Annotated in this window: 54 protein-coding genes and 5 pseudogenes (1 of these 59 running past the window's edge); 10 read left to right on the plus strand and 49 right to left on the minus strand. The window is 68.9% G+C overall.

Annotated features, from left to right (window positions below; genetic code table 11):
• Nucleotides 1-415: 415 nt before the first annotated feature.
• The 30 genes and pseudogenes from ACFYW1_RS35570 to ACFYW1_RS35715 all read right to left on the minus strand — a co-directional run bounded on the left by ACFYW1_RS35570 (nucleotide 416) and on the right by ACFYW1_RS35715 (nucleotide 29,686).
• Nucleotides 416-1,411, minus strand: coding sequence for a helix-turn-helix domain-containing protein (locus ACFYW1_RS35570; RefSeq protein ID WP_389003058.1), 996 nt, complete (start codon nucleotides 1,409-1,411; stop codon nucleotides 416-418).
• Nucleotides 1,412-1,561: 150 nt separating this feature from the next.
• Nucleotides 1,562-4,411 (minus strand): LuxR C-terminal-related transcriptional regulator, encoded by a 2,850-nt coding sequence (locus tag ACFYW1_RS35575; RefSeq protein WP_389003061.1) that lies wholly within the window; start codon nucleotides 4,409-4,411, stop codon nucleotides 1,562-1,564.
• 60 nt (nucleotides 4,412-4,471) lie between these two features.
• Entirely contained in the window at nucleotides 4,472-5,086 is a 615-nt protein-coding gene (locus ACFYW1_RS35580; protein ID WP_389003064.1) for an FMN reductase, read from the minus strand.
• Entirely contained in the window at nucleotides 5,083-6,168 is a 1,086-nt protein-coding gene (locus tag ACFYW1_RS35585) for an LLM class flavin-dependent oxidoreductase (protein WP_389003067.1), read from the minus strand. Before ACFYW1_RS35585 ends, ACFYW1_RS35580 begins: the two co-directional genes overlap by 4 nt.
• Before the next feature lie 95 nt (nucleotides 6,169-6,263).
• Nucleotides 6,264-7,100, minus strand: a complete 837-nt coding sequence (locus ACFYW1_RS35590) for an alpha/beta fold hydrolase (RefSeq protein ID WP_389003070.1) — start codon at nucleotides 7,098-7,100, stop codon at nucleotides 6,264-6,266.
• A 134-nt stretch (nucleotides 7,101-7,234) separates the two neighbouring features.
• Nucleotides 7,235-9,991, minus strand: a complete 2,757-nt coding sequence (locus tag ACFYW1_RS35595; RefSeq protein WP_389003072.1) for an ATP-binding protein — start codon at nucleotides 9,989-9,991, stop codon at nucleotides 7,235-7,237.
• Nucleotides 9,988-10,875, minus strand: coding sequence for a carbohydrate ABC transporter permease (locus tag ACFYW1_RS35600; RefSeq protein WP_389003075.1), 888 nt, complete (start codon nucleotides 10,873-10,875; stop codon nucleotides 9,988-9,990). The genes ACFYW1_RS35595 and ACFYW1_RS35600 overlap by 4 nt, the downstream gene beginning before the upstream one ends.
• A complete protein-coding gene (locus tag ACFYW1_RS35605; RefSeq protein ID WP_389003077.1) occupies nucleotides 10,872-11,837 on the minus strand; it encodes a carbohydrate ABC transporter permease in 966 nt (321 codons plus the stop codon). Before ACFYW1_RS35605 ends, ACFYW1_RS35600 begins: the two co-directional genes overlap by 4 nt.
• The gene (locus ACFYW1_RS35610; protein WP_389003080.1) at nucleotides 11,837-13,168 is read right to left on the minus strand and encodes an ABC transporter substrate-binding protein; all 1,332 of its coding nucleotides are present in this window, start codon (nucleotides 13,166-13,168) and stop codon (nucleotides 11,837-11,839) included. The genes ACFYW1_RS35605 and ACFYW1_RS35610 overlap by 1 nt, the downstream gene beginning before the upstream one ends.
• A gap of 76 nt (nucleotides 13,169-13,244) precedes the next feature.
• Entirely contained in the window at nucleotides 13,245-13,997 is a 753-nt protein-coding gene (locus ACFYW1_RS35615; RefSeq protein WP_389003083.1) for an alpha/beta fold hydrolase, read from the minus strand.
• A gap of 52 nt (nucleotides 13,998-14,049) precedes the next feature.
• Nucleotides 14,050-14,364, minus strand: coding sequence for a GNAT family N-acetyltransferase (locus tag ACFYW1_RS35620; RefSeq protein ID WP_389003086.1), 315 nt, complete (start codon nucleotides 14,362-14,364; stop codon nucleotides 14,050-14,052).
• 45 nt (nucleotides 14,365-14,409) lie between these two features.
• Nucleotides 14,410-15,138, minus strand: coding sequence for a GPR1/FUN34/YaaH family transporter (locus tag ACFYW1_RS35625; protein WP_389003089.1), 729 nt, complete (start codon nucleotides 15,136-15,138; stop codon nucleotides 14,410-14,412).
• A 13-nt stretch (nucleotides 15,139-15,151) separates the two neighbouring features.
• Nucleotides 15,152-17,017 carry an amidohydrolase gene (locus tag ACFYW1_RS35630; RefSeq protein WP_389003202.1) on the minus strand — a complete coding sequence of 622 codons (1,866 nt, stop codon included), beginning with the start codon at nucleotides 17,015-17,017 and terminating at the stop codon, nucleotides 15,152-15,154.
• A gap of 17 nt (nucleotides 17,018-17,034) precedes the next feature.
• Nucleotides 17,035-17,988, minus strand: a complete 954-nt coding sequence (locus ACFYW1_RS35635) for an alpha/beta hydrolase (RefSeq protein ID WP_389003092.1) — start codon at nucleotides 17,986-17,988, stop codon at nucleotides 17,035-17,037.
• A 47-nt stretch (nucleotides 17,989-18,035) separates the two neighbouring features.
• Entirely contained in the window at nucleotides 18,036-18,461 is a 426-nt protein-coding gene (locus ACFYW1_RS35640) for an alpha/beta fold hydrolase (RefSeq protein ID WP_389003095.1), read from the minus strand.
• Nucleotides 18,461-19,039: a Dps family protein gene (locus ACFYW1_RS35645; protein ID WP_389003098.1), complete on the minus strand. Its 579-nt coding sequence runs from the start codon at nucleotides 19,037-19,039 to the stop codon at nucleotides 18,461-18,463. Before ACFYW1_RS35645 ends, ACFYW1_RS35640 begins: the two co-directional genes overlap by 1 nt.
• A gap of 93 nt (nucleotides 19,040-19,132) precedes the next feature.
• Nucleotides 19,133-19,642, minus strand: a complete 510-nt coding sequence (locus ACFYW1_RS35650; RefSeq protein ID WP_389003101.1) for a DoxX family membrane protein — start codon at nucleotides 19,640-19,642, stop codon at nucleotides 19,133-19,135.
• 5 nt (nucleotides 19,643-19,647) lie between these two features.
• Nucleotides 19,648-20,310 (minus strand): hydrolase, encoded by a 663-nt coding sequence (locus ACFYW1_RS35655; protein WP_389003104.1) that lies wholly within the window; start codon nucleotides 20,308-20,310, stop codon nucleotides 19,648-19,650.
• Nucleotides 20,311-20,722: 412 nt separating this feature from the next.
• Nucleotides 20,723-20,875, minus strand: coding sequence for a hypothetical protein (locus ACFYW1_RS35660; protein ID WP_389003107.1), 153 nt, complete (start codon nucleotides 20,873-20,875; stop codon nucleotides 20,723-20,725).
• A gap of 27 nt (nucleotides 20,876-20,902) precedes the next feature.
• Nucleotides 20,903-21,136 carry a hypothetical protein gene (locus tag ACFYW1_RS35665; protein WP_389003110.1) on the minus strand — a complete coding sequence of 78 codons (234 nt, stop codon included), beginning with the start codon at nucleotides 21,134-21,136 and terminating at the stop codon, nucleotides 20,903-20,905.
• Between the two features lie 960 nt (nucleotides 21,137-22,096).
• Nucleotides 22,097-22,903, minus strand: a complete 807-nt coding sequence (locus ACFYW1_RS35670) for an SDR family NAD(P)-dependent oxidoreductase (RefSeq protein WP_389003113.1) — start codon at nucleotides 22,901-22,903, stop codon at nucleotides 22,097-22,099.
• 43 nt (nucleotides 22,904-22,946) lie between these two features.
• Entirely contained in the window at nucleotides 22,947-23,636 is a 690-nt protein-coding gene (locus ACFYW1_RS35675; RefSeq protein ID WP_389003116.1) for a GntR family transcriptional regulator, read from the minus strand.
• 72 nt (nucleotides 23,637-23,708) lie between these two features.
• On the minus strand, nucleotides 23,709-24,494 hold the full coding sequence (locus ACFYW1_RS35680; RefSeq protein ID WP_389003119.1) for an acetoacetate decarboxylase family protein: 786 nt from the start codon (nucleotides 24,492-24,494) through the stop codon (nucleotides 23,709-23,711).
• Nucleotides 24,495-24,744: 250 nt separating this feature from the next.
• Nucleotides 24,745-25,497 (minus strand): amino acid ABC transporter ATP-binding protein, encoded by a 753-nt coding sequence (locus tag ACFYW1_RS35685; protein WP_389003122.1) that lies wholly within the window; start codon nucleotides 25,495-25,497, stop codon nucleotides 24,745-24,747.
• A gap of 3 nt (nucleotides 25,498-25,500) precedes the next feature.
• Nucleotides 25,501-26,601 carry an amino acid ABC transporter permease gene (locus ACFYW1_RS35690; RefSeq protein WP_389003125.1) on the minus strand — a complete coding sequence of 367 codons (1,101 nt, stop codon included), beginning with the start codon at nucleotides 26,599-26,601 and terminating at the stop codon, nucleotides 25,501-25,503.
• Between the two features lie 2 nt (nucleotides 26,602-26,603).
• A complete protein-coding gene (locus ACFYW1_RS35695) occupies nucleotides 26,604-27,476 on the minus strand; it encodes an ABC transporter substrate-binding protein (RefSeq protein ID WP_389003128.1) in 873 nt (290 codons plus the stop codon).
• Between the two features lie 114 nt (nucleotides 27,477-27,590).
• Nucleotides 27,591-28,070 (minus strand): annotated as a pseudogene (locus ACFYW1_RS35700) (transposase); the annotation flags it as partial.
• Nucleotides 28,071-28,545: 475 nt separating this feature from the next.
• A pseudogene (locus ACFYW1_RS35705) lies at nucleotides 28,546-28,686 on the minus strand (IS3 family transposase); the annotation flags it as partial.
• 136 nt (nucleotides 28,687-28,822) lie between these two features.
• On the minus strand, nucleotides 28,823-29,224 hold the full coding sequence (locus tag ACFYW1_RS35710; protein WP_389003131.1) for a transposase: 402 nt from the start codon (nucleotides 29,222-29,224) through the stop codon (nucleotides 28,823-28,825).
• 54 nt (nucleotides 29,225-29,278) lie between these two features.
• Complete coding sequence (locus ACFYW1_RS35715; RefSeq protein ID WP_389003134.1) at nucleotides 29,279-29,686, minus strand: hypothetical protein; 408 nt, start codon at nucleotides 29,684-29,686, stop codon at nucleotides 29,279-29,281.
• Between the two features lie 232 nt (nucleotides 29,687-29,918).
• On the opposite strand from ACFYW1_RS35715, the gene ACFYW1_RS35720 reads away from it, so the two are divergent.
• Complete coding sequence (locus ACFYW1_RS35720) at nucleotides 29,919-30,491, plus strand: hypothetical protein (protein ID WP_389003209.1); 573 nt, start codon at nucleotides 29,919-29,921, stop codon at nucleotides 30,489-30,491.
• Between the two features lie 539 nt (nucleotides 30,492-31,030).
• On the opposite strand, the gene ACFYW1_RS35725 is transcribed toward ACFYW1_RS35720, so the two are convergent.
• Nucleotides 31,031-31,285 (minus strand): hypothetical protein, encoded by a 255-nt coding sequence (locus ACFYW1_RS35725; RefSeq protein ID WP_389003137.1) that lies wholly within the window; start codon nucleotides 31,283-31,285, stop codon nucleotides 31,031-31,033.
• 76 nt (nucleotides 31,286-31,361) lie between these two features.
• On the opposite strand from ACFYW1_RS35725, the pseudogene ACFYW1_RS35730 reads away from it, so the two are divergent.
• The 3 genes and pseudogenes from ACFYW1_RS35730 to ACFYW1_RS35740 form a co-directional block, all read left to right on the plus strand.
• Nucleotides 31,362-31,646 (plus strand): annotated as a pseudogene (locus ACFYW1_RS35730) (IS5/IS1182 family transposase); the annotation flags it as partial.
• Nucleotides 31,647-31,741: 95 nt separating this feature from the next.
• Complete coding sequence (locus ACFYW1_RS35735) at nucleotides 31,742-32,488, plus strand: GNAT family N-acetyltransferase (RefSeq protein ID WP_389003140.1); 747 nt, start codon at nucleotides 31,742-31,744, stop codon at nucleotides 32,486-32,488.
• A 146-nt stretch (nucleotides 32,489-32,634) separates the two neighbouring features.
• Nucleotides 32,635-32,823 (plus strand): annotated as a pseudogene (locus ACFYW1_RS35740) (CPCC family cysteine-rich protein); the annotation flags it as partial.
• Nucleotides 32,824-32,849: 26 nt separating this feature from the next.
• Here ACFYW1_RS35740 and ACFYW1_RS35745 read toward each other — a convergent pair.
• Complete coding sequence (locus tag ACFYW1_RS35745) at nucleotides 32,850-33,053, minus strand: hypothetical protein (RefSeq protein WP_389003211.1); 204 nt, start codon at nucleotides 33,051-33,053, stop codon at nucleotides 32,850-32,852.
• Between ACFYW1_RS35745 and ACFYW1_RS35750 the strand changes: the two genes are divergently transcribed.
• The 3 genes from ACFYW1_RS35750 (at nucleotide 32,973) to ACFYW1_RS35760 (ending at nucleotide 34,205) form a co-directional block, all read left to right on the plus strand.
• Complete coding sequence (locus ACFYW1_RS35750; RefSeq protein WP_389003205.1) at nucleotides 32,973-33,521, plus strand: hypothetical protein; 549 nt, start codon at nucleotides 32,973-32,975, stop codon at nucleotides 33,519-33,521. The two genes, ACFYW1_RS35745 and ACFYW1_RS35750, sit on opposite strands and share 81 nt — an antisense overlap.
• Nucleotides 33,522-33,630: 109 nt before the next feature.
• Nucleotides 33,631-33,876, plus strand: coding sequence for a hypothetical protein (locus ACFYW1_RS35755; RefSeq protein WP_389003143.1), 246 nt, complete (start codon nucleotides 33,631-33,633; stop codon nucleotides 33,874-33,876).
• 71 nt (nucleotides 33,877-33,947) lie between these two features.
• Nucleotides 33,948-34,205 (plus strand): hypothetical protein, encoded by a 258-nt coding sequence (locus ACFYW1_RS35760; protein ID WP_389003146.1) that lies wholly within the window; start codon nucleotides 33,948-33,950, stop codon nucleotides 34,203-34,205.
• A gap of 374 nt (nucleotides 34,206-34,579) precedes the next feature.
• Here ACFYW1_RS35760 and ACFYW1_RS35765 read toward each other — a convergent pair whose 3' ends face one another.
• The 10 genes and pseudogenes from ACFYW1_RS35765 to ACFYW1_RS35810 form a co-directional block, all read right to left on the minus strand.
• A complete protein-coding gene (locus ACFYW1_RS35765; protein WP_389003207.1) occupies nucleotides 34,580-35,056 on the minus strand; it encodes a transposase in 477 nt (158 codons plus the stop codon).
• A 107-nt stretch (nucleotides 35,057-35,163) separates the two neighbouring features.
• A pseudogene (locus ACFYW1_RS35770) lies at nucleotides 35,164-35,502 on the minus strand (IS3 family transposase); the annotation flags it as partial.
• A gap of 8 nt (nucleotides 35,503-35,510) precedes the next feature.
• The gene (locus tag ACFYW1_RS35775) at nucleotides 35,511-36,197 is read right to left on the minus strand and encodes a GNAT family N-acetyltransferase (RefSeq protein WP_389003149.1); all 687 of its coding nucleotides are present in this window, start codon (nucleotides 36,195-36,197) and stop codon (nucleotides 35,511-35,513) included.
• A 207-nt stretch (nucleotides 36,198-36,404) separates the two neighbouring features.
• Entirely contained in the window at nucleotides 36,405-37,379 is a 975-nt protein-coding gene (locus ACFYW1_RS35780; RefSeq protein ID WP_389003152.1) for an LLM class flavin-dependent oxidoreductase, read from the minus strand.
• A gap of 57 nt (nucleotides 37,380-37,436) precedes the next feature.
• On the minus strand, nucleotides 37,437-37,970 hold the full coding sequence (locus ACFYW1_RS35785; RefSeq protein ID WP_389003155.1) for a hypothetical protein: 534 nt from the start codon (nucleotides 37,968-37,970) through the stop codon (nucleotides 37,437-37,439).
• Entirely contained in the window at nucleotides 37,967-38,956 is a 990-nt protein-coding gene (locus tag ACFYW1_RS35790; RefSeq protein WP_389003158.1) for an alpha/beta fold hydrolase, read from the minus strand. The genes ACFYW1_RS35785 and ACFYW1_RS35790 overlap by 4 nt, the downstream gene beginning before the upstream one ends.
• Nucleotides 38,940-39,785, minus strand: coding sequence for an HTTM domain-containing protein (locus ACFYW1_RS35795; RefSeq protein WP_389003161.1), 846 nt, complete (start codon nucleotides 39,783-39,785; stop codon nucleotides 38,940-38,942). Before ACFYW1_RS35795 ends, ACFYW1_RS35790 begins: the two co-directional genes overlap by 17 nt.
• Before the next feature lie 66 nt (nucleotides 39,786-39,851).
• A complete protein-coding gene (locus tag ACFYW1_RS35800) occupies nucleotides 39,852-41,153 on the minus strand; it encodes a lanthionine synthetase C family protein (RefSeq protein WP_389003164.1) in 1,302 nt (433 codons plus the stop codon).
• Entirely contained in the window at nucleotides 41,150-44,227 is a 3,078-nt protein-coding gene (locus ACFYW1_RS35805; protein ID WP_389003167.1) for a lantibiotic dehydratase, read from the minus strand. The genes ACFYW1_RS35800 and ACFYW1_RS35805 overlap by 4 nt, the downstream gene beginning before the upstream one ends.
• Before the next feature lie 83 nt (nucleotides 44,228-44,310).
• On the minus strand, nucleotides 44,311-44,481 hold the full coding sequence (locus tag ACFYW1_RS35810; protein ID WP_177328114.1) for a hypothetical protein: 171 nt from the start codon (nucleotides 44,479-44,481) through the stop codon (nucleotides 44,311-44,313).
• A 148-nt stretch (nucleotides 44,482-44,629) separates the two neighbouring features.
• Here ACFYW1_RS35810 and ACFYW1_RS35815 point away from each other — a divergent pair, with 148 nt between their 5' ends.
• Nucleotides 44,630-44,857: a helicase associated domain-containing protein gene (locus ACFYW1_RS35815; protein ID WP_389003170.1), complete on the plus strand. Its 228-nt coding sequence runs from the start codon at nucleotides 44,630-44,632 to the stop codon at nucleotides 44,855-44,857.
• 361 nt (nucleotides 44,858-45,218) lie between these two features.
• Here the strand turns inward: ACFYW1_RS35815 and ACFYW1_RS35820 are convergent, their stop codons facing one another.
• Entirely contained in the window at nucleotides 45,219-45,617 is a 399-nt protein-coding gene (locus ACFYW1_RS35820) for a DUF4240 domain-containing protein (protein ID WP_389003173.1), read from the minus strand.
• 260 nt (nucleotides 45,618-45,877) lie between these two features.
• On the opposite strand from ACFYW1_RS35820, the gene ACFYW1_RS35825 reads away from it, so the two are divergent.
• Nucleotides 45,878-46,012: a hypothetical protein gene (locus ACFYW1_RS35825; RefSeq protein ID WP_389003175.1), complete on the plus strand. Its 135-nt coding sequence runs from the start codon at nucleotides 45,878-45,880 to the stop codon at nucleotides 46,010-46,012.
• Between the two features lie 486 nt (nucleotides 46,013-46,498).
• Here ACFYW1_RS35825 and ACFYW1_RS35830 read toward each other — a convergent pair whose 3' ends face one another.
• The 6 genes from ACFYW1_RS35830 to ACFYW1_RS35855 all read right to left on the minus strand — a co-directional run bounded on the left by ACFYW1_RS35830 (nucleotide 46,499) and on the right by ACFYW1_RS35855 (nucleotide 55,531).
• Entirely contained in the window at nucleotides 46,499-48,922 is a 2,424-nt protein-coding gene (locus ACFYW1_RS35830; protein WP_389003178.1) for an endonuclease/exonuclease/phosphatase family protein, read from the minus strand.
• Nucleotides 48,923-49,908: 986 nt separating this feature from the next.
• Nucleotides 49,909-51,909, minus strand: a complete 2,001-nt coding sequence (locus ACFYW1_RS35835) for an alpha/beta fold hydrolase (protein WP_389003182.1) — start codon at nucleotides 51,907-51,909, stop codon at nucleotides 49,909-49,911.
• 109 nt (nucleotides 51,910-52,018) lie between these two features.
• Nucleotides 52,019-52,519, minus strand: a complete 501-nt coding sequence (locus ACFYW1_RS35840) for a GNAT family N-acetyltransferase (RefSeq protein WP_389003185.1) — start codon at nucleotides 52,517-52,519, stop codon at nucleotides 52,019-52,021.
• A 250-nt stretch (nucleotides 52,520-52,769) separates the two neighbouring features.
• Complete coding sequence (locus tag ACFYW1_RS35845) at nucleotides 52,770-53,810, minus strand: ABC transporter substrate-binding protein (protein WP_389003188.1); 1,041 nt, start codon at nucleotides 53,808-53,810, stop codon at nucleotides 52,770-52,772.
• A 52-nt stretch (nucleotides 53,811-53,862) separates the two neighbouring features.
• Nucleotides 53,863-54,726: an ABC transporter permease gene (locus tag ACFYW1_RS35850; protein ID WP_389003192.1), complete on the minus strand. Its 864-nt coding sequence runs from the start codon at nucleotides 54,724-54,726 to the stop codon at nucleotides 53,863-53,865.
• On the minus strand, nucleotides 54,716-55,531 hold the full coding sequence (locus tag ACFYW1_RS35855) for an ABC transporter ATP-binding protein (protein WP_124720284.1): 816 nt from the start codon (nucleotides 55,529-55,531) through the stop codon (nucleotides 54,716-54,718). Before ACFYW1_RS35855 ends, ACFYW1_RS35850 begins: the two co-directional genes overlap by 11 nt.
• A 218-nt stretch (nucleotides 55,532-55,749) precedes the next feature.
• Between ACFYW1_RS35855 and ACFYW1_RS35860 the strand changes: the two genes are divergently transcribed.
• On the plus strand, nucleotides 55,750-56,030 hold the start of the coding sequence (locus ACFYW1_RS35860) for an ATP-binding protein (protein WP_389003196.1). It continues 1,318 nt past the right edge of the window; 281 of the gene's 1,599 nt are visible here — the first part of the coding sequence; it begins with the start codon at nucleotides 55,750-55,752; its stop codon lies beyond the right edge, outside the window.

The raw sequence follows: 56,030 nt of genomic DNA on the forward strand, positions 1-56,030 counted from the left end.
ACCACCTGAAACACCAACTGACCAGGACAAACACGAGCCAGCATCAGTGGTGGGGAAACCCGAACATCTCGGCAACCTCTTCCCCGAACTTCACACCTGGACCGGCTCGCCGCCTACTTCGACCACAAGATCCATCTCGTGATCGACAAGCACACCGCCCACCGCTCCAAAAAAGGTCCGCAGCTGGCCCGCCGCCCACCCCGACGAGCTGCTCAACACGGACCTCAAACACAACATGCCCAAACAGCACCGGACCCACAAACAGACCGAACTCACCACCGAGACCCGCCGCTTCTTCCCCAGACGCCAGCGACAACCACACATCGTCCACGGCCACTTCGACGGCCCACACCCCCACTACCTCCTTGGAGGAGAACCCCATGAGTTTCTGATCAATATGGGCTGCCGCCATTGTTCACTCTTCCGTCGGGGCACTTTCGGTTTTCCCGCAGTATGCTCCGGACCGACCCTGGAGCTGCCATTCACGGGGCGTCATACCGTAGGCTGCGCGAAAGACTCGGCTGAAATGACTGGGACTCACAAAACCCCAGCGCTGAGCGACTGCCGCCACCCCCACCTCCCTGGCCATGGGCCGGAGGAGCTCCCGGCGGCACCGTTCAAGTCGCTGCATCCGGATCCAGCTGCCCACGGTCATGCCTTCGAGCTGAAACAGCTTGTGCAGGTAGCGGACCGACATGAAGTGCGCTTCGGCAATCCTGGACGGTGACAGGTCTGGATCGTCGAGGTTGCGCATGACATGGTCCTTCACACGCTCAAGAGAGGCTGCGGCAACATGCGGGACCTCGGAAGTAGAGCGTCCGCGGCGCTCGTCGATGAGTAGCGCCATCAGATCGAGCGCGGTGGCGGCGACCCGGCGGCCGACACAGTCGTCCAAACCCTCGGCTTCGCGCGCCATGCGCGCAAGAAAGGTCGCCACGAGTGCGGCGCTGCCCTCCTTGCCGGTGAAGGTGGTGGCAGTCAATGCCTGCAGATCCTCGTCCCGCACGTGAAGTTCTTCGCGAGGGAAATGAAAGGAGGTGAAAGTGAATTCTCCTTCGGTTTTAATCCTGAACAGGCGGGATGAGTCACTGATGGAGAATTCTCCCGGCCTTATCACGGATTCCCGCCCATCCTGCTCCTTTGTCGCGGTACCCTGCTGCTGGAGGCTGACGATCAGTGATTTCGGGTCGTCGCGGGAGATGTGGCGCTTGTTGCGCTTCACCACCTGTGGTCCCGCCTTGACGCGGGAGATGTGCAGGGTGCCGAGCTGGCTGCTGACGATCGTTCCGGGCGACGGCTCCTTCTCCAGCAGATTCACATCCATCGGCATAAAGGTGCCGGAAACCGCTTCATGCCAGCACTCCGCCCGGTCAGCAGCTGACAGCGGTTCGGTGGAGAGAACAGTGGGCACAGACTTCCTCCTTGGACGTCGTGGGCGCTCGATTGAAGATCCCTGCGGACTTCTGCATTCCGCGGTTCTTGATCAGTCTGAGGAAACGACGACGTCGGCACATCGCATGAATCGTCCATTTCCATGGCGCCCACGTGGGATACGAAGCAACTACTCTCCGCTGTCGCGATGTCTCGCCAGCCGGGTCAGCTCGGCGCGCGAGGTGACGTCCAGCTTGGTGAAGGCCCGGCGCAGGTGCGAGCTCACCGTGTGCGGTGAGAGGGAGAGGTCCTCGGCCACCTGCTGGTTGGTCAGCCCTCGGGCCACGAGCCGTACCACCCGTAGCTCCGCGGCCGTCAGCTCGGGCCATGCATCGGAGAGTCCGGACGCCGACGGCCGGCGGCGGACGCCGACGGCCCGCAGGCGCCGACGGACGCGTGCGACGTCCCGTTCGGCGCCCGCTCGCGCGTAGAGTGCGAGGGCCGTCTCGAAGTACGGCACCGCCTCGGACTTACGGGTGGCCGCGAGCTTGCGTCCAACGTCCTCCAGCGCCGACGCCCGGGCCAGCACCCGAGGGCAGTCCTCGTACAGCCGGACAGCGCGTACGAGGGTGGCAAGGTCGTTGTCGAGGAGCCCCCGGGCGTGCGCGGCGGTGGCTGCGAGGAACGTGAACTCGGGGTTGAGGACGGCTCGCTCCTCGGCCAGGGCGACCGCTTGCGCGGCCCGTTCGTGCCTGCCTGCGCGCAGCGCCAGACGGACGAGCACCGGGGCGTCGGCGGGGTCGATCAAGCCGGCGTAGGCGGGCCGGTCCGCGGCGGGTGACGTCATCACCTTGTCGAGTTCGGCCATGGCACGGTCGAGCCGGCCTTCGAAGTCGGCCATCAGGGCCAGCATCCAGGTGCCGAAGTGTCGGACGACGGGTGCGCCGTCGCCCCGCATGCGCCTCGCCTCCGCCGCGTACGCTCGTGCGGTCTGCCGGTCGCCGGTGTGGAGGGCGACGCGCAGCATCACGTACCGGAGTGTGACGTCCGCGAGATTTCCCGGGCCGGGATCGTTGGTCCCCGCAGACGCGGCTTCGGCGTCGGCCCGGGCGTCCGCCAGCCGTCCGGTTTCCAGATGGATGCGGGAGCGGGTCATGAGCCACATGCGGGTGGCAGCCGTCCGGCCCTGCTCCCTGGTGATCCGGATGCCTTCCTCCGCGACGGCGAGCGCCTCCGCGGTGCGTCCGGTGGTGTTCGACAGGAGAGCGTGCCACAAGGCCTCCGGAACCCACAGCGAGGTGCTGACGCCCAGGGCGTCGGCCAGTGCGGCGGACCGCTCGGCCTGCCGGAACGCCTCGGGCAGGTCCATGCGGTGGAAACTGACCGCCGAGCGGACCGTCGTCAGCGTGGCCTCGGCGGTGCGGTCCCCCGCTGCCGCCGCGGTCTCCCACGCCTCTGCGGCGACCTGCTCGGCCGCCGCGTGCTCGCCCGACATCGACAGGCCGACGGCGAGCATGGCGAGCAGTCGTCCCCTCGCGGTCACGGATATCCCGGGCAGTTGCGCCCCGGCGCGGGCCTGCCGGACGGCCTCGGAGAAGTCGAACGATACGGCGAGGCGTGCCAGGGCGAGGCGTATGAGTGCCTCGTCCTCGGGTCCGAGACCGCCGGCCGCCAGGGCGGCGGCTCCCAGCTCGCGTGCCTGGGCGGCCCGGCCCGTCTGCCAGAGCAGCGGGATCGTCTCGGCGATGATCCGCGGGCGCTCCGGAGCGTCCGCGGTGGTGAGCTCCAAGGCCTTGAGGCTGCGCTCCGCGGCGGGTCCGGGAGCGGTGGTCGCGAGCTCCGCCGCTTCGGTGCGCAGCCGGTCGGCCTCCGCGGCGACTCCGGGCCCCGCTGTTCCCTCCGACGGACCGGGACGGTCGACGGGGAGGGCGACGCTTCCCAGCTGCAGTCCGGAAGTCTGCCGGCGAAGGGCCTGGCGCAGCGGCAGGGGCAGGTCGGCTTCGACCGCCTCGCGGATCAGGTCCTGACGGAAGGCGAGGCGATCGCCGCTCTCGGCGAGCAGATCGGCGTCGAGGGATTCCTGAACCGCCGTGATGAGTGCTGCGGAGGACCTGCCGAGCAGTTCGGCGAGTAGTGCGACGGTGACCGGGCCGCCCATGGCAGCCGCCGTCCGCACCAACTCCCGGGCCTCGTCCGACAGCTGGTGGAGGCGGCGCGCGACGGAGGGAAGCAGCCGTGGGGCCGGGGGGCCGGCGGACAGCCTGGCCATGCCGTTCGCGATCGTCACCGTCGCGTCCTCCCGCAGCGAGCCGATCAGCTCGACGAGCAGCTGCGGCACCCCTTCGGCGCGGCGGGCGACGCGGAGGACGTCCGGGTCGGGAGGGGCGCCCAGGACGTCCTCGGTTATCTGCGCGGTCGCCCGGTCCCCCAGCGCGCCAAGGGCCAGCTCGTGGGCGCCTGCCTGCCGGATCCTGTCCAGGGTGGTGCGCACTCCCGACGGCACGCTGCCGCTGCGCACGGCGACCAGCCACAGGATGGCGTGCGACGAGAGTCCGGCCGCGAGGGTGTGGAAGGTGAGGAGGGTCAGGTCGTCGCACCACTGAAGGTCGTCGAGGATGACCAGGAGGGGTCCCTTTCGAACCGTCTCCCGCAGGCGGTCCCCCAGCTCCTGGAGCAGCCAGAACCGCTGGCCGGGTGTCTTGGCGAGGTCCCGGACACGGACGGTGCCCGACAGCGGCTCCTTGCCGGCGAGCACGCCGTCGAGGAGCGGACCGAGCGGCACGAACTGTTCGTCCGGGTCCGCCGTTCCCTCGAACACCCTCGTCCCCCGCCGCCTCGCGGCCGCCGCGGCCTCCGTGAGGATCCTGGACCTGCCGATGCCGGCGGGGCCTTCGACGCGGATGATCCCGCCTTCGCCCCGGTCGAGCGCGTCGAGCCGCGTCTTGATGAACGCCAGTTCGGCGTCCCTGCCCCGGAGGGGCCTCCGTACACCGTCGAATTCCTCGGGACCGGTCCTTGTCGTCATACTGTTCACGCTCATACGGCGGAACAGTATGAACCATATGAACCACCCCGCCGTCGCCCGGCCCGCCGGCCCGTCTCAGTCGAAGCGCAAGTCGGCGAGTTGGCGTTCGAGGACGGTGACGTCGTCCTCGGGCTCTTCGCCGACCGGGCGCGCCGCCATGAGCGTGGCGAGCTCGACGCCCGCGCGACGGACGCGACCGGGCAGGCCGTCGGTGTACTCGTCTCCACCCGAGCCCCAGTCCTCGGAGGCCGCGAACACGGTGGTGGGGACGACGACGGCGCGGAGATAGGCGAAGAGGGGGCGCACGGCGTGCTCAAGGGCCAGGGAGTGACGGGCGGTGCCGCCCGTCGCCGCGATCAGGACCGGCTTCCCGGAGAGGGCGTCCGGATCGATCACGTCGAAGAAGGACTTGAAGAGACCGCTGTAGGAGGCCGCGAACACGGGAGTCACGACGATCAGGCCGTCGGCCGCCGTCACCGCGCCGATCGCGGCGCTCAGTCGCGGTGGCGGAAAGCCGGTCACGAGGTGGTTGGCGATGTCGCCGGCCAGTTCGCGCAGCTCCACGACCTCGGTCGACGGCGCCTGCCTCCGGACGGCGAGTTCGTCGCGGGCCGATTCGGCCAGCCGGTCCGCGAGCAGGCGGGTGGAGGAGGGGGTGCTCAGCCCAGCGGAGACGACGATCAGCTTCATGCGGCGGGCACCTCCCGGACGGCTCGGAGGGACGCGTGCGTGGGGGCCTGCGGTACGTCGGCCGGACGTCCCTCGGCGAATTCTTTCCGCAGCACGGGCACGACCTCTTCGCCGAGGATGTCGAGCTGTTCGAGCACGGTCTTCAGGGGCAGGCCGGCGTGGTCCATCAGGAACAGCTGGCGCTGGTAGTCGCCGACGGTCTCCCGGAACGACAGGGTCCGCTCGATGACCTGCTGGGGAGAGCCCACGGTCAGCGGGGTCTGCTCGGTGAAGTCCTCCAGCGACGGGCCGTGGCCGTACACCGGCGCGTTGTCGAAGTACGGGCGGAACTCCCGTACGGCGTCCTGGGAGTTCTTGCGCATGAAGACCTGTCCGCCCAGGCCGACGATCGCGTCCTCCGGCCGGCCGTGACCGTGGTGCGCGAACCGGCGCCGGTAGAGCTGCACCATGCGCCGGGTGTGGTCGGCCGGCCAGAAGATGTTGTTGTGGAAGAAGCCGTCGCCGTAGAAGGCGGCCTGTTCCGCGATCTCGGGGGACCTGATGGAGCCGTGCCAGACGAAGGGCGGGACGCCGTCCAGCGGCCGCGGTGTCGAGGTGAAGGCCTGGAGCGGCGTACGGAAGGTGCCCTCCCAGTCCACGACGTCCTCGCGCCACAGTCGGCGCAGCAGCGCGTAGTTCTCCTTGGCGAGGTTGATGCCCTGGCGGATGTCCTGTCCGAACCACGGGTACACCGGCCCGGTGTTGCCGCGGCCCATCATCAGGTCGACCCGGCCGTCGGCCAGGTGCTGGAGCATCGCGTAGTCCTCGGCGATCTTCACCGGGTCGTTGGTGGTGATCAGCGTCGTGGCGGTGGACAGGATCAGTTTCTCGGTACGGGCGGCGATGTAGCCGAGCATGGTGGTCGGTGACGACGGGACGAACGGCGGGTTGTGGTGCTCGCCGGTCGCGAAGACGTCCAGACCGACCTCCTCGGCCTTGAGCGCGATGGCCACCATCGCCTTGATGCGCTCGCGTTCGGTCGGAGTACGGCCGTCGGTGGGGTCGGGTGTCACGTCCCCGACGGTGAAGATGCCGAACTGCATGGTGTCTGCTCTCCTGAGCTCGTCCGGTTCCCGCGCCGGGGAACCGGGGGCCGGGTGACGCCGGGGGCGTCGCCCGGCGGGTCAACGGTGCGGCGTCACTTCGCCAGGAAGGCGAGGAGGGCGGTGTTGACCTCCTCGGCGTGGGTCCACAGCAGACCGTGCGGGGCGCCCTCGATCTCGACGTAGTCGGCCGACGGGAGCGCCTTGTGGAAGGGGCGCGCGGTGCCCTCGGCCGGCAGGATGCGGTCGGCGGTGCCGTGCAGGATCAGGGCCGGCACGTCGACGGCGGGGATGTCGGTGCGGAAGTCGGTGTACCAGGTCGCCGGAGCGGCGGACGCGGCGAAGGAGCCGCCGCGGGCCGCGGTGTTCCAGCTGTGGCGGACGGCCTCCTCGCTGATGCGGGTGCCCAGGTTCTCGTCGAGGTTGTAGAAGTCGTTGAAGAAGGCCGTGTAGTAGGCGTACCGGTCGGCCTTGACGGCGGCGACGACGCCGTCGAAGAACTCCTTCGGGGCGACGCCGTCCGGGTTGTCGTCGCTCTTGAGCAGGCAGGGCTCCAGGGAGGCCAGGAAGGCGACCTTGGCGACGCGGCCGGAGCCGTACGTGGACACGTAACGGGCGACCTCGCCGGTGCCCATGGAGAAGCCGACCAGGACGGCGTCCTTCAGGTCGAGGGTCTCCATCACGGTGTTCAGGTCGGTCGCGAAGGTGTCGTAGTCGTAGCCGTTGGTCGGCTGGGAGGACTGCCCGAATCCGCGGCGGTCGTACGTGATCACGCGGTAGCCGGCGTCGAGCAGCGCGGCGCTCTGGCGCTCCCAGGAGTGGCCGTCGAGCGGGAAGCCGTGGATGAGGACGACGGGCTGCCCGGCGCCATGGTCCTCGAAGTACAGCTCGATGGGGTTGGTGTTCTCCTGGCCCACGGTGATGTACGGCATGGGGTTGCTTCCTCGATTCGGGGTGGCTGGTCCGCGCGTCGGAGCGGCGCGGCTTGCCCGTCACGCTAAGACCGGTCCCGCACCTGCTGTTGCCGTTCCGCGCACCACACCTTGCACGGGGGCGCAGAGATCGCTCAGTCGCCGGTGGCCGTTCCGGCGTCGTCCTCCGCGAGGGCGATCCGGGCCAGGTGGACTCTCGAGCGCACCGCGAGCTTGCGAAAGATCGACGCCAGATGGGTGTTGACCGTGTGCGGGGAGACGACGAGGGCCTCCGCGGCCGACCGGTTGGTGTGGCCTGCGGCGATCAGCCGGGCCACCTTGCGTTCCGAGGCCGTGAGCGCGTCCCAGCCCTGGTCGGCGCGCGGCCGGGGGCCTCTCTTGCGTCGGCCGGCGCGTCTTGTGGCGTGCTCCAGGTCGTCCCGGACCCGGTCGGCCTCGGCATCGGCCCCCGCCTGGGCGTAGATGTCGTGGGCCCTGGTCAGGGCGGGTGTCGCGGCGGGGTCGCCTGCCGTGCCGAGAGCGCGCCCGAGGTCGGCGGATGCGGCGGCGAGGGGCAGTGGCCGGGGGCCGGTGAGGAGGATTCGGACCGACCGCTCCAGGAGCCTGTGATCGGCGTTCACCAGGCCGGCCGCGTGGGCGGCCGTCCCCTGGGCGGTCGGCACCGAGGGGTTGCGCGTGGCGTGCTCTGCCGCTTGGGCCGCGAGGTCCTCGGCCAGATCCCGGTCCCCGCCGCGCAGGGCGATCCCCACGGCCTGGACGACATGGGGGCGCAGCAGCCGCCACCGGAGGAAGGGGTGGTCCCGCTGCGCGGACCGGACCAGTTCGGCCGCTGTCGCGTGGTCGCCGTCGGCGTCGGCGACGGCGGCCTCGAAGTACCGGTGCGTGGCGTGGTTGCCGGTGTTCGGCCGGTCGGCCACGGTCGCCCGCACGACGTCCAGGTGTTCCCGCGCGGCTTCGCGGTCGCCGCGCAGCATCGCGAGGAGGCCGCGGTTGACGCGGATGTTGACCAGATTGCCGGGCACGTGGAGGTCCGCTTCGAGCCGCTCGGCGGTGACGAGGTCAGCATCCGCGTCGTCGAGCCGGCCGAGCCCCATGTTCAGGGTTCCCTGGGCCCAGATCAGCATCGCGGGGCGCAGGGGAGGGTCTCCCGCCGTCCGGAGCAGTCGCCGTACGGTGTCGAAGTCGTCCATGTGGATCCGGGCGACGGCCTCCTCCGGCAGGAAGGCCGTGTCGAACACGCTCAGCATCGTGTGGTGTTCGAGGGCGGCGGCGCAGTCGCCCGCGTTGAGGGCGATCTCGCCGAGGCCCCACAACGCGAGGACGCGGGCCTCCCGGTCACCGGCTCGCTCCGCCTCGGCGAGCGCCCGTTCGCCGGTCTCGCGAGCGGCACCGAGGTCGCTCCCGCGGGACCGGGCCAGGGCCAGCCGGGCGGTCAGCCGGGCGCGGATCGCCGGGTCGGTGACGGCTGCCAGCGCCGCCGTCAAGCGGCGGGTCAGCTCGTGGACGTCGTCGAAGTGCCACAGCGTGTCACCGAGTACGGACTGCAGGCGGGCGAAGACGTCCAGGGGAGGCTGCCGGGCGAGCAGCGCGTCGCCGACGTCCCGTGCCTGCGTGTAGCGGCCCGCGCGGGTCAGCGCGACGATGGCCCGTTCTCCCACGTCGTACGCCATGGGCGCACGCGGCGGTACGAGGTCCAGGGCGCGTACGGTCAGGTCGGCGGCGAGGTCGGGCATCACGGCGATCACGTCCGTGGCGGCCGTGTCGAGCAGTCCGATCGCCTCCGTGTCGCCGGGTTCGGCGCTCTTCAGCAGATGCGGGACCGCGTCGACGGAGCTCCGGCCCGCCGCGACGAGCCGGCTCGCGGCCTCCCGGTGCAGCGCCCGGCGTACGGAGGGGGTGAGGTCGGCGTACACCGCCTGGCGGAGCAGGTCGTGGCGGAACAGGAGGCGTTCGCCGTCGTCGTGGAGGAGGGCGGCGTCGATCGCCTCGTCCACTTCGGCGCCGAGTCCGGAGGCGGGCCGGCCGCACAAGGCGGCGGCGTCCGCGAGCGAGAACGCGCGGCCGAGGACCGAGCCGATCCGCAGGAAATGGAGGGTGTCCGGCCGGAGGTCGGCCAGCCGGTCGCGTACGCCGAGGACCAGCCGCTCCGGCGGTTCCGTCCCGTCCGCGCCCGAGGCCGAGATGCCCGCGAGCATCTCGGTCGCGAGGAAGGGGTTGCCGCCGGCCCCGTCGAGGAGCTCCGCGACCTGCTCCGGCACGTTCCCTCCGAGGACGTCGCGTGCCAGCTCGGTCAGGGCCGTGGCGGGCAGCGGCCGCAGAGGGAGGGTCGTCGTCCGCGGCCCCTGCCCGTACAGTTCCGGGTCCTCCCTGCCCGTGAGCAGCCAGAGGACCGGGGAGCTGAGCAGTCGGGCGGGCATGACGCTCAGGGCGAACCGGCTCAGCGGGTCGGCCCATTGGATGTCGTCGACCGCGATCAGTACGGGCGTGCCTGCCGAGCGCTCCTCGATCAGCTGGGCCAGGCGTTCGACGAGCCAGGTGCGCTGGTCGTGGTGGTCGGCGAGGTCCGCGAAGTCCGTGCCGGACAGCAGCGGCGGGTCACCGTGCAAGAGGCCCGAGGCCAGTGAGGCGAGCGGTGCCAGCTCGTGCAGTTCCTCGGCGCGTCCATGGCCGACGACGAATCCGTGGGCCCGTGCGATCGAGATGGTCTCCTGCAGCAGTACGGTCTTCCCGATGCCGGGCTCGCCCAGGAGCAGCACGATCGCTCCGCCCTCGCCGTCGCGCACCGCCTCGACCAGGGCGCGCAGCCGCTCCAGCTCGGCTTCGCGGCCCCGCAGGCCGGCCCGGCTCAGCCCTGTCGCCACGTCTTGCTCCTCGGGCCGGTCGGGGCTCATCCCTTGACCGATCCGGCGAGCAGTCCCCGTGCGAAGTGCCGCCGAAGGGAGAAGAAGACGAGCAGCGGGACGAAGGCCGTCACGAAGGCTCCGGCGGTGAGCCGCTGCCACTCGTTGCCGTACGTCCCGGCCAGGCTCGCCAGTCTGACCGTCATCGGCGCGGTCTCGGCTGTTCCGCCCGACAGCGCCAGGGCCACGAGGAGGTCGCTCCACACCCAGATGAACTGGATGATGGCGAAGGAGACCAAGGCCGGGCGGGCCAGGGGCAGCACGATCCGGAGCAGCAGCGGCCCGTGCGACGCGCCGTCGACGCGGGCGGCCTCGATCAGGTCCCGGGGCAGCCCTGCCAGGAAGTTGTGCAGGAGGAACACCGCGAACGGCATCGCGAAGGCCGTGTGGGCGAACCAGACCTGGCCGAACCGCGCGGGACCGGTGACGTTCCACGCGGGCAGGAACAGCCAGCCCTGGGAGAACAGCTTCAGGAGGGGGACGAGCGCCATCTGGAGCGGCACGACCTGGAGCGCGAAGATGCCGACGACGAGCGCGTCCCGGCCCCTGAACTCGATCCACGCCAGGGCGTACGCCGCGAAGAAGGCCAGGACGAGCGGGAATAGCACCGAGGGAACGGTGATGACAACGGAGTTGACGAAGTACTCGGCGAGCCGCCCCGACCCGTTCCCACCGCCGGACAGCACCTCGCCGTAGTTGTCAAGCGTGAGGTGCGGCGTACCGAACACGGTCCACCAGCCCGTTGTCTTGATCTCGTCCTCGGGGCGGAACGAGGAGAGCAGCAGACCGAGGGTCGGTGTCGTCCAGAGGGCCGCGATCACCACGGCGATCAACGTGAAGGCGCCGGAGGCCAGCCGCTCCCGGACGCCGTTCACCCCGCCCTCCGCTGTACCCGCACCTGGTGGGCGACGAAGGGGGTGACCAGGAGGAAGAGGAGCACGGCGAGCGCCGCGCCGCGGCCCGTCTCGCCGTAGCGGAAGGCCTGGTCGTACATCTCGTGGGCGATGACGCCCGTGTCGAACTGTCCGCCGGTCATGGTCTTGACGATGTCGAAGGCCTTGAAGGTGCCGATCGCCTGGGCGAGGACCACTACGAGCAGCGTGGGCCTGATCGACGGCATGGTGATCCGCCGGAAAATCTGCCCGGGGGACGCACCGTCCAGTCGGGCCGCCTCGGTCAGCTCATCGGGTACGGCCCTGATCGCGCCGGCCAGCAGGACGGCCGCGAAGCCCGCCTGTGTCCACACCATCGCCACGATGAGGAACAGGACGTTCCAGGGAGAGTCCACGAGCCATTGCCTCGGTTCGCCGCCGAACGCGACGACGAGCTGGTTCAGCAGCCCGATCTGCCCGGCTTCCGCGGGACGGTAGGCGTAGACGAACTTCCAGACGACACCCGCGCCGACGAACGACATCGTCATCGGTGTCAGGAGGAGGGACAGCGCGAACGCTCTGAACCGCGACCGTACGACGGCCGCCGCGTACAGCAGACCGCCCGAGGTCGCCAGCAACGGCACGAGCACCACCCACGCCAGGGTGTTGCACAGCGCCACCAGCGCTTGGGGGTCGGTGAACATCCACACGTAGTTGTCGAACCCGGCCCACGCGTCTGTCCGGCCGTCGGTGAACGACAGGACCAGGGTGCGCAGACCGGGCAGGAGAAGACCGACCGTGAGCAGCAGCAGTGCCGGGACCAGCAGGATCAGGGCCGCGGCCCTCCTCCGTACCGGCCCCCGGTGCAGCGCGAGCAGGACCAGGGCGACCACCGCCGCGAAGGCGGCGATGCCCTGGAACAGGTACATCAGTTTGGGCTGCTGGGCGACGGCGTCGAACGACATCAGTTTCTCGGCCAGGACCGTTCGATGGAGTCGGCGACCTGCCGGGTGCTCGCGCCGCCGATCCAGTCGACGGCTCCCTTCCAGAACGTCCCGGCGCCGACCGACGCCGGCATCAGGTCCGAACCGTCGAACCTGAACTGTGTCCGGGGATCCTGGAGCAGCTGGATCGAGAGCTTGTCGACCGGGGTCGCGGCGTTCGCCGGATCCACGCCCCTGTTCGCCGAGACGAACGGGCCCTTCTTCATCCGCGCGTTCGCGAAGTCCGCGGAGGCCAGGTACTCCTGGAACGCCCGCACCTCGGGACGGTCGGCGAACGCCGCGGTGAACACCCCACCGCCCAGTACGGGGCGGCTCGCCCGATCGGCCCCCGGGAGGAGGAAGGTGTAGACGTCCTTGTCCGGTCCGATCTCGGTGCCCTTCGGCCACATGTCGGCGTAGAACGAGGCCTGGCGGTGCATCGCGCAGTCGCCGGAGAGAATCGGTGTGCCGGCCTCCTGGAAGGAGATCGACGCCATCGACCGGGCCGGACCGAAACCGCCGTTGGTGTACCGGTCGTTCTTGAGGACGGACCCCACGGTGTCCATGGCCTTGATCACACGCGGGTCGTTGAACGGGATCTTGTGGGCGACCCACTGGTCGTAGACATCCGTTCCCTGCTGACGCAGCAGGACGTCCTCGATCCAGTCCGTCACGGGCCAGCCGGTCGCCTCGGCGGACTCGACGCCCGCGCACCACGGCTTGACGCCCGACGCCGCGACCTTCTCCGTCACGGCCATCAGCTCGGACCACGTGCGGGGAACGCTCAGTCCCCTGTCGCGGAAGAACTTGGGTGAGTACCAGACGAACGACTTCACGTTCGCGACCAGCGGGGTGCCGTAGAGGATGCCGTTCACGGTCGCGTAGCTGTTCCAGTCAGCCGACCAGCCCTGCTTCGCGAGGGCCACGACCCCGGCGCTCGCGGGCTTCAGGTTCCCTGCCCGGGCGAAGCGTTCCAGGAGCCCGGGCTGAGGGAAGAACGCCACATCCGGCGCAGTCCCACCGTCGACCCGGAGCTGGATCTGGGCCTCGAACTCCCCGTCACCCTCGTACTGGACGTCGATTCCCGTGCAGTGCGCGAAGTCCGCCCAGGTCTCTTCGAACAGGTCGGCCTCCCTGTCCCGGTTCTCCGCGTAGACGGTGACCTTGGTGCCAGGGTGCTCGCCGTACCGGGCGTACCGTCCGCAGTCCGCGGTGGTGGGCGCCCGCGAACCGCTATCCTGCGGGGTGCCGCAGGCGGTGGCGGTGACGGCAAGGGTGATGACCGCGAGAACGAGCCTCGCGCCGAACCTCATGGGTGTACTTCCTCCGATCGCCCGCCGAAAGGCTCTCGGGGGCGATCAGAAGCTACCAGCGCTCGAACAATATCGACTAATCATTCGATCTTGGGTGATCGGGTCGGTGGGCGGTGGCCCGGACCGCGTCCTGGATCAGCTCCGCCACGGCCTTGGGCTGGGCAAGCATGACCAGGTGGGAGGAGTCGACCTCGATGGTCGTCATGCCGGCGCGCTCGTACCCGTAGCGCTCCACATCGGGGTTGATCGTGCGGTCGGAGGAGGCGACCAGGCCCCACGAGGGCTTGGTCTTCCACGCCGCGACAGGCGCCGCCTCCGAGAAGGCACGTGCGGCCAGGGGGCGCTGGGAGACGGCGAGCACCGCGGCGAGGTCGGGGTCGACGTCCGCCGCGAAGAGGGTGGGGAACTTCTCGATCTCCACCGAGACGTCGGTGCCGGTCTCGGTGGAGCCGGCCACCGGGAACGGGGTGTGGACGAGCGCGTCGGCGAGGCCGGAGTCGGGGAAGCGGCCCTGCAGCTCGCCCAGGCTCTCGCCCTCCTCCAGCGCGTATCCCGCGAGGTACACCAGTGCGCGAACGTTGTCCTCCGTGCCGGCGAGGGTGATGACCGCGCCGCCGTACGAGTGCCCCACCAGGATCACGGGGCCCTCGACGGCACGGACCACCGAGGCGATGTACGCGGCGTCGTCGACAAGGCTGCGGTTGGGCACCGCCGGAGCCACCACGTCCATGCCGGCGGCGGTCAGTTCGGGGATGACACGGGCGAAGCTGGAGGCGTCGGCGAAGGCGCCGTGGACCAGAACGACGGTGGGGCGGGCGTGTCGGGGCATGGGCGGATTCCTCGGTGGGTGGATGGAGATGGGGAAGGCGGTGGTGGGTGGTTCACAGGCCGAAGCGGGCGCGGCGCGCCTCCGGTACCAGGTCGGCGTACTCGGGGTGCTTGCCGATCCAGCCCCGGATGAAGGGGCAGTACGGCAGGACGCGCAGCCCGCGGGCCCGGGCGTCGTCGAGGGCGCCGCGGGCGAGCAGCCCGCCCAGACCCCGGCCGCCGAAGCGGGGATCGATCTCGGTGTGAATGAAGGCGATCTCGCCCTCCGAGAGGTGGTACTCGGCGAAGCCCGCGGTCTCGGTGCCGTCGCCGTCGGCGAGGATCTCGTACCGGGACTTCTCGGGCCGGTCCGTCACCTGCGGTTCCATGGGTGCTCCTGTGCGGTCGTGGTGTGACGAGGTGGATGGGTGTGGTCAGAGCGTGCGGCGCACGCCCGCCTGACGTTCCAGGTTGCGGAGCTGGACGGCGAGATCGCCTTCCACGGCGAGGTGGGCGGGACCACTGCGGCCGATGGGCAGGACCTGCTCGCTGCGCATGTCCTCCAGCATCAGGGCGAACGCCGTGTACATCGCGACCAGCGCCACCACGAGGCCGAGCGCGCCCGACGTGCGCGTCAGCCATTCGGCCCCGGTGATGCCCGCGAGGCCGGTGGCCGCCCAGCGGGGCAGGGAGACCGCGATCACGAGCCACAGCGCCCGCTTGGGCCGGGTCACGGCGGACATCAGCGCCCCGAAGCACAGGAGCGCCAGGTTGAAGACGCCGAGGACCTTCAGGCCGTCGGCCGCGCCGCTGAGCATGATGAGCGAGTACGGCAGCCAGCTGCCGGCGAACACCGCCATCAGGGTCGCCGCGATCACGTCACGGGCACCGAAGGCCAGGAAACTGACCAGGAGCTGGAGCACGAAGGCCGGCAGCACCGTGAGGGCGACGGCGGTGCGGGCCTCCTCGCCGAAGATCCCGAGCTGGAGGCAGCCCGTCATGACGGACGCGATGGCGATCGTGAAGAAGCCGAGCGGCATGGGTGAGGCGATGGGGCGCAGGTTGATCCGTGTCATCGACCGGAGGTCCGGTTCGAAGCGGCGTTCCGGCAGGGCGGCCGGGTCTTCGTCGCCGCCGTCGGTGGCAGGGGAGGCTGTACTCATCGTGTGATCTCTTTCAGTGTTCGAAGCAGGGGTCGACGAAGGACGGTGTCGTCTCAGGAATGGATCCGCGCGCTACGCGCCACCGGCGGTGCTGTTCGGACTCGGCCACGGCCTCGGCCACGGCCGTCGCCTGGAGGGCGCCGCTCTGGTAGCCGCCGAAGCGGGCGACGGGACTCCACTCGGGGGCCACCGGCGGGATGGCCTCGTCCAGTCCCTCGTACTCGGCGGTCGCGTAGACGATGCGGCCGCCGACGACGGTGAGGACGGACTCGATGTCGGGAATGACGTCCTCGGGCACAGTGAGGTAGTCGTCGGACAGGATCGCGAGGTCGCCGTAGCAGCCCTCTCGCAGGCTTCCCTTGACGTCCTGCTCGCCGGTGAGCTGTGCTCCGCCCCGGGTGTAGAAGCCGAGGGCGGTCTCCCGGTCGATCAGGTTCCCGGCCGGGTAGAGGGCCGTGCCGCCGACGGTCCGGCCGGTCACCAGCCAGTGGAGGGCGACCCAGGGGTTGTACGAGGAGACGCGGGTGGCGTCGGTTCCGGCGGCCACGGTCAGCCCCCGGTCGAGCATCGCCCTGACCGGCGGGGTGTGGGCGGCGGCCTCGGCGTCGTAGCGGTCGAGGAACGCGGCGCCCTGGAAGGACATCCGGTTCTGTACGGAGACGGCGCCGCCGAGGGCCGCTATCCGGTCGAGGCTCTGGGTGGAAACGGTCTCCGCGTGGTCGAAGAGCCAGCGGTTGCCGCCGGGGAAGAGCCCTTCGGCCGCGAGCTTCTCGAAGACCGCCAGGTCGCGGCGGATCGTCTCGTCGTAGGTCGCATGGAGCCGGAAGCCCCAGCCGTTCTCGAGCAGGAGCCGTACGGCGCTCTCGAATTCAGTCTCGTAGCCCGCGGCGAGCTCGGGCCGGGGTTCGGAGAAGTTCTCGAAGTCGGCGGCGGCCCAGGTCAGGTTCTCTCCCGCGCCGTTCAGCCGGAGCCACTCGTCCCCCTCCCCGGGCTTCACCATCTCGGTCCAGCGCTTCAGATCGGCGAGCTCCTGCCCGGCCGTCTGCGGGAACAGATGGTAGGCGATCCGGAGGGTCAGCTCCCCCGACCTGGCCAGGTCGACGACCGTGGCGTAGTTGTCGGGGAAGTTCTGGAACCCTCCGGCGGCGTCGACCGCCGAGGTGAGTCCGAAGCGGTTGAGCTCGCGCAGGAAGTGCCGGGTCGATGTCCGCTTGTCGGCCTCGTCGAGAGCCGGCGCCTTGGCCAGGGTCGAGTACAGGATGAGGGCCCCTGGAGCGGCGAGGAGAACGCCGTTGGGTTCGCCGTTCCGGCCGCGGACGATCTGCCCGCCGCGCGGGTCGGGGGTCTCCCGGGTGAATCCGGCGGCCTTGACGGCGGCCCGGTTCATCAGCGCCGACTGGTACAGGTGCAGGACGAACACCGGGGTGTCGGGGGCAGCGGCGTTCAGTTCCGCGACGGTCGGCATCCTGCGCTCGACGAACTGTTCGGCGGTCCAGCCGCCCACGACGCGGATCCACTGCCCCTTGGGGGTGCGGCCGGCCTGCTCGCGCAGCATCGCGAGGGCGTGTCGGAGGCTGCGTACGCCGTCCCAGCGCAGCTCCAGGACGTAGTTCAGGCCGCCCCGGATGACGTGAAGGTGCGAGTCGTTGAGACCGGGGATCACCCGGCGGCCGAGAGCGTCGACAACCTTCGTTCCCGGCCCGACGAGGTGGGCGAGGTCGTGGTCGTCGCCGAGGGCCGCGACCCGGCCGTCGCGGATCGCGACGGCGCGGGCCTCGGGGCGGTCGGAGTCACCGGTGAACACCTTGGCGTTGCGAACGAGGAGGTCGGCGTGCTCGTGCTCCCGGCGCGGGGCGGGAACGAGGCCCGCCACCGGCATGCTCGTCGACGGCCCGGTCACGCGAAGGCCTTGCGGAGAGTGGCGGTGGCAAGACCGATGGCGAGTTCCGCAGCCTGCGTCTCGCGCAGCGCGTTCAGCATGACGAAGTCGTGGATGACCCCATGTACGCGCAGGGCCGTGACGGGGACTCCGGCGGCGCGGAGCTTCGCCGCGTACGCCTCGCCCTCGTCACGCAGGACATCGGCTTCGGCAGTGATGACCAGGGCGGGCGGCAGGCCGGTCAGCTGGTCGGTGGTGGCGCGCAGCGGGGATGCGGTGATCCGGGCGCGCTCGGCCTCGTCGGTCGTGTACTGGTCCCAGAACCACTTCATGCCGTCACGGCGCAGGAAGAAGCCCTCGGCGAACCGGTGGTACGACTCGGTGTCGAAGCTCGCGTCCGTGACCGGGTAGAAGAGGACCTGCTGGACGAGGGCCACGTCGCCGCGCTGCTTGGCCATGAGGGTGAGGGCGGCGCCCATGTTGCCGCCGACCGAGTCGCCCGCGACGGCGATCCGCGTGCCGTCGAGCTCCTTGTGGTGTCCCTCACGGGCGATCCACTGAGCAACGCTGTAGTTCTGCTCGATCGCGACGGGGTAGCGCGCCTCGGGCGAGAGGTCGTACTCGGGGAACACCACGGCCGCCCCGGTGCCGACGGCGAGTTCGCGGACGAGCCGGTCGTGGGTGTGGGCGTTGCCGAAGACCCAGCCCGCACCATGGATGTAGAGGATGACGGGCAGCGGGCCGGTGGCCCCGCGGGGACGGACGATCCGGGCGCGGACGTCGCCGGTCGGGCCGCCGTGGACGGTGATCCACTCCTCGTCGACCTCGGGCAGGAGAACGCCCTCGCCGCTCTGGACGCCGTCCACGGCCTTACGGCCTTCGGCAACAGGGATCTGGTAGAGGTACGGCGGCTGGTCGGTGGCGTCGGCAAAGGCCTGGGCGGCGGGTTCAAGGACCGGGCGGTTCTTCATGAGGGGGTTCTCCTTCTGGGGATGTGCGGGAGGGGCGGGTCGGGGGCTCAACGGGTCGCCCGCGCGGCGGCGAGGATCACGTGGGTCACCACGCCAGGACGGGAGACGGCCACGGCGTGCGACGCGTCCACTTCGGTGATGTGCGAGCCGGCGCGCTGGGCCATCCACCGTTGGGCGGCCGGCGGGATGTTCTTGTCGGCGGTGGCGATCAGTGCCCAGGACGGGATCGTCTTCCAGGCCGCCTCGCCGGACTTCTCCTCCAGCGCGGTGGTGGCGACCGGGCGCTGGGTCGCGGCCATGACGGCGGCGGGTCGCAGCAGGGCCTTGCTCGGAACGCACGCGTGGTAGGAGCACTCGCCGCCGACCGCCTCGGCCTCGACGACGACGGCGGTCAGCCCGGACCGGACGGCGCGGTCAGCGACGACCTCGCCACCCGGACCGCCGCCGACCACGACGACGTCGTACGTGTCCATCAGCCGTGCACCAGGGGGGTGTCGACGAGGTGCTCGGCCAGGAACCACACCTGTGCCTCGCCAGTACGGATCACGTCGGAGACGAGCAGGTCGGCGCTGCCCTCGTCGCCCTCGTGGGAGAGCCGGGCGGCGGCGTCGCGGGCGTCGATCAGGATCCGCTCGTGCGCGTCGAGGAGCCGCGACAGCATGACGGGCACCTGCTCGACGCCGTCCGGCGGCCGGGGGATCGACGTCAGCTCCGCGACGTGGCGCGGGTCCCCGACGGCGACGCCGCCGAGGCTCTGGACCCGCTCGGCCAGCGCGTCCACGATGGCGAGCTGGGCGTCCGCGTGCTTGTCCAGCATCAAGTGGAGCGAGTAGAAGGTCGCACCGCGCATGAGCCAGTGGTGCTTCTTGTAGAGGGAGTAGAGGATCTGCGTGTCGGCGAGGACGTGGTTCAGCCGCTGACAGGCGTACAGGCGGGTGTCGTGACCGAGGCCGATCGGCAGCTGCTTGAGCGTGCCGAACGTCTGGGTCTCGGCGCCCTTCTGGTGCAGCAGCGGCTGGCCGCCGCCGTGCGGGTTCGTGAGGATGTCCATCGGGTGCTCCTGTACAGAGAGAAGTGGGTGGGTGGGTCCGGCCTCCCGGTCGGGGGTACACGGGCGGCCGGACCCGGTCTGCGTTGCTCGCGCTCAGCGCTCGGCGCTCGCCGGGGCGGCGGGGGGCCGGTGCAGGACAAGCCGAGTGAGGAGTCCGCTGCCGAGCCCGGCCACGAGCGCGAGGGCGGCCCACCACAGCGGGTAAGGCATAAGGCCGAGGACGGCATCGAGGGACCAGGCGCCGGGGCCGGTGGCGGCAAGGGCGGCGGCGGTGCCGATGAGGACGAGCGGGTACTCGTATCCGTCGTTCTGCACCCAGAGCCCGTGGCGCCATTTCACGGTGAGCGCGACCGTCATGACCCCGATAACGCCCGTCGCGGCGAGCGGGGTCAGGAGGCCGGCGGCGAGCAGCAGGCCCGATCCGATCTGACCGCCGCCCGCCGCCAGGGCGGTGAGGGCACCGCCGCGGAAGCCGTCGCCACGGAACTCCTCGGTACCGCCCTCAAGTCCCTTGCCGCCCAGGTGCCGGCTGACCTTCTGCACACCGTGGCCTGCGACGAGCAGTCCCACCAGCAGACGCAGGATCAGAATGCCGGTGTCCACAGGGGTCAGCCGGCCGCGTGCGCGCCGATGACCGACTGCGCGTACACGACACCCAGGCCGTACGCGCCCGCGTGGGCCTTGACGATCTCCATGACGGCGCCGTACGTCTCCTGGCGCGCCCAGTCGCGCTGGAGCTCCAGGAGGACCTGGACCCAGGTCACCGGGACGGCGCCGGCGGCGATCATCCGCTGCAGCGCGTGCTCGTGGGCGGCCGGGCTGACGCCCCCGGAGGCGTCGGTCACGACGTACACCTCGTAGCCCTGCTCAAGCGCGGAGAGCGCGGGCAGCACCAGGCAGACCTCGGTCCACAGACCGGACAGGATGATCTTCTTGCGTCCGGTCGCCTTGACCGCCGCGACGAGCGCCTCGTCCTCCCAGGCGTTCATGGTGGTGCGGTCGATGATCTCGTTCTTGGGGAACACCTCGGCGAGCTGCGGCAGCAGGGGCCCGGAGAACGACTCGGCGGCGACCGTGGTCAGGACGGCCGGAACGCCGAACGCCTTGGCCGCCTTGGCGAGACCGACGGTGCTGTTGATGATCGCGGCACGGTCACCGCTGCCGGTGCCGAAGAACATCTGCGGCTGGTGGTCCACGAAGAGCATGACCGAGTTGTCGGGCGTGAGCAGATCCTTGCTCGGGGCGGCCTGCACCTTGTTGATGTCGAACATGAGGTGTCCTCTCGAAGCAATCGGTAACGTGCCCGCCGCCTCGCAGCGCGGCACTTCCTCAAGCTATGAGCGACCCGACCGCCCTCGTTGACCTCCTGCGCCCAGGGGTTGGCACGACAGTGCACAACCGGTCAAGGACGAGTTGTCCCGCTGGGAACCACCGCCGAGTGGGACGCGGCCGGTACCCGCGTGCTTGACGAGGATGCCCATCCGGCCATTCCACCGAATCGACGCTCTCAGGGACCTTGCCCCCACTGGCGCATCTGCCCGGCCTCAGGGGTGTGGACGACGGAGGCCGCTGCTTTACAGGCCGCGCTCGAAGATGCCGCCGGCCCTTGCCGAGGGGCGGCACGATGACCACCTCTGGACTACTGATCTTTTCGTAAGTTCGGTGGGTGTGGTGGGTGGATGGTCAGGCCCGTACGGGCGAGGAATGACCATGGCAGTCGGGGTTGGCGTTGCTGCGGTGGATTCCTTGCCCGGTGGCGTCGGCGACATCGGCGAGGTGGTCGCCGGCGAGGTTGGCGAGTTCACGCTTCTTGAGCGAGGACCACAGCAGTTCCACCGGGTTCAGCTCGAGAGCGTAGGCGGGTCATCGTTCCAGGGTGATCCGGTCCTGTTCGGTGCCCCAGGCCCGCATCGCCCGGCTCCAGTGGGCGGACAGGCCGTCCCGGGCCAGGACCACTCGCTCGCCGCTGTAGAACGCCTTCATCTGCTCCAGGACCTCGATGAGTCCGGCGGTGTCGTAGCTGCCGGGCTTGAGGCGGAAGCACAGGCACGCCCCGCGATGAGGGCCGGTGGAGTGGTAACCCAAGGCCCCGGCCATCGATGGCTTCCGGTTCAGGCGGTGCCACCGGAGCGGAGTCCGCCCTCGCGGCGAGTAGGTGCGGCGGATCTGAGGGAGGGGGGACGCCTGATTCGTCGAGAAAACCGCGCCGACTTGTTCCAGGGTCCAAGGGATGTCACAGGAGAACCCAGGCCGGGGTGGATCCGCCCGGCCCTATCGGGCGGGCAGTTGCTCGGCGTCAGGGCCCAGGAGTGCACCGTGATCGATCCGCTCGGCGGGGAGCAGCCGCGGGCGCGGGGTCGGCTCCGTGCTCCTGATCGTACTCGTGGTCGGGCCCCGCCCTGATAGCGATCAGCAGCAAACCGACCACCACACCCCGCAAAAAACGACAGTCACTCATCGGCATCCACTGCCAGAACCAGCACCCCACACCACCAGCCAGGAAACCCACCAACCCACTGACAAAACGGCACCGATCACCATCTTTAGCCAGGGCGAGGCACCGGCTTCGAGAACCCAGCGCCGGCGTGGCCTCGGAACCAGGCAGGGCGAATAGCGCTCGCAGACAGGGCCGTGGCGGGACACGATCGCTCGCCCCTCGCCGAAGCTGCGCCAGAGATGGAAGCGGTCTACGGCCTGCACCGCGGTGGGCGCTCCGGTGCCGGCCCGGTCGGCGAAGCCGGCAGACCACCTCGGTCCTGGCGCTTTTGCCGAGCCATGTGGCAGCGGTGGTCGCCCCACGGGCGGACAGCAGGTGCACTGGTCTGCGGGTTTCGGCGTCGACCAGCACAGTCTCGTGGACACGACCTCGGCGCATGGCGTGCTCGTCGCCGCCCACCACTCGCGGTGCCAACGCGTCGGCCTGCCAGCCCGGCTCGTCCAGCAACCGCGCCCGCGCCAGTGCGCAGAACCTCTCCCCGCCGGTCGGCGCCTCGGCCGGGATCCCGGTCCCGTCCTGGTCGCCGTCGCTCCAGCTGACGGCGCGCCTGCGGTGTCCTGCTACAGCGACACCACCCAGCCGCCGTCGACTGTCAGCGTGTGGCCGGTCACGTACGCGGATGCCGCGGAAGCCAGGTAGACCACGGCGCCGCCGAGATCACCGGGCTCACCGATGCGCCCGAGCGGGATGTGGGTGGCCACGAGCCGGTTCTCCTCCGTCCGATCGGGCAGGAGGTCGGTGGTCATGGCGGTCCGCATGTAACCGGGTGCGATGGCATTGACCCTGATGCCGTGGCGCCCCCATTCATATGCCATGTTCTTGGTGACCTGGACAACGGCGGCCTTGGACGCGTCGTACACGGAGGAACGTTCGCCGTCGACCACGAGGCCCCCGATGGAAGCGATGTTGACGATTCGTCCGCCCCCGCGCTTCCGCATGGCGCGGGCGGCGCGTTGCGCGGTGAAGTAGGTGCCGCGCAGATTGACGGTGAGCGTGGTGTCGAACTCTTCGAACGTGGCTTCCAGCGCGCTGTTGCGCAGGGAGACGCCCGCGTTGTTGACCAGGATGTCCGGGCTGTCCCCACGCGCCTCCAGCTTGTCGAACGCGGCGTCGATACTGCGCGGCTCCGCGGCGTCGAGTTCCAGCGGGGAACAGTCGACTGTGTGCTTCTCGAGTGCCGCGCACGTCTCCTCGGCGGCCTCGATGTCGAGGTCAGAGACGATGACTCGGGCGCCTGCCGTGCCCAGTGCGAGGCACTGGGCACGGCCCAGCCCGCCGGCGGCGCCCGTGACCAGGGCGGTCTGCCCGGCCAGTGAGAAGCAACCGAACGGCGTGGTCGAGGGGGAGGTGGTGTGATCGGCCGGCATGGAACAACACTCCTCGTGGCGGGCCGGGCAGGACGGGGCCTGTCTACAGCCCGTAATCCGTCAGGATCTGCACGACCTTCTGGGAGTCGTGCAGTACGTGCTCGCGAATGTGTGCGGCAGCGGCCTCGGTGTCCTGCCGGACGATGGCCTCGGCCAGCGGCCGGTGGTCGACGGCAGTGCCGCCGGGGGATTTCACGACCTTCGAGCAGAAGTACCACTGCCGCAGTGCGAGGTTGAAGTGGATCTCGGCGGTGGCCGAAAGGTCCTCGTTACGGGTCATCGCGTACATCGCGCGGTGGAACGCGGCGTCCAGGTCGATGCACTCCTGGAGGTTGGTGGTCTCCGCCTGCTGCTCGGCGAGCGCCAGCAGGTGCTGCTTCTCCGCGTCCGAGCCCCGGCGACAGGCCAGGGTCGCGGCGAGCCCTTCGAGTTCCAGCCTGAGCTCGGTCACGGACCGGGAGTTCTTGAGGGCGATGTCGGTGGCGTAGGTTCCGCTGCGGGGATACACCACCACGAGCCGCTCGAAGGTGAGCCGTCTGATCGCCTCGCGCATGGGTGATGCTCCGAAGCCGAGGCTGCTGCGCAGTTCCGACTCGCTGAGCTGTTCCCCGGGCATGATCTCGCAGCGCACGAGGCTCGAACACAAAGCGTTGTAGGCCGAGGCACTGAGCAGATTCGGAGCGGATGCCTCGCCGTCGGTCGTTGAATCTCCGACGACTCTTACAGAACGCACCGGACGACCTCTCTGTGGGGGAGGCGCCAACGGCAGGTCCGTTGGCGCCCTGGGCAGTTGACTGTGAGCAGGCTACGCGTTCACCACGGGCGCGGGGCCGCCCGCCCCCGGGTCTGCGAGCAGATCGTCGATCACTGTGGATATGCCGTTTTCGACGGTGCAGGCGTAGTCGCCGACGGAGTATTCCCCGCCGAGGACGTCCACCACCTTGAGCTCGACGCCATTGACGGCAAGAGCCGGTGACAGGTCGACCTCGGCAGGACCGAAGGACTTGCGCTCCAGGACGAAGTCCTTGGAGGTGTCGCGCGAAATGATCTCGAAGGTTTTGAAACCCGGTCCGTTCGCCTCGGGGAGCGCGTGGACCTGAAGGTGGGGATACAGGCGCATGTCCGACCAGGAATCAGCGGAGTACCCCTCCTGCGCCGACATCGCGATGCGGAAGATTCGGGAACCCGCTCGCGTGACCGTCCCGCGGGCGCCGCTCTCGTCGTCCGTCAGCTCGATCTCGGCGTACTGTTTGGGGTAGCCCCAGACCTCGCGTCCGAAGGCCACACTCCAGGGCTGGTCCTCGAACTCGAAGAAGTAGGTCACCGCCGTCCTGTCTTTGTAGCGGACCGGGATGACAACTCCGGAGTCGTAGAAGGCCCCCGGCGTCGCGTTGCCGAAGTCTGCGATCTGGACGACGAACCGGTCGTCGGCCGGCTCGAACGGCGTCGGCTCCAGGAGGGCGGCGAGGTTGGCGGCATCTCCCCGGCAGTAGACCGAGAGTGTCCGGAGGTTCTGCGCCCAGTACGGCTGGTCGCCGCCGGGGTAGCCGAGGTACTTGAAGAAGTTCTTCACGTCGTAGTGCTGTGTCATCTTCAACTCCTGTACGGAATGAGGTGTGTCGGGCAAACCTGGGTACGAACGGGATGCGGTGGGGAGTCCTCCGGGCACGGCCGGGCCCTTTCGTCCGGATTAGGCGGGGTCAGGCCTGGTCGGCGAGCGGGGCCCGGTTCGTGCGTTCGCAGGACAAACGAGGGGTCGGGGGAACTCCCCTGCTCCGGCGGAGCCTAGAACTCGGGGAAGTACTGGGCACGCGAGCCCGGCATGGTCCAACCAGGAGGCTCTAGTTCCTTCCCGCCTCGTGGATCCGGCGGAGGAACGTCTTCAGTTCGGGCGTGCGTGGTTCGTTGAAGATCTGCTCGGGCGGCCCCTGTTCGAGGATGATTCCCTTGTGCAGGAAGCAGAGCTGGGACGAGATCTCCCTGGCGAAGGGCAGCTCGTGGGTGGTCATCATCATCGTGATGCCATCGGCGGCCAGTTCCCTGACCAGGTTGAGCACCTCGATCACCAGCTCCGGGTCCAGGGCCGAGGTGATCTCGTCCAGCAGCAGGACCTCGGGGCGCATCAGCATGGCTCGTGCTATCGCCACCCGCTGCTGCTGTCCGCCCGAGAGCTGCTCGGGGTAGGCGTCCGCCTTGTCCTTGAGCCCCACGCGTTCGAGCATGACGCGTGCGTCGGCCTCCGCCTGGGCCTTCGACGCCACCCCGGCGCGGACGGGTGTGAGGGTGCAGTTCCGCAGAACTGTCATGTGCGGGAAGAGGTTGAAGCTCTGGAACACGATGCCGACCCTGCGGCGCAGCCTGACCAGGTCGACCCCGTCGCCGGAGACGACGTCGCCGTTGAGCGAGATCTGTCCGCCCTGGATCGGTTCGAGTCCGTTGACGCAGCGCAGGAGGGTCGATTTCCCGGACCCGGACGCACCGATGAGGGTGACGACCTCATTGCGTTCGACGGCGAGATCGACACGGTCGAGGACTGTGGTGGCGCCGTATTTCTTGGTGACCTGTTCCAGGGCCACATGTGCGGTTGTCGGCATGGTTCAGGCTCTCTTCAGCTTTGTCCCGGAGCGGGCCAGCAGGTAGTCGACGAAGCGGGTCTGCGGGATGGTGACGAGAACGAAGACGAAGCACACGGCGGTCACTGCGGAGAGGTTGAAGTCGTTGGCGGAGTAGATCTTCGCCTGGCTGAAGGCGTCGATGATGCCGACGACGATGACCAGCGCCGTGTCCTTCTGCAATCCGATGAACTGGCTGAGCATGGGGGCGGCGATGTTCCGTGACATCTGCGGCAGGATGACGAACCTGAGGACGTCCGGCTGCGAGAGGCCCATGGAGAGCGCCGCCGAGGTCTGCCCCTGGTTGATGGACTCCATGCCGGCGCGGTAGAGCTCGGCGTTGTAGGCGCTGTAGGTGAGCGCCAGGGCCGCGATGGCGTAGACGATCGGATCGCCCTCGCTGAGCACGGGCACCTCGGTCAGGGGAAGGCCGAAACAGACCAGGTAGATCAGCACCACGGACGGAATGCCGCGGAGTACGTCGATGTACGTGATCGCCAGCACCCGAACCGGCCAGAAGCCCTTGCCCGGCAGTAGGCGTGCCACGGCGAGAACCAGTCCGAAGAGCATGGCCAGGATCTGTGCGCCGACGGCGATCTCGATGTTGATGACGAGAGCCTTGAAGATGTCTCCCAGGCTCTTCGTCATGAACGACATGTTGAAGAAGGTCTTCTGCACCGCCCCGTCGTTGGTGAAGACGAGCAGGCCGGTGACCGCCACGACGGCGACGAAACCCGTCAGGCCCAATGAGGAGACCGATGCGTTCCTGGAACGGGCGGCCTCAATCCGCGACTCGGTGTAGCGCTTGGCCTCCCACTCCTTGTCCGAGAGCTTGTGGCGCCGGTGGGCCAGCAGGAGCGGGCCACCGAGGACGGCCGCCGGCAGCGCGGCTCCGAACACCAGCCGAGGGGTCTGTCCGGAGGTGAGAGTTCCGACGAACTGGTGGCACAGCACAACGGTCAGCAGGGCAAGGACCGCTGCCCCGCCGAGATACCCCGAGGTACGCAGCGGACGAGTCGGGACGAGACCCCCTTCGTCCGGGGCGGGTCTGTCGGTGGAGTCCTTGTGAAGCGTTCGGGCGTCCATGGTCAGGCACTCCAGTCGGGGAGCGCGTGCGGGTCGCCGCCGAGGATCGGGTTGAGCCACTTGTCCATGATCGACTTCAAGGTGCCGTCCTTCTCCATGTCGGCGAGGATCTTGTCCACCACCTCGACGTTCGGCGATCCCTTGGGGAACAGCGGGGCAACGTCACCGCCGATGGGGTATCTGCCTATGACCTTGAGCTTGCCGCCGGACTCGGCGGCGCGGGGCATGACGGTCGCGGTGTCGTTCAGCGCGGCGTCGACCTGGCCGGCGAGCACGGCGTTGAAGAGGTCGTCGTTGGAGCTGAACACTCGGACCTGCTTGGGTTTCAGGGTGTCATTGGCAAACTTCAGCTGGAGCGATCCGGCCAGCACGCCGACGGTCGAGTTCTTGATGGTGGAGCGGGAGAGGCTGGAACCGCTCTTGGCGAGGACGCCGGTCTCGTAGGTGTTGTAAGGGGTGGAGAAGTCGACGGCCTTGCGCCGCTCCGGAGTGACGAGGATGTCCCACACGGCGAAGTCGAAGTTCGACGTCTTGGCCGTCACCAGCGCCTCGAAGGAAGCGTTGACCAGGGTGATCTTCTTGATGCCCGCCCGGTTGGCGATCTCCGCGTCGAGGCAGTACATGTAGCCGCCGTCGACGGTTTCCAACGTGTTGCCCCGGTATCCCGCGGGGAAGGGCAGCGAGGCGGCGACGGTGAGTTCGCCCGCCTTCCTCGTCTTCATCTCGTGGATCTGGGGGTTCTTGGTGACCTCGCAGCCTCCGAACGGTTTCGCCCGGTTCGCGGAGTCCGCTCCGGTCCCACCGGAACAGGCGGTGAGCGCGACGAGGGCGGTGGCCACGACCACTGCGCCGCTGATTCTCAGTGACTTCTTCATGTGCGACCTCTGGGGAGGATGACTTCGGAGTACGAGGAGCAGCCCGAGTCCACGCCATGCACTGCCGCGCGAACCTTGGAACATCACTGATATTTCAGTGATGTGGGACGCAGGCTATACGTGGGGGGTATTTTTGGCCAGACCCTTTCGCGCAGTGGGATGCGAAGCGGCGGCGCGGCCGACCGGTCCGCCGCTTCGAAGCAGTCCGAGGTGGAGGCCGGCCCGTATCTCGTAGCGGCTCCGGAGCCGCTTGAACTGGTGGAGCCGCGCGAATGTGCGCTCGACGACCCGGCGGGTCTTCCCCAGGCCGGATCCATGGACTGACTGTGCCCTTGTGGGCGATCTTCGGTGTGATGCCGCGGGTCCGGAGAAGACGGCGGTACTTGTCGTAGCCGCGGCCCGCGAACAGCCGATCCGGCCGGTGCCTCAGCCGCCCGCGGACCCCGCGGATGCGGGGCATCGCGTCCAGCAGGGGCATCAGCTGAGTGAGGTCGTAACGGTTTCCGCTGGTCAGCGAGATGGCCAAGGGGGGCCGGGCCGGTCGACGATCAGGTAGTGCTTGCTGCTCGGACGCGTGCGGTCGACCGGCGAAGGTCTCGTGGCATACCGCGCGGCCGGCAGGGCGTGAGCGGAACGCGATCCGGCGCACTTCCTCGTCGGGTTCCAGCCCGCGCAGGGGCGTGTTGACCGACAGGGACTTGCCGAAGCCCGCCTCGCCATAGAGGTTCCCCGCTGGGCGGGAGTGGTTGACCAGCTGGTCAGGGCGAGTTGACGTGGTTTCCGGTTCACTGGTTCGGTCGCTGCCTGGCCGGCCAGGGCGTGCTCGAGCGAAGTGAGAACCAGGTCGGCGTCCGCGTGGGCGGAGGTTACCCAGGCCACCGCCCGGAGAGAGAAGGCGCCCCGGATCGCCGACAGCCAGAGCTGTCCTTCCAGGGTCGGAATCATGGTGAGGCCAACGACCCACAGCCGGTTCGACGCTCTCGCGGTGAAGTCGCGCTGCACCAGGTCCAGTGTGAGTGCGGCATCCCGGTCGCGCGGGTGAACCCCTTGGTCTTGCGGGGCTGATGCCGACGAGACCGGCTTCGCACATGAGCCGTTCGTCACGTTTGCGTCGGACATGGACGCCCTCGCGCTTGAGGCCGACATGCACGCGGGGCGAGCCGTAGGTCCCGCCGGAGTCCTCGTGGGCCTGGCGGATCTGGCCGGGCAGTTCTGCGTCCTGGCGGCGCCGTTCGCAGGATTCCTCCTCGGCCCGGCGCCACCGCTAGTGGGTGGAGGAGGGGATGTTCAGTTCCCGGCGTACGGGCTCGCCCCCCCCAGATGCGGGTGCTCGTCAACGAACGCCGTCACCCGGCCGGGCCGGGGCGAGCTGGGCCGCGAAAAAGCCGAGGCCGTCCGCAAAACCTCATCCGCACACTTGGGCCGGGCATTCTCCTTGCGCAGGCGGCAAGTTCCTCCCGCTCGGCGGTGATGAGCATGTCGTCACGTTCGCCGGCGTCGGCCCCGGCCTGGCGGATCCAGCTACGCAGGGGCTCGTGATGCACCCCGAGTTCCTCGGCCATGCGGCAAATCACGGGCTTCGGCTCGGCGGTCCGGTACGTCCGGACCCCACGCCCACGCAACTCCAGCAGGTACTTCCTCGGCGCAGGCATCATCCGGGCTCCTCTCATGAGACCCATCCGACCTTCTGTCACCTGTCCCCGCACCTCGGGGAACCTCACGACGCCCAGACCGCTCAAGCCGGTCATGACCGGTACCCCGGAGGAGTTCCCCGCCGGAGCACCAGTTGTCTCATGGGCCCGTTACGGTTTTCCCTTCCAGTTTTCCGGGACGAGCGGCGTTGGCATCAGCCACGCCGCAAAGGCCGCCTGAGCCATAACCTGAAGCACCAGCGGCTCGGCCGTGGCCGCCCCTATGAGCGGAAACGCAAAGAGCACCATGGGGAAGCCCAGCAGGACCCGAAACAGGACGACTTCCATATGCTGGTGGGCCAGTCCAGCCACAATCGCCAGGAGCACCGTGGGGATGCCGGTGAAGGCCAGCATCAGCAGGCCGACCTGCATGCCACCGAGGAAGGTGGAGTCCGGGACCACCAGCGCAATGACGGTCCAGACGGCCAGGTGCAACAGGACGTATGACAAGGCGCACCGCGCCATCCGTCCCAGCACCCGTCTCATGCCGGGGCCGGTCGCCTGCCCGGTGGTAGTCATCAGCATCCCTTCACACACACGTTGTCAGTCCAGGGCTTTTCAATCTTCCCTGGGGTGGCCGTCGCCCGGTCCGGGCACAGCTCATAAAATCTGGACTCCCGGCCGGAAATCATGAGTCCGTGGGAGCAGCGTGGGCCGAATTGGTGTGTCGAGGGAGTAGAGGAGGTCTCCCATGCCCAGGCGTGGAATACGGGTTCCGAGTGGTCGGCTGTGTGCGGGCATTGTGGTCGGGATGGCTGTCGGGCTGCTGACGCTGTGGCTGCTCATGCTCCTCGGGCATGTCCTCTACACCGGGGCCGGCATGTGGGGGTTCTTTCTGGTCGTGGGAGCCGGCGTCGTCGTGGGCTGTGGTGTCGCTTTCGCGCGCCGGGGTGCCGAGATCGGAGCCTCGTGGGGGCTGCTGGCCGCGATCGCGGCCATGTTCTTCTGCGCGGCGCACATGGAATATCTTGCCTCCAACGTCCTGCACGACCGGGGTCGGGAGGTCTACGGCCTCGTACAGGAGGAGACCGGCTTCACCCTCCCCAACCCGAGAGACGGCACCCCTGGCACGTACACCTACGCCGTCTCCCTCCCGGGAAGCTCACAACAGATTGAACTGTCCACGGAAGTTAGGGAGTTGGAGACCGGGAAGAAGTACCTGATGACCATCGACCCGCAGCGCGGTGTCCGCCCCGTCCTCGGCCCGAGGCCCGGCACGGACGTCTTCCACCTCGTCTGGCAAATCGTCTGCGCGGTCTTCATCATGCTCTTCTGGCTCGCCGCCGTCGTCGTGGGCTTCGATCCGGACGAAATCGGTTGGTGACCTGCACGGACACGGACGGCTACGCGGACAGCGGGCACGGAAGCGGCGGGCTGTGATCGGTCGGAGGGGCATGGGCGCCGCGGGCATCGGCACGGGGCGGAACCTGGAGACCGGGGTCGCCATGTCCAGCGGCTGGTGCGGCCTGCGGTGGTTGTAGGCGAACACCTACTCCTCAATACCGACCTGCGCGACATCGATGAGACGGGCGGCTCGGGAGTGCATGGGCGGAGGTGAAGTTCACCGCCTGTCTCTCCCGGCTGCAGGACTGCGTGGCCGGGCAGGTCCTGACCGCGGCCCGCGCCCAGGCGGCCGTACTGGCCGACGGCGGTGTACCTGACGGTGCGGTGGTGGTCGAGGACCCGAAGCGCGTCGTCCCGGTGGCGGTCACGGTCCGGGGCCGCCCCGGCGAGGCCCGAGTGGTATGGCGGGGAGAATGGAAGGTCCGCTGGCGGCGGCGCAGGGCTCGGACGGGGGGCGAAGACGCGTATGGGCCCTGCCCGGGGCGCCCGGCAGGGCCCGCGCTGAGCCGGATCAGCGGGTCACTCGGTCCGTGTCCCCCGGTAGCCCACCGGCCCCTCGCCCGGGAACTGGGCTGTCCCCTGGAACGAGCTGCCCCCGTCGAAGAAGTTGACGCTGCCGTTTCCCGCGTCGCTGGACCAGGTGACGGTCGTACCGGTGGCGGGAGCGCCGTCCGCAGGAACGACCTCTCCGCGGTTGGCCGGGGAAAGCGTGAGCGGCTCGTCCGACTGCCACCCTCCGCCGCCGGTGTGAATCTCGGTCTCGTACGTAGCCATGTGTTCTCCTTGCTCCTCGGTTCGGCCGGCACGGTTCGAAGGGCTGTTGCGCTGCCCGCACCAGAGTCAGGCCTTCGCATATGCAGGCAAACTCGTGACCTGGGCAAAGAAGCACCTCAACCTGACGGCCATGACCATCAGCCTCCCGAAAAGCACCTCCGGCTTCGTCGTCCTGCCCCGCCACTGGGTCGTCGAACGCAGCATCGCCTGGATGATGCACGTCCGCCGACACGCTCGCGACTACGAACGGCTCATCCAGCACTCCGGAACCCTGATCACCTGGGCAGCCATCACCCTCATGCCCCGCCGACTCACCCGGCCCGGCCCAACCCCTCCAGGGGTGAAGAAGTCGTCGTCAGCTGCTGAGTAGAGCAGTTGTATTCCCTTGCACACCCCCGTCAGACACCAGATCATGGGCCGACTGAAAACGATTTTGCTACTGATAGGCACTCATAAGTGACGCTTCACGATGAACAACGTCAGACCCTCACCGGCGCCGACGGGCTGCCAGTGCTGACCTACATCCAAGGCACTCGCGACGGCCATCCCTGGGCCGACCTGGCCGAGGTGGTGGGCCCCGATCCCGTGCCCTCCATCCTCACCAAGATGCCCGGCTGGGCGGTCTCAGGATCCGTAGAACTTGGCGACCAACTGATCCGGCACGGTGCAAGCATCATGCGCCACGCCCACAGCATGCACCGCAACCTGATCTCGAACACCCCCCTTCTTGAGTGGTCGAACGACAGCCTCCCTGAGGGGCTCCAATTCGCTCCCTGCACTCGTCAGGCCCACCACCTGTTTCCAGCATGGCGCGCTGCTTTCTCTCCCGAACACCCGGATCACTACCACGGAAGCGATGAGCAGGCCCTCGACACACAGCTCGCCCCGCTGCTGGCCGGCCAAGTGCTGGGCCCAGTCATGCCCTGCAGCACCCTGGCGGTTGATGAGACAGACCGCGTGATCGGCGGAGTCATCGTCACGAACCGTGATGGCCTCCCATGGATCGCAACAGTCTTCCGCCAACCAGACCCCTGCTATGCCGGCCTTGGCGCCACGCTCCTTCGCCGGATGCTGGCAGACGCCGCAGCCAGCGGCCTCACAGAGATCGGGCTGGTGGTGAGTGACACCAACCCCGCCCGTCACCTTTACGAGAAGCTCGGGTTCCAGCTCACCAGTACTTCTCTCACCGTCCTCGTCCCCTGACCTGAAGCTGCACCCGACCCGTGTCCAGGGCGGTTACGCCACCAACGGTTGTTGTGTATCCGCCCTGCACAAACATCAGGTTCAGAAACAGGTCCTGAACTTGTCGTTCAACCTCTGCTGCTGTTGCGAGCGGCTGCGGTCACGCGATGTCGGCGGGCACTGGTATTTGTCATCCGGTGACCAGCGAAGACAGCAACCCGGTTCCCCAGTGGTTCAACATCGTTCTTTGCCCTGAGAACGGCCCCTGCGCATGTCCCTGCTGTGGCTGCCTGCCCTTGGGGGCCCGTGGCGCTCACGAGATATGCACGGTGTGCTGCTGGGAGGACGACGGCCAGGACGAGCACGATGAAGGCGAAGACGGTCAGTTCGGCACGTCAGTACCCCTGTCCTCAAAGCAGCCGAGATCGAGCTGCCGCCCGCCGTCCTGCTCACCGGGCAGGTCGATCGGATCCTCTCGGCTGCCAGCACCGCGCGCGACCGCTTCCTGCTCGCGCTGCTCCTCGGGACCGGTCTGCGTATCGGCGAGGCGCTTGGCCTGCGGCGCAAGGACATGCACTTCCTGCACGACTCCCAGCATCTCGGCTGCCAGATCGCCAGGGCGCACGACTACGCCGAACCGCCCGCGCGCCAGCTGGTACGGACCGACCGGGCGGCCTGGCTCGCCGACCGGCTCGACCTCCAGTGGCGGACGAATGAGTGGGATCCCGGCAGCCTGTTGTTCACAGCGGATCTGGACAACCCGCGGACCCGGGCCTTCGCCTGGCGCGTGATGGCCTGCGACACGCTGGTCGAGTCGCCGGAGTCCCGCTGCGAAGCATGCCGGGCCGTCAGCGCACGGCGCGGTCACCCGGCCGACTTCGGCACGACCCACACACCGGCCCTGCCCGCGGTGCGACAGCCCAATGGGGGGCCGGCTTGCAACCGGGCCGCGCACAGTTCGCTCTCGGGGACCTCTCCACAGCGGTGCGGGCTGAGATCCTCTTCTGCCTTCAGCGCCGTGCCAAGGAGGACCGCCCGGTCGTGCCCGCGATGATGCGCCGCATCGTCCGCAACCTCCCCCGAGACCGTCCTCGCTTCTCGACCTCAGCACGCCGCTGTCCGCCACCGACCTCCCCAAGACCACCCACGGCCTGGTCAACGACATGCAGGTCAGACTCCGCCGGGCCCGTGTCCAGTACGACGGTGTCGATCCGACGCTCGCAGACGTCTGGGACTGCGCGCTGGTGGGGCTGTTGTCCGCACCGAACCGCCGCTATCTGGCCGTCAGCGGGCACCTGGACTTCCAGCCCATCCGGCAACGGTGGCTGCGCGAAATCGTCAAGGAGTACGGGCGGGCCGTGCGGCCCACCGTGGCGGAGCTGAGACGCCCGGCCAACATTCGACGCTAGCCTCGAACGCACTGGCGGCCAGGCTCGCCGCCGAGAGGCCGCAGACACTCGCCCTGGCCGACACGACCCTTGTGGTCGAGACCATCGAAGATGCCCGCAACCCGAAGGGCGGCAGCGCCCACTCCCATGCCCAGCGCAAGGCGATGCTGGGCTGGTGGCGCCGGCTCCTTCAGTACGCGCGCCCGGCCGGCCTGATGGACGACGTCCCGGGGGTCTTCGCGCTCAGCCCCGAACTGCACGGCATCGAGGCTGTCGACACGACCGAGGACGAGAGCGGCCGCGCGATCCCCGGCACGTCATCGCCCAGCTCGACCGGTACCTGCCCCTGATGGGCGCGGACTCCACCTACAAGCACGCCGGCCGGCAGGCCGGTGACTTCGCGGCCATGTATCAGGAGGTCTACCGGATCATCCGCGACGCCGGGCGCCGTCCCGAGGAAGCCACCTCGCTCAAGCGGGACAGCCTGCGGTGGACCGACGGCAAGCCGTCCCTGGTCTACGACCACCGAAAGCACAGACGTTACGGCCGACACCTTCCCATCAGCCCGGAAACCGTCCGGCACATCCAGCAGTGGCAGGAGCGCCGCGACAGCCCCCGGAGATGCCGGGCTGCGAGGAATGGATCTTCCTCGCACCCGGAGCCACCCGCAGGTCCCGCGTCAGGTACCTGACTGAAGTTTCCCGTGATCTCGGACACGTGATCGTTATGCCGCGAGGGCGTGCTGAGGCCGCTGCCTGGTCTCGGCCGGGGTGAGGCAGCCGAAGGTCTTGTGCTTGCGTGGGCGGCGGCGGTTGCAGAAGGTCTCGATGAAGTTGAAGTCCTCCGCGCGGGCGGTGGCCCGGTCGGGCCAGGTGCGGGTGCCGATCTCTTCTTCGAACAGAGCCCAGAAGCTCTCCGCAGCGGCGTTGTCGAAGCATGATCCGGTGCGTCCGCAGCTCTGCTGCAGCTCCAGCTCCCCTATTCTTTCCCGGGACTGGGTCGACGTACATTCGCTGCCGCGATCGCTGTGGATCACGCAGCCGGGCTCCAGTCCGCCCCGGCCGTGGGTCATGTCGAGTGCATCGACGACGAGTTCCGCGCGGTGGTGGTCGGCCATCGCGTGGCCGACGAGCTCGTGGGTGGCCAGGTCCGGCCGGCGGGCGAGGCTGAGCCGACCCTCGGCGGTGGGCAGGTAAGTGATGTCACCCCCAGCTTGGTCCCGGGACGCTCGGCATGAAAGTCGCGGCCGATCAGGTCCGGGGCCGGCTTCGCCTTCACATCCGGCCGGGTCAGCGAACGTCTCTTGCGTCGGCTGACGCCGCGCTCACGCATCACGCGGGCGACGCGCTTGCGATTCACCCGTCGTCCCAGGCGGCGCAGTTCGGCGTGGATGCGCGGAAGACCGTAGGTGTGGGCGGGAGGAGATGTGCAGCACGGTGGTCTCGTGCGCGAGCGCGTTGTCGGCGGCCCGACGAGCGCGGCGGGCGGCCTCGCCCTCGCACCAGGCGTAGTAGGAGGAGCGGGCGACCTTCGGTCCCCGGCACCGGTGGGGGCTTCGGTGCCGACCGCCTGCACGTCCCGCTGCAGGCGGTGCGGTCTCGGCCGGGCCGGGCGGGCGAGTGTCCTGAGAGCGCAGCTGCCGTGCACGGGCGTTTCTACGGCGCCTGGGGGAGCTGTCGCATCAAATGGATGGATGTTCGGCTGAAACCTGTCGCCCGGTACAGGTTGGTGGCCCGTGTGTTCTCCGTGAACACTGTCAGAGCCATGTCAGTGTTCCCTGCGGACGCGGCATGGTTTTCCGCCAGCCGGAGCAGCGCTTGCCCGTGCCCTCGTCCCTGGTGCTTCTTCTCGACCGCTACGTCGTGGACGAATCCCGTGCGGCCGTCCACGCTCCTGCCGAGGCACAGGTGTCCGATGTGCTCGCCCTGATGGAAAAGGTCTTGGAGCTGGTACGGCCCCGCTGTTCCGCCCGGTCGCGCGAGGGAGGTCAGGGCCTTCCGTGCGCTGGACTCCGCGTAGCCACCGGGCAGTCCCAGGTCGCGCAGCAGAGCCGCGTACCCGCGCAGGAACCCTCGCTCCCACGACTCCCGTCCGGCCTGCGACGTACGCACGGTCGTATAGCCCCCACCGAGTTCCGGGTCGGCCCGGTTGCCCGGGCCGACCCGCTTGCCCAGGTCGTGGGCGAACTCCTTGTATCCGGCCCGCGACAACATCGGGAGGTCTCCGAACCGGAAGGAGGGGAGCGTCAGGAGAACGTGAGCGCATCCGGCGCCGAGCAGCACTCGTTCCGCTGCGCGCACCACCTGTAGGGCGAGACGACGTTCGTGATCGTCGTCCTCCACCTGGAACGAGTGGATTCTGCCGACGGGTGCTTCACCGCCCGTGGCCAGCCGGAGGGATCCGACATCCCGCGTCCCCACTCGGACGACGTACTCCTCGACCGTCGGATCCGTGCCGGACGCACCCTCGGGTGTCGCCTCCACAAGACGGAGGTCTCCCGACCGCTCCATGTCCCTCCTTGGTTGCCGTCCCGAGCCGCATGCGATCGGTCAGGCCGCGGGATACCCCAGCGCGGCCAGTAGTGCCTGCGCCTCCGAAAGACCGGCTCGTGGCCCTTCGAGGGCGACCACGCCGCCGGCGCCGACCACGACTTCGTCCACTCCGGCCGCCGCGTATTCGGCCACGCGGTCCTTCAGCTCGGTCGCGTCCCCGTACAGGAAGGCACCGCCGTCGACGAGGGCTCTCGCCGCCTTTGCCGGGTCCGCCTCCACGTCGGTGTCCATTCCTGCCTGCCTCAGCATGTCCTGATAGTGGGGCAGGCCGAGATGGGCCCGGTTTCCGGCCAGGACGAGTTCTTCCGCCGCACGGCCGGCCTTGTCGAGCGCGGCAGGCACCATTGCGACGACGCGCGGGACCACACGACCGCGAGCGGCCGCTCCCTCTCGCAGCGCCGGCATGATCACGTCGCGGATGTATGCGGCAGGCGCCAGCCAGGTGATCGCGACATCCGCCGTCTCTCCGGCAAGCCGTGCCATGCCGGGCCGGAGTACGCCCAGGCCCACCTCGACCCGGGGGCGGGTGACCTTGGGGAGTCCGCCGTGGAAGGAGAAGTACTCGCCCGTGGTGGCCACCTCTCCCCCGTCCAGCAGCCCTTTCAGGATGCTCACGTACTCCCGCACCGCTCCCAGCTGGCTTCGGTAGGGCGTGCCCAGAAGTCTCTTCTGGAACGAGATGCTGCCGGGACCGTAGCCGGCGACGACCGGGTGGCCGGTCGCGGCGGCCACGGACTGGGCCTGGACAGCCGCGTCGTAGGGGTGCCGCAGCGGCATCAGCGACACACCGATGCCCGCGGGAACCGGAAATCCGGCCGCCGCCGCGTGAATGAACGGGTGGTGTGTATCGCCGCTCAGTACCTGGCCGAGCCAGAGCGTGCGTCCACCCCTCGACTGGGCGAGCGCGGCGTAGGGCAGGACGGCCTGCATCCGCGCGCCTCCGACGGGCATCATGAGTCCGATGTCGGGCATCGTCGTGTTTCTTTGCACATCAACTCCCATGTGTGTACAAGAGAAATCCGGCCGCTGTCACAGCGGAACGGACGGCGAGGAGAAGATGAACTTGGGCTTGACGCCCGGATCGTAGCCACCGCTCTTGACGACGACGAACTGGAACGCCACAGCGTTCTCCCGCTCGCTCGCGGGGTACGACGCGATCTCGGCGCGGACGTACTCCCGGAGGATTCGGTACAGATGGTTCTCCGTGATCCCCTGGACCCCGGCGGACGCGACGACTCCGCTCAACTTGCCGCAGACCATGAGAACGGACTTGACGTGCCGCCGCTGCGGGGACCACAGAACGGAGGTCCAGCCCCTCTCGTACGGTTGTGACGGCCGCTGCCACCCGCCGGTCGAGCGGTCGGCGTGGACGAGGCGGTGGAGCACGACGTAGTCGTGCTGTGCGGGGATGGGTGCGAAGAAGCGCCAGTTCGGGATGAGGCCGAGACGGTCGAACCGCCGCAGCCCGTCGAACACCCGGTGGGGATGCTGGCTGAGGACCGTCGCGGTGAACCAGCCCGCGAGAGCGATCTGAACGGAACGGTCGAGAACTCGGCGGTTCAACGGTCGGCCTCCGTCTCGTAGAGGTCGTGCAGAAAGCGTCTTGTCCCGTGGACGATCTTCTTCGCTCCTTCCTGGTACGGCACTGCTTCTCGCCTGATGTCGTCGAGGACCGTGGTGCCGGCGAAGTCGGGCAGGTCCATGAGCTCCGCGTGCATCTCCTGGTATGCGAGGCTCTCGGCGTTCCTGGGGCTCGACATGAGCAGGGTCACCGGGACGGGGACCTTCGGCATCGTGCCCGGCTCGGCCAGTTCACGGTGTACGGCCCGCCATTCGCGTTCCGCCGCGGTCCAGGTGGAGGCCGCGCGGTACTGGTCCAGGCAGAGCGACCTCACCCGTCGGGGGACCTGCTCGATCCACGGGGGCGCCAGCAGCAGCGGGGAGAGGCCGGAGCGCAGGGACTGCGGCATCAGGGTGAAGCCGAACCCGGTTTGCTCGGAGAGCGATCGAAGCAGCTTCGAGCGATGCAGCTCGCCGGGGTACCGGGGGTCGATCACCACCACTCCGTCGACCAGCCGGGGCTCGTCCGCTGCGGCCCGCAGGGCGAGGAGCCCTCCGAGTCCGTGGCCGACCAGTACCACCGGCCGATCCCCGCAAGTCGCCCGCACGAGGTCCACGGTGTCCTTCACGAGCAGGTCCAGGGTGAACGCGGCGGTGCTCCCGAGTCGGCTCCTGCCGTATCCGGCGCGGTTGGCCGCCAGGACCGAGAAGTCGGCGCCGAGCTCGTCCTCGACCGTGCTCCATCGCTCCACGGTGTCGCCCAGGTCCGGCAGAACCACCACCACGGGATCCGCGGCGAGCACCGGGCGAGGTGTGCGCCGGAGCCGGTACGCGATGGTGTTTCCGCTGTCGGTGCGTACGAGTCGCTCCGAACCGGTTCCCCACGCGACCCGGCGGGCCGTCCGCCGCTGTGCGACCGCTCCGGTGAGCAGAGCGGTACCGAACACCGCGGCGATCAGGCGCGGCAGCGCGTCATTCCTGGTGTCCACGGGGCCCCTCCGCCATGCCGATCGGGTTCGGGCGCGTCACGTAGAGGACCGCGGGATAGGTGGAGCAGAAGGCCCACACGAAGCGCGAGAGCCCCATGACCCGGGCATTGACCAGGTGGAAGGAGCCGGAGACGGCCAGCATGAGAGGGGCCGCCCTCCCCTTCGCCATGAAGATCACGGGGAACGCGCACTCGAACAGCAGCACCCCGTGGCTCACGTACTTCGACAGTTCCGGGAAACGTTGCGTGAGCCCGTACGCTCCCTCGTCGCCGTAGATCTCGGTCCGGAGGATGCCGGGCAGTGCTTCGCCCGAACGCCAGCCCGGCCCGGCGAGTTTGGTGACGCCGGCGGCGAAGTACGACAGGGCCGACTGGAGTGCGATGAACCAGAGGCAGGTGTCGACCACCTTCGGCTGACGTTCGCTCAGCCGGGCCACGGCAGCGACCCCCTGCACCGTGAAGGCCACCTGGTCGGATCCGTCCGTCCCGAAGTGCTGGCGAGGGTTGACCACCAGGGAGGACAGGGCGAGGAAGGACCCGGCGGCCGCTCTGGTCCGGCGCCCGGTCGACGGCACCACGAGCGTCGCCGCCGCGGCCACGCGGGCGATCTGAATCGACCGGCTCACCTGTGGCCGGCCCACGAAGTCCAGGACCCGTCGTACCGGGGGAGGCGCCCATGCGAACTCCTCACGGACCAGGTCCCAGTCCACGAGGGGCGCGTTGTGTTTCCGGCGCTCGTTCGTCAGCGACTCAAGGGCTGCGACCAGGTGCGTGATCGCGCTGATCTGCTCGGTCGTCGTCAGTGCGCGTGCGCGGCCCGGCCGCGGCATTCGGAATCTCCCTGACCACCGCATGTCTGTTTTCCCCACCTGTTCCGATCGTCCGCCGGGCTGCTGTCAGGCCAGCAGGAGCGCCGCGTCCCACGGCGCTGCCTCGGTGCTTCCCGAGGCATAGGCGTCCAGCGCCAGGACGACGCCGGTGGCGCCGTCGAGGAAACCCGGGAGTGCGAGCGTCGTCCGCCCGTCTTCGTCCGGGTATCCGAACCCGAAGGGTTCCCGTTCGTCGTGGAGCCGGAGAACCACATCAGCGATCTCTTCACGAACGCGGTTCACCTCCTCGGCATGTGGCCCCGTCGCGAAGAACTTGAGGCAGTTGAGCGCACCGGCCCAGCCGTGGCAGAGCCCGGCGCTGCTCACCGGCCATTGGTCCAGCGGTACGCGGATCATGGATTCCACGGCCGAATGGGCCAGCAGGCGCAGTTCCTCCTGGCCTGTCGCGTCCGCCGCGAGACGCAGCGCGGAGGCGATGCCGAGGGTGCCGTAGCACCACGCCGTTCTTCCGCTCTCCTCGTCGCCGTCACCGGAAAGCCACGCGTCCCACGGGATGAAGTCGGGCCAGTGGACGCCGTGTTCCCCGATCCGGGCGCGATTCCGGTAGACGTCGGCCAGCATCTCCATTGTTCTCAGCTGGCCGGGTACGGACACCCCCTGCTTGTGGGCGAGGGCCAGAAGTGCCAGCGGGCCGGCGATGCCGTGCGACATGCCGAGGTTCAGGTTGCCGTCGCGTGGCGAGGCGACGAGTCCGCCGCGCGGTCTCGTCAGCGTCCAGTAACCGGGGAGGTGGTGGCCGTCGACGGAGCGGCTCGTTCCGAGAGCGACCAGTGTTTTCAGGACCGACACGAGGGTGTCCCGCATCGGGGCGCCCCTCAGCAGGGCGTACCGGCCCACGCCCGCCAGTCCGCTGATGGCGTCGAAGCGGGCCCGGTCTCCGATGGGATCGTGTTCGACGGAGGTGCGCACCGCTGCCACGATGCCGCCCAGTGAAGCGTCGAGCCGCTGCAGGGCGCTTCCGTATCCGTTGCCGCTCCCGCGGCACAGGAGGATCGACAAGGCCAGGCCGCTGATCCCGGAGTGGAGGCCGGGGTCATTGGCCGGACTGCGCCGCAGCAACTGGACGGCCGTGGTGAAATGCCGGTGTGACACGTGGTCCATCCGCAGGGCGGGAGGCGCGCAGTCACCGAAGAGGAGGGCCACGCCGGGCAGTCCACTGCCCAGGCTCCGCATCTGTGCCTCCAGTTGCGCCGGGGTCGCGTCGTCGCCCAGCGATTCGGTGAACGTCCTCATGACGGACGCGGGATCGGTGAGTTCGGCCGAGACGTCCCGGCAGATTCGGCGCACACGGCTGGTTCTGTCGGTCATCGGTGTCGCAGCCTTCGCGCCGCGTGGCCGAGCAGGATGAGGCTCCGTTCCTCGTTCTCCGGGTTCACACCGACGAGACGGTTGTGCTGCATGTGGAGAAGGCTGGAGATGGCGTAGTTCTGCTGCTTCTCGGAGAATCGGGACGGGTCCCGCGAGATGCTCTCGCGGTAGCCGCGCGCAGCAGCGTTGTCTCCCCAGGCTCGTACCAGGTCGAGCGCCGGAAGGCGTTCGGTGACGCTCCGTGCGACGTCCTTGGCCGTCACGATCCGGCACACCTCGTCGATCTGGTCGCGCCCGACGGCCCCGTCCCTGGACTTCATGAACCGTTCCGCCGCCCACGTGGTCCAGTCCACCCCGAGGGCCTCCAGCAGGGACGCGTAGTCGGCCACCAGGACGGTGTTCGCGGTGACGTCGAGGGCCTTGGCACGGTTCAGCAGACGGATCTGGTTGACGGCGACCTGGCTGTCGACGCAGAAGATCCTCTCGGCGAGCGACAGTGCCTCGGGCCCGCCGTAGCGCTCGGTCTCCGGCTCGTAGGATTCGGCACCGACCCGGCGGAGGAGTCCCTTGCGGACGAGTGCTCGCAGGTTCTCGTACAGCCGCTCGTGCATCCGTCCCGTCGTCCTCGCGTCGGCGCTGTGCAGACGCAGGCGGATGTGCGGCTCCGGATCGTTGAAGCGGATGAAGAACCACTGGTCGGCCAGATCGGCCATCTCCCTTATGACGTGCGGAAGATGGCGTGTGATCAGCTCGTCATGGGTGTCGAGATCGGCGTACAGCCGTACGTACGCCCAGTCGCCGCCGAGATCGTGACGCACGGGCTCGATCACTGCCGGTGGGTGCGGCGGCCGGGGCTCGTCCGTGCCGGCCCTCCCGCGCAGCGGAACCACGATCTCGTTGGACCGGCCCTGGAGCCAGCCGAAGTCCTCCTCGCCCGTGCCCGGTACCTCCATCAGGGTGATCCCGCCCTTGAGCAGGTCGCGACGGAGGATCTCGCGGTGGAAGGCTTCGTCGAGGTCCAGCGCGTAGACACGGTCCTGGTCCACGACGCCGACCCGTCGGTCGACGCGTGACGTCTCTCGCCACTGCGGGACCGCCTCGTGCCAGGCCGAGGGGTCTCCTGCGGACTGGCGCAGAGCAGGGGTCGCACGCCAGGTCCTGGGAAAGGCGACGACCTTGCCGATACGGACGCGCGGCAGCACGGGCAGCGCGTCGTACCCCTTCCAGTTCCATTCGCGCCAGGCCTTCCGGCCGCTCGTGTAGCGCAGTTCGCTGAGGAACCTCGCCAGGTTCGGCGCGCCTCCCTGCAGCGCGAGCATGTGCGGGACGAAGGGATGCACCTCCGCGTCCTCACGCGGCCAGTGGAGGCGAAGCCTCGTTCCGTCGGAGTGGACGACGAGTTCTCGCCAGTCGATGGGGTGGCCGCCGTCCTCCCGGCCGACGAAGGTGCCGATGGGGAGGGTGAAGGGGACGAGGCGCGGAGTGCGCATCACGTTGCGGGCGCGCGTCGAGGTCGGCTCGAAGAAGACCTGCGCGTGAATGCCGGAGGAGTGACCGGACGGGTAGAGCGAGGCAAGTCGGTCCACGCTGCCGGTCAGTTCCGCGAACCGCCCCATGGTGGCGCCCATGACACGCGCGCCCACCAGCGGTGACGAGACCAGCTCGAAGTCACCGGCGTTCAGGGCGTCGGTGTCCCGGGCCTTGAGCTGGAAGCAGAGGTCCATGTCGTACGGAGGTGCCTGTGTGCTGTCCGCGAGCAGTTCCACATCGGACTCGTCCAGGACGACCTCTCCGTCCGGGTGTGTCAGTCCGCGGTGCAGCAGCACGGCCACGTGTTCCTCGCGCCGCGCCCGGCGGAGCTCGTCCTTCGTGCCCGTGAAGTCGGGGAAGACCCGGGAGTTGACGAGGGGGTGGCGGTAGCCGGTGGGGAAGCCCAGACCTCGGTGCGAGTCGATGAGCTGTTCGAGCCGGACCGCTCCGTACTTGCCGTAGCGGTCCATGAACGCGTAGAAGTACGACACCATGTGCGGGTGCGAGGGCTCGTCGGGGGTGATGCGCCACATCGTGGACGCGTACGACTCGATCTCCGCGAGCACGCCGGGCGGGACAGCGGCCCGGATCCCCGGGTCCAGGTCCACCTGGATGGCACCCTTGGCCGTCTCGGCGAGAGCTTTGGCCGTACGGGAGGCGGTCCTGAGCTCCTCGATACCTTCCGCCGAGTCCGGGCGCTCCTCGTAACGCCGCAGGCGGGTACGGAGCTCCCGCATCGTGTCGGACTCCGGACAGGTGCCGTCGTGCGGCAACTCGTCGAGGAGGTCGGAGCTCAGCGAGGTGAGCAGAACACCGTTCCGCACGAGCCCGAGGAGGTAGCGGTCGATCTGCTCGGCCGTGGTATCGGGCAGGGTGCCGGCCAGCCGGTCGACCAGTTCCGCGTACCGGATCGGCTTCGCCGCCACCTCACGGACGGTGGCCAGGAGCGGGGTCATGCGGATGCTCGCCTGGCCGCTGCCCTTCTCCCCCGTGCCGTCCGGGGCTTTCGTGCTGGGCAGCACGAGCCTGTCCCCGCGGACGTAGCCGAGGTTGGTGACGACGACAGTGAGCGCGTGACGCACGCCCGGGTACGCCAGCAGGGTCCGAGCCACCTCGGAGAACCATGCCTCGTCGAACCGTGCTCTCACACGGCGCTCCGTGTGCTCCACGCGCGCGGTGTCCGCCGTTTCCAGAACGGAGACTCCGGCGTGCAGGCCGAAAGGTGTCGGCCGGCCGGCTATGCGCAGGGCGTACTTGGTGAGCGAGACGGCCATCTTCATCAAGCGCTTCCGCGGCAGTTCCGCGCCCTCCAACAGCCGTTCCAACGTCTTGTCGAGAGACGGGCTCGACACCGCCACGGCATCACGGAGGCGTTGGTCCGATGCCAGGAGCCGGATCTGCGCCAGGAGTTCCGAGTCGCAAAAGTCGTATGCTTCGCTCGCCGGAGGCGAGGGAATTTCGGCCGGGTTTTGAGAAGTGGCCACCGCACGAAGCATCAGCGGTTCCCGTGACGTGAAATAGCCCGCCTTCATCCCTGCCTCCATAAGAATGATCTGCCAGGTCCGTGAAAAGAGGAATGAACCTCTTTTCACGGACCTGACATTTCTAAATATCCCTCAGGGGATGATTACGCGCAGCAGGTGCGCCAGCCGTTGGAGGTGCTGGACCCGTTGCCCATGCTGTCGACCGCACAGCTGTACATCTGGTCAGCCACGTCGCCGCTCGACATGAAATGGACGTCGAGGTCGAGGTCGCTCAGTTCCTCGTCAGCCGCTGCGATGAGAAGATCCGTGCTCATGATGCAACTCCCATTCATAGTCAGGGCGCGCATGGAAAGTAACGGAGATTTTCCGTGGCCCAATGGCCCGTACTCCTGCAAGGAAAAATATCCGCTACAGGCTTCCACGCCGAACGCCAGAACTTACCGCTCAAAAACCTAAGCTCCGATGATCACACGTGTCAACAGCCCCTCAAAAGGAGGGAGAGATTCCCCGGACTATGCCCCATATGCGAATATCGATCACGGAGGCCGTATCGGCGAGTACCCGCTCGGGCAGTGGGTCGCCGAGCAGCGCCGTGCCTACGGGGCCGGGGTGCTGGAGGCGAAGCGCGCGGTGGAGCTGAAGAGGCTCGGGATGGTGTGTTCCGAAACAGGAAGCAGTCCCCGGGTGTGAGCCGACCGCCGCCGGGGAAGGCAACAGTGGGAGCGCCCAGGACATGGGCTGCCCGGTCGCCCACCTGGCCGGTCTGACGATGCGACAGGTCGCCGAGCCGGAGATGTTCGTCGGCTTCGACGGCGACCTGGCCGGTGGGGCCGCCCGGGTCGCCGACCGGCTCCACGGCCCGCTCTCCCGGATCCACCCGTCCCCGGGCACGGGGCCTGGGGCCGCGGTTGCAGCACCCGGCCGTCCTGGCCCTGCTGTCGGTGTGTTCGCCGAAGTGCTCAAGTGTGGACGGGGGGAACGCGCCTACACGAAGGGCAGAGCCGAGCCCCGGGCTCCCCCCACGGTCGTGGGCGTCGGCGTCGCGTCCCGGTCAGGGGCCGGCTTCCACGGGGAAGAGGGCGTCGAGCCGCGGTGTGCGGATCCTCGCCCCGGCCTCTGTGACGGTGGGCTCGTCCCCGGGCCTCGCCCATGTCTCCCGAACGGCTTCCAGGGCCACGTAGTCGAGCGCCTCCCATTCCGGCCACTCCTCGTCACACCACCCCTGCGGGGAGCGCCCCGTCGGGGCCCGTACCCCGGCAATGTCGGCAAGGGTGTCCGGGTCAGCGAGCACAGCCTTGCAGGTCTCTCGTCCCCGGGCCACCAGCCGGAGCGCGAAGCCGTCGAAGCCGTCGTCGGAGCACGGGCCACTCTCGATCCGGCTCACCGCACGCCGCGGTGCGTCCGTGGCGAGCGCCTCGCACGCGGCCTCCAGATGCGCCTGGAACTCCACCCTCTCCGCGGTCGGCCGGCACCGCAACTCCCCGCGCAGCCACTCCAGCCGTCCGTGCCGGCCACCAGGGCAACGGCCCAGCTCGTCCTGAGCTCCCAGAAGGTCTCCTCGTCCATGCCGCCCAGGATCACAACCACCACTGACACACCCGAGAACCCCTGCGAGAACAGCAGTATCGGTGTTGTGGCTGAGCGCGGTGACGAGGGCCGGGGGGCGGAAACCAGTGGCGCTGGTGCAAGTGACCGGTTGAGGATGACGGGATGGACACGCAGCAGGTGACCTTGCGGAAGATGACACCGGCGGAGTACCACGCGGCGGCTGAGCACCGTGAAGCGGAGTCGGTTCATGCGCTCAGCAAGTTCATGCCGGAAGAGCCGGCACGCGAGCGGGAGTGAACCATCGGACCGGTCCCCTACGTCGTAGGCCGACCCGCGCAATGTAAAGCCCCAGGTCAAAGATGCCCTCGTATGGCGACTCCCAGCGGAGCGAACAGGTGATTCTCATGTACCCGCATCAGTAGTTCTCACAGCCTGTCCGAAACGGCCTCGCATCTTCCTATAGCCAAAGCCAAGACACGCCATTTCGAATGACATTGGGATGAGACCCGCCTACGGCAGGGAAGTGGGAGTCAGCATCCGCTGCATGCCGTACTACAACCGACACCGCCGGCACTTTGCACCCCGCCCCCTCACACCGGCCGAGCCCGAACAACAAATGATCACATCACTTACGCCGTCACCCACCACATGAAACCTGGTGCCCGCTCCCGGGGACCAAACCCAACGTGCCACCTCTGTACCAGATATGGACAGACCGGTGGAACAAGAAGCTCCCCCGCCCGGTCGGGGACCGGACGGGGGAGGCGCGAGGGGCAGGCCGGGTCAAGGCTTGACGCGGACCACCTGCGGGTCGTGGTCGGATGCCTGGGTGGCGAACTCGCTGTTGATGTGGACGACGTCGTAGCGAGTCTGCTGCGGCTTGAACGCGGGGCTGACCAGGATGTGGTCGAGCACCTGCGAGTTGCCCTGGTAGACGTACGAGTAGCGCTCAGAGGCGGGCAGTTCGTTCACCAGGTCACGCAGGACGCCGCCCTTGGTGAGGGTCTGGAGCGCGGGCGAGAACTGGTAGTCGTTGAAGTCGCCGAGGGAGACCACCCGGGCGCCGGGGTCGGCGGCCAGGAGTTTGGCGACGAAGGCCCGCTCGACCTCGGCCTGCTTGACGCGCTGCACCTCGGAGCTGCGGGTCGGGGCCTGGAAGCGGCTGTCCAGGCCCTGGTCGCCGCCCTTGCTGTTGAAGTGGTTGGCGATCACGAAGACCGGCTTGTTGTGGAACTTGAACTGACCGACCAGTGGCTTGCGGCTGCTGTTCCATGCCTCGTCGGCCGGGTCGATCCGGCCCGGGGAGGCGGTCAGCGAGGTGCGCTTGCCGGTGCCGGTCACGTCGACGGCGGTGGTGGAGTCGCCGCCGGGTATGTCGGTGAAGGAGACCCGGTCGGGGTTGAACAGGAACACCTGGCGGATGTTGCCGCCGGGCTCGCCGCCGTCCTTGCCGTTCACCGGGTCGACGGAGCGCCAGTCATAGGCGGGGCCGCCGGCCGCCTTGATCGCCTCGACGAACTTGGTGACGGTGGCACCGGCCGTGACCGTGCCGTCGTTGACCGGGCCGTTGTCGTCCTGGACCTCTTCCAGGGCCAGGATGTCGGGCGAGCGCAGGTTCGTGACGATGCCGGCCGCCAGCTCGGCGAACTTCTCGTCCGGGTCACCCGGGTCGAGGTTCTCGACGTTGTACGTACCGATCGTGAGCTCGCTCGGCAGGCCGGCCGGGGTGACCTCCCGCTCCAGGCCGCCCGACCGGACGGTGCCGAGCCGGGTGGCCTGCACCGCGTAGCCGCCGAACTTGGTGTAGTCCAGTGGGCCTCCGGTGGCGCCGGTGAGCCGGTCGCCGACATCGGCGGCCGGGAAGTCTGCGGCCTGGCCCAGCGACTGGACCATGAGCCGGCCGGCGTTCTGCTGGTCGTATCCGAGGTACACGGACCCGCCGCGGGACGAACGCGGGTCCTGCTCGCGGGCGTTCACCCACAGCTCGTGGTACGAGTTGCTGGCCTGCGTCACCGGTACGTCGCGGACCTCGACGTTCATGCCCTCCAGCGACTCGTACAGGTCGAGCGCGTAGGTGCCGGGCCGCAGCGGCAGGGACTCGATCGAGCCGCCCGCCGCGTCCGGTGCGTACGCCGCCGGGACGGCCGAACCGTCCAGCACCACTGCGGCGGGCACCTGGTTGTCCGAGGAGACCACGGTGGTCTTGGGGTTGGCCAGCTCGGTGAGGGACTGCGAGCCGCCCGAGCTGTTCGGGTAGTACTCGGTGACCTTGGCCGTGACCAGGACCGAGTCGCCGACCTTGACGGCCGGTCCGGTGCCGCCGGTGTAGACGAAGACGCCCTCGCTGGTGGCCGGGTCGGCGTCCGGGTTCGGGTCCTGGATCCAGAATCCCTTGGTGCCGTACGTACGGATGCCGGTGACGATGCCGGGAACGCCCACGACCGTCTTGCCGACCATCGGTGAGAGGCGGGTGGCGCCCTGGATGTCGTGGACGCGTACCGGGCCGGGCTCGGTCGGGCCGGTGTCGCCCCCTCCGGAGCCGCCCCCGGGGGCGGTCTCGCCCTTGCTGTTGACCGGGGTGGGCTCGCCGGCCTGGAAGTCGGCGGCGTTGTCGTCGGTGTCGGCGAGAGACGCGGCGCGGGCCACCGAGGTGCTGTTGGAGGCGCCCGGGGCGGCGCCGGAGCCCTCGTGGACCACGGCGGTGCCGAAGCCCACCAGGTCGACGACGCGCGGATCCGCGGCGCAGTCCGCGGCGGTCTTGCAGGTCAGCGCCTCGGTGCCGTTGACAAGCGCGATGGTGCCCGTGGTGGCGGACAGGGCCAGACTGCCGGTGGCATCGGCGGTCGGCAGGCCCACGGTGCCGCCCGTACCCGCCGCCTCGGCGACCAGGTAGCGGGCACCGGCGGCGACCGTGCCGCTCAGCGGGGTGACCCCCCACTTGCTGCTGGCGCCGGGGCTGCCCGGCAGGTACTGCACGCTGTGGCCGGCCAGACCGAAAGCGGCCCCGGACGGGTTGGCGAGTTCGATGAAGTCGTTCTTCAGCGTCGCGCCGGAGTTGCCGCCACCGCCGTAGACCTCGGCGATGACCGCGCCCGCGGACGGGGTGGCGACCGCACCGGGCAGCGGGACGAGTACCAGCGACGCGGTGACGGCGGCGGGCAGGGTGGCGCGCAGCAGTGTGCGGCGGGCGGGGAGAGATCTGGGCACCGTTGCGGTACTCCTTACGTGGCAGGACACAGCCTGGGCACCTCGGCGCCAGGAGCAGTGAAGGATCGTCAAAGTGGTGGCGGAGGACGCTTGAGGACGCCTCGCACAGATCCAGGAGCTGAAGATACGCGCGTAGAATGTGGCGTAACAAGGCTTCGGACATGAACTTCTCGCCACCATGTCGCCCTGTCCGGTCGCTGTTCCCGCAGGCCGGGTCGGCCGCGGACGGGAGCCGTACCGAATACGAGCGCGTTTCCTTCCGCCACTGGGTCGACGAGGGCGGTGGCTGCCGCTCCCTGCGGATTGTCCGCACTCCCGGCTCGGGCCGGGGTCTGCCGTCACGATGTGCACGCAGCCGACAAAACGAGCTTCACGAAGCGGCGGCCGAAGGGGGGTGACGCTCACTGGTTCCCGGCGTCCGCCCAGCCACCCGCGCCCCCGCCGCGGACCTGGAAAAGGAGGACCACATGTTCCGCATCTCCATACCGGCCTGTCCGGTCTGCTCCCCCGCCCAGCGCCCCGCCGCCGACGGCCGGCGCATCCCCGTCCCCTGCGGCGGCTGGGAGCCCCCCTCCGCACCACCATGCAGCCACTTGATGCGGCCGTTCCCGACCCCGCGCCGATCTGCCCGATCGGTGCGGCAGGCTCGGGTGAGCGGACCTGGGCGAGTACCTGGCCGACCACGCGGGTCCTGGAGCTGGACGCCTTCAGGGCGGTGGTCTCGGATGACTTCTCTGTCAAGTCCAGCGTGTTGAACAAGAGCTGATCGGACCCTTTGGTGAGGGAGCGAGGTGGACCATTTCCATGGCGTGTCCACGGTGATCCGGGCGACCCGCGGATTCGATCCCGCGAGGATGACCAACGGGCGGAAGAGACACGTTGCGGACGACACGAAGGACTTCCCCGTGAGGGTCATCGTGATGCCCGCCGACGTGCAGGGCCGGGAGGCCGCCCCGCGAACTGCTCTGGCGCGTTCGAATGATCGGTCAGAGCATGCCGGGGCGCCGCCATTCCTGTCCGAGGACATGGTGGTCGAGGAAGTTCAGCACCGTCTCGTACATGAGGCGAATGTGGTTCGGCGCCCCGATCCCGTGGCCCTCGTCCGGAAAGTACAGGAAGCTGACGGGCGTCCCGAGCCGCTGCAGATCGCTGTGCAGGCTCAGTGCCTGGCCCATCGGGACGCGGTGGTCCTTGCCGCCGTGCACGATCAGCATCGGCGTCGTCACCTTCGCCGCGTGGAAGTGTGGCGAATTGGCTTCGTACCGTTCGCGCCGCGTCCGTGGGTCGCCGAAGATCTTCCGGAAATATGCGTGCATCTCTGTGTCGATCTGGAACGCCTCGAGGTTCCACATCCCGGCGTGGGTGACGATCGCCTTGAAGCGGTCGGTGAGGGTCGCGACCCGGTTGGCCAGGTAGCCGCCGTAGGACCAGCCGACGAGGCCGGTCCGGGTCGCGTCGAGATCGCCGCGTGCCAGTGCCGCGTCCGTCAGCGCGATGAGATCACGGTAGGGCTGACCGCCGTACTGGCCCCGGCCTCGCTCCTGCATGCGTTGCCCGTAGCCGGTGGACAGCGCCGGATCCGGTAGCAGTACTGCGTAGCCGCAGGCCGCGAACGGCCATGGGTTCCACAACCACGTCCAGGCGCTCCAGGACATCTGTGGTCCACCGTGGGGAGCGATGATCAGCGGCGCCGGGCGCTCGGCCGAGGCACCCTCGGGCAGCGCGAGCCAGGCGCGCAACGGGAAACCGTCGTCCGCCTCGACGTGCACTTCGGTCAGCGTGCCGGGAAGCGAGTCGAGGTCGCCGGGGCCCCTGAGGAAGGCGGGGTGTTGATCGGCTGTGACGGCGTCCAGCCGGACCACTCGAGGCGGGCTGTCGATCGTGCTGCGCAGTGCGTAGAGGGTGGACCCATCGGGCGACACGCAGAGCGAGGCGTAGGCACCGGAGGCGGTCAGGCGGGTGATCGTGCCGTCTGCGCCGCGGCGGAAGATCGGGCAGTGGCCCCGTTCGTCACCGGTGAACCACAGCGTGGCGTCCCCGCGGATCGGCGAGAGGACCGCCCTTCCGGGCCACGGCCAGTTGTCGAACTCCGGCAGGAGGTCGGTCTCTTCACCCGAAGCCAGGTCGCATGCGACCAGTGTGACTCGCCACTCCGTGTCGTAGGTCTCCTCTTGCTGGCGCTGGCAGACCAGCGCCGAGCCATCGGCGGTGAACGCCAGGCGGTAGTACTGATGACCAGGGCGCGAGAGGGTGTGGCGCTCGACGCCGGTGGCCGCGTCGGCGACCACCACGACATTCGTGTCGGGAGCGCGGCCCGTCGCGGCCCGCGTGTAGGCCACCAGCGATCCGTCCGGCGAGAGCGCCGTATCTCCTGTGCCCGCCAGACCCTGGCTGCCGGCGTTCACCGGGGCCCCGTCGGAGTGCAGGACGAAGGTGTGGGGTTCATCGGGGCCGGGGCCTGCGCCAAAGGCGCAGGTCGTGGTCGCCTCGTACAGAACTGCGTTGACCATGGCGCTCTCGCGCTCACGAAGAAGTTCGGCGTATGCCTCGGCATTCACCGCGCCAGGCAGCAGATCAGCGGTGTAGGCGACCGTGCGGGCATCCTTGGCGACGGCGAAGGCGGATATACCTCCCGGGTAGTGGGCGATCTGCCTGGCCTCGCCGCGGTCCGGCAGTGCCCACAGTCCCACGCCCTGGCTCTCGCTCTTTTCAGCGGCGGAATCAGTGTTCTCGCGGCCGGAGAGGAACAGCAGTGTGCCGTCGGCGGCGAAAGCGGGAGCAAAGTCGCCCTGCACGGACTGGGCCACGAGGCGACTCTCGCGCTCGCCCGAGGGGTCCACCTCCCATAATCTCGAAACGTACCTGGTTCCCTGGTCGTTGATGGTCTGCACGGACGCGATCAGGTGCGTTCCGCTGGGCGCCAGGACCAAGTCGGTCAGACGGGGGTGGGTGGCGAACAGGTCGTGGAACGAGGTGGCATCGTCCAAGGCACGGATCATGACGATCATCCTGCCCGCCGGCGTCGAACTGTGACAGGGGTCGGCAGGGGTGCCTCCGACGTGGTGGAGCCACTTCGGACTGACCGCAGCGTGTCTCCTACGGCAGGGAACGGGTGAGCCACACCAGCTCGCCACTGTCTTCGGCCGAGACGTGGTCGCGCTGGAACCCAAGCTTTTCGAGGACGTGAAACGATGGTGCGTTCCAGGGACGCACCGTCGACCAGAGCCGTTTCCGCCCTGTCGCGATCGCCGCGTCGAGCACCGCGGACGCCGCCTCGGTGGCATAGCCCTGTCCGTGCACGCGCCGGAACAACTCGTAGGCGATCTCCGGCTCGTCAGCGGAAGCCCGACCGACAGTGAGCCCGCAATACCCGATGAAATCGCCCACATCGCGGCGGATGACGGGCAGCAGAGCAATCCCTGTCAGCGCCGACGCAGCCCGCTGATCCTCGATCATCCGCCGGTTGTCTTCGATCGACGGCATGCCACCACCCCGTTCGGCGACGAGCACGCGATGGGCATCGATGTCGGGCTCGGTCCACTGACGCAACGTCAGTCGAGCGGTATCGAGTTGGAGCGGCATCGGCGAATACGGCATGGCGACACCCTACCGACGCCGTTCCCCGAGCCGGGGCGACCGAGGCCATGTGAAACGGACAACTGCGGCCTGTCTCGACGAACCGAGCCCACACATCACGCAGGTCAGCGAGACGCAGCACAAGGAAGCGGGTTGAAAACACTTACGAGTTGGTGCGCCGTTGCTGCGGAGCGGCCCGCCCTCATGGACGAGCCGCCCGATTACCGGCGCCCGCGCCGCCCGCGGGCACGGGTGCCTCCGGTGCCCGCGGTCAGTTCGCCTTCTCGACGAACTCCGTGGTGTACGTCTTGGCGAGGTCCACCTCGGCGTTCTTCAGGTTCGGGTTGAACGCCTTGAGGACCCGTTCGACGGTGGCGGGCCCGTCCGCAGGCATGACGCCGTCCTCGGTGAACATGGGCAGCGTGCTCTTGATCGCCTGCACGTAGAGAGCCTTGCCGCCGCCCTGGGCGTAGTCGGCGGGCATCTTCGCGGCGATCTCGTCCGCGCTGTGCGCAGACATCCACTTCAGGGTCCTGACGAAGGCGTTGGCCAGCTTCTGGACGGTCTTCTTGTGGCTGTTGACCCACTCGGTCTGCATGTAGAGGCTGGACGAGGGGTAGGGCCCGCCGAGCGCCTGCTCTGATCCCTCGGGCGTCCGCATGTCGATGAGGATCTTGCCGAGCTTCTTGTCCAGGATGGTGGCGACCGTCGGGTCGGTGGTCATGCCGCCCTGGATGGAACCCTGCTGGAGGGCGGAGATGAACGTCTGTCCGGCTCCCACCGCGACGGGGGTGAACTCACTGGTCTGCACGTCGCTGTTGACCGCGAGGTACTTGGTGAGGAAGTCGGTGGAGGAACCGATGCCGGTCACCCCGAGCTTCTTGCCCTTGAAGTCCTTTGCCGACCTGATCTCGTCCGCCGCCCGGTTGGACACGATCTCGACCTCGCCCGGGGCGTGGGAGAACTGGACGACGGACTCGACCTGCTTGCCCTTCACCTGGAGGTCGAGGGTGTGGTCGTAGAAGCCCACCGTGCCCTGGACGTCGCCGGAGACCAGTGCCGTCTCGGCCTGGACACCGGCGGGCTCGGTCAGGAGCTGGACCGACACGCCCTCCTCCTCGAAGTAGCCGAGCCGCTCGGTCAGCATCGCGGGCAGGTAGATGACCTTGTCGAGGCCCCCGACCATGATCTTGACCTTGTCGTTCTTGTCACCGGAGGCCGAGGTGGAGTCACCGCCGCCACAGGCGGTCAGGCTGGTCAGGGCGAGTACGCCTGCGACGGCGAGGGCCGGGATCCGGGTGGATGCGCGCATCTGATTCACGTCCTTGCGAGGAATGGGGCGGGGTAGGGAAGGCGACGGGGCGTCAGCGGGCAGAATCGGCGTCGGCCGGCTTCCAGCGGAAGAGCCGCTTCTCCAGGAAGGTCAGCAGCCCTTCGGCCAGCAGCGCGACGATCGCGAGGATGACCATCGCGGCGTAGACGCCGGCGGCGTTGAACGTGCCCTGGGAGGCGGCGACCAGCAGCCCGAGTCCCTTGGTGGCTCCGATGTACTCACCGACGATCGCGCCGATGAGTGCGAATCCGAAGCTCACGTGCAGGCTGGTGAAGATCCACGAGGTGGCGGAGGGAATGACCACCTGCAGGGTGACCTGACGGTTGCTGGCGCCCAGGATGCGGGAGTTGGCGACGAGGTTGCGGTCGACCTCCCGTGCGCCCTGGAAGGCGTTGAAGAAGACGGGGAAGAAGACGAGGACGACCGCGGAGGCGACCTTCGACGCCGGGCCGAGACCGAACCAGATGAGGAAGATCGGCGCGAGCACGATCCGGGGCAGCGCGTTGAGCACCTTGATGTACGGGCCGAGGACATCGGCGGCGAACCGGACCCGGCCCAGCGCGATCCCCAGCAGCACCCCGGCCACCACGCCGATGACCCAGCCGAGCAGCGCTTCGTAGAGCGTGTACCAGATCTGTTCCCAGAGGGAGCCCTGGGCGGTTCCATCGACGACCCAGGTGCGGATCTGGTCCCAGATCCTCGACGGCATGGAGAAGTTGAACGGGTCGATGACCGCCGTACGGGCCAGCCATTCCCAGAGCCCGACGACCGCGAGGAGCACCGCGACCCGGCTGGCCGCCACCAGGTACTTGCGGTTCCTGGCGGACCGTGCCCGGGCCCGGGCACGGTCGGTCTTGGTCACGGCGGCGCTCGCGGTGATGGTTTCAGGCGACATCGAGGGCACCCCTCTCGCGGGTGATGCGGACCTCTTCGCCGAGCGAGGACCAGATTTCCCGGTAGATCTCGACGAACCGGGGTTCCAGCCGTACCTGTTCGACCTTGCGGGGACGGGGCAGGTCGATCTCGAAGACCTCCTTGACCGTGGCGGGTCCCGCGGTCATGACCACGACCTTGTCGGCCAGCGCGATGGACTCCTCCAGGTCGTGGGTGACGAAGACGACGGAGGCGCCGGTGCCGGCCCACAGCTCCAGCAGTTCGTCCGACATCAGGGCCCGGGTCTGTACGTCGAGTGCGGAGAACGGCTCGTCCATGAGCAGGATCTCGGGGTCGTTGACGAAGGTGGCAGCGAGGGCGACGCGCTTGCGCTGGCCGCCGGACAGCTGGTGGGGGTAGCGGTCCTCGAAGGAGGAGAGACCGACCCTGGCGAGCCATTCCCGGGCCCGCTCCTTCGCCTCGGGCTTGGGCACGCCGCGGAAGCGGGGACCGGCCATCACGTTGGACAGTACGGTCCGCCAGGGGAAGACCGCGTCCTGCTGGAAGACGAAGCCGACCTTGTCACCTATGCCGCGCACCGGCTCCCCGGCCACCAGCACCTCGCCCTCGGTGGGCTCCTCCAGGCCGCTGACCAGGGTCAGTGTGGTCGACTTGCCGCATCCGGTGGGGCCCACCACGGCGACGAACTCGCCGCGCCCGATCGTGAGGTCCAGATCCCGTACGGCGGTGTGGAGCGCCCCCGACGGGGTCCGGAACGCTTTGCTCGCCCCCCGCAGCTCGATGGCGGGGCTCGTTTCGCTTTTCATGGAGCGGGACGCTAGAGGCGTCCCGCGGACCCGGGCACCCTTGCGCCCACAACTCATGGTTCTGCTCATAACGCGGGGTTCTGCTCGTTCTGCTCGCGCTCCGGCAACGAATGCGCCACGAGGACTGGTCATCGGCGACCACGACGTTTACGTTGCGTTCACACGAGGACGAAACGGAGCATCGTGCTCCTGGCCGGCGGAAGGCAGAAGGCGAGCACATGCGCATACATTGGCCGCGCCGTGTCTTCGCCCAGGTCCTCCTCACCCAGGTGACCATCACCACCGGTGTGATCACGCTCGTGACGGGGCTCTTCCTCGCTCCGCTCAGCCATCAGCTCGACAACCAGGCGATGCACCAGGCCCTGTCCATCGCCCAGACCGCCGCCGCCGAGCCCGGCCTGGTGCGCGATCTGACGAGCACCCGCCCCAGCCCCGGCGGACCGGTGCAGGCCGAGGCGGAGCGGATCCGGCGGGCCACCGGGGCGCTGTACATCGTCGT

Source organism: Streptomyces sp. NPDC002669, assembly GCF_042889165.1.
Lineage (GTDB): Bacteria > Actinomycetota > Actinomycetes > Streptomycetales > Streptomycetaceae > Streptomyces.

Coding starts and splice junctions, on each gene's coding strand:
- ACFYW1_RS35605 (WP_389003077.1), bottom strand. CDS start 11,837: ATGTCGTTCGACGCCGTCGCCCAGCAGCCCAAACTGATGTACCTGTTC.
- ACFYW1_RS35855 (WP_124720284.1), bottom strand. CDS start 55,531: ATGAAAAGCGAAACGAGCCCCGCCATCGAGCTGCGGGGGGCGAGCAAA.
- ACFYW1_RS35655 (WP_389003104.1), bottom strand. CDS start 20,310: ATGTTCGACATCAACAAGGTGCAGGCCGCCCCGAGCAAGGATCTGCTC.
- ACFYW1_RS35715 (WP_389003134.1), bottom strand. CDS start 29,686: ATGACTACCACCGGGCAGGCGACCGGCCCCGGCATGAGACGGGTGCTG.
- ACFYW1_RS35625 (WP_389003089.1), bottom strand. CDS start 15,138: ATGAGTACAGCCTCCCCTGCCACCGACGGCGGCGACGAAGACCCGGCC.
- ACFYW1_RS35800 (WP_389003164.1), bottom strand. CDS start 41,153: ATGACCGACAGAACCAGCCGTGTGCGCCGAATCTGCCGGGACGTCTCG.
- ACFYW1_RS35575 (WP_389003061.1), bottom strand. CDS start 4,411: ATGAGCGTGAACAGTATGACGACAAGGACCGGTCCCGAGGAATTCGAC.
- ACFYW1_RS35580 (WP_389003064.1), bottom strand. CDS start 5,086: ATGAAGCTGATCGTCGTCTCCGCTGGGCTGAGCACCCCCTCCTCCACC.
- ACFYW1_RS35755 (WP_389003143.1), top strand. CDS start 33,631: ATGCAGGTCAGACTCCGCCGGGCCCGTGTCCAGTACGACGGTGTCGAT.
- ACFYW1_RS35720 (WP_389003209.1), top strand. CDS start 29,919: ATGGCTGTCGGGCTGCTGACGCTGTGGCTGCTCATGCTCCTCGGGCAT.
- ACFYW1_RS35815 (WP_389003170.1), top strand. CDS start 44,630: ATGATCACACGTGTCAACAGCCCCTCAAAAGGAGGGAGAGATTCCCCG.
- ACFYW1_RS35780 (WP_389003152.1), bottom strand. CDS start 37,379: ATGCCCGACATCGGACTCATGATGCCCGTCGGAGGCGCGCGGATGCAG.
- ACFYW1_RS35685 (WP_389003122.1), bottom strand. CDS start 25,497: ATGCCGACAACCGCACATGTGGCCCTGGAACAGGTCACCAAGAAATAC.
- ACFYW1_RS35665 (WP_389003110.1), bottom strand. CDS start 21,136: ATGGCCGGGGCCTTGGGTTACCACTCCACCGGCCCTCATCGCGGGGCG.
- ACFYW1_RS35695 (WP_389003128.1), bottom strand. CDS start 27,476: ATGAAGAAGTCACTGAGAATCAGCGGCGCAGTGGTCGTGGCCACCGCC.
- ACFYW1_RS35670 (WP_389003113.1), bottom strand. CDS start 22,903: ATGCCGGCCGATCACACCACCTCCCCCTCGACCACGCCGTTCGGTTGC.
- ACFYW1_RS35640 (WP_389003095.1), bottom strand. CDS start 18,461: ATGGACACGTACGACGTCGTCGTGGTCGGCGGCGGTCCGGGTGGCGAG.
- ACFYW1_RS35845 (WP_389003188.1), bottom strand. CDS start 53,810: ATGCGCGCATCCACCCGGATCCCGGCCCTCGCCGTCGCAGGCGTACTC.
- ACFYW1_RS35595 (WP_389003072.1), bottom strand. CDS start 9,991: ATGAGCCCCGACCGGCCCGAGGAGCAAGACGTGGCGACAGGGCTGAGC.
- ACFYW1_RS35615 (WP_389003083.1), bottom strand. CDS start 13,997: ATGCCCCGACACGCCCGCCCCACCGTCGTTCTGGTCCACGGCGCCTTC.
- ACFYW1_RS35805 (WP_389003167.1), bottom strand. CDS start 44,227: ATGGAGGCAGGGATGAAGGCGGGCTATTTCACGTCACGGGAACCGCTG.
- ACFYW1_RS35620 (WP_389003086.1), bottom strand. CDS start 14,364: ATGGAACCGCAGGTGACGGACCGGCCCGAGAAGTCCCGGTACGAGATC.
- ACFYW1_RS35585 (WP_389003067.1), bottom strand. CDS start 6,168: ATGCAGTTCGGCATCTTCACCGTCGGGGACGTGACACCCGACCCCACC.
- ACFYW1_RS35825 (WP_389003175.1), top strand. CDS start 45,878: ATGGACACGCAGCAGGTGACCTTGCGGAAGATGACACCGGCGGAGTAC.
- ACFYW1_RS35710 (WP_389003131.1), bottom strand. CDS start 29,224: ATGACCGGCTTGAGCGGTCTGGGCGTCGTGAGGTTCCCCGAGGTGCGG.
- ACFYW1_RS35630 (WP_389003202.1), bottom strand. CDS start 17,017: ATGCCGGTGGCGGGCCTCGTTCCCGCCCCGCGCCGGGAGCACGAGCAC.
- ACFYW1_RS35680 (WP_389003119.1), bottom strand. CDS start 24,494: ATGACACAGCACTACGACGTGAAGAACTTCTTCAAGTACCTCGGCTAC.
- ACFYW1_RS35840 (WP_389003185.1), bottom strand. CDS start 52,519: ATGCCGTATTCGCCGATGCCGCTCCAACTCGATACCGCTCGACTGACG.
- ACFYW1_RS35610 (WP_389003080.1), bottom strand. CDS start 13,168: ATGAGGTTCGGCGCGAGGCTCGTTCTCGCGGTCATCACCCTTGCCGTC.
- ACFYW1_RS35850 (WP_389003192.1), bottom strand. CDS start 54,726: ATGTCGCCTGAAACCATCACCGCGAGCGCCGCCGTGACCAAGACCGAC.
- ACFYW1_RS35635 (WP_389003092.1), bottom strand. CDS start 17,988: ATGAAGAACCGCCCGGTCCTTGAACCCGCCGCCCAGGCCTTTGCCGAC.
- ACFYW1_RS35795 (WP_389003161.1), bottom strand. CDS start 39,785: ATGCCGCGGCCGGGCCGCGCACGCGCACTGACGACGACCGAGCAGATC.
- ACFYW1_RS35645 (WP_389003098.1), bottom strand. CDS start 19,039: ATGGACATCCTCACGAACCCGCACGGCGGCGGCCAGCCGCTGCTGCAC.
- ACFYW1_RS35590 (WP_389003070.1), bottom strand. CDS start 7,100: ATGCCGTACATCACCGTGGGCCAGGAGAACACCAACCCCATCGAGCTG.
- ACFYW1_RS35810 (WP_177328114.1), bottom strand. CDS start 44,481: ATGAGCACGGATCTTCTCATCGCAGCGGCTGACGAGGAACTGAGCGAC.
- ACFYW1_RS35690 (WP_389003125.1), bottom strand. CDS start 26,601: ATGGACGCCCGAACGCTTCACAAGGACTCCACCGACAGACCCGCCCCG.
- ACFYW1_RS35725 (WP_389003137.1), bottom strand. CDS start 31,285: ATGGCTACGTACGAGACCGAGATTCACACCGGCGGCGGAGGGTGGCAG.